Origin of the sequence: Pseudomonas sp., assembly GCF_040514055.1 — a bacterium.
GTDB lineage: Bacteria > Pseudomonadota > Gammaproteobacteria > Pseudomonadales > Pseudomonadaceae > Aquipseudomonas.
This window is the reverse complement of the sequence record NZ_JBEVDL010000062.1, coordinates 55217-102246: the sequence shown is the minus strand read 5'-3', so window position 1 is coordinate 102246 and position 47030 is coordinate 55217. Positions and strand designations below refer to the sequence as shown.

General features: G+C 66.0%; 36 protein-coding genes (1 of these 36 cut by a window edge). 20 read left to right on the top strand and 16 right to left on the bottom strand.

Annotated features, from left to right (window positions below; translation table 11 throughout):
* Positions 1-488 precede the first annotated feature (488 nt).
* Positions 489-2072, bottom strand: coding sequence for a peptide chain release factor 3 (locus ABWY06_RS14670; protein ID WP_353926298.1), 1584 nt, complete (start codon positions 2070-2072; stop codon positions 489-491).
* A 177-nt stretch (positions 2073-2249) separates the two neighbouring features.
* On the bottom strand, positions 2250-3959 hold the full coding sequence (locus ABWY06_RS14665) for a di-heme-cytochrome C peroxidase (protein ID WP_353926297.1): 1710 nt from the start codon (positions 3957-3959) through the stop codon (positions 2250-2252).
* Positions 3960-4371: 412 nt separating this feature from the next.
* Here ABWY06_RS14665 and ABWY06_RS14660 point away from each other — a divergent pair, with 412 nt between their 5' ends.
* The 7 genes from ABWY06_RS14660 to ABWY06_RS14630 all read left to right on the top strand — a co-directional run bounded on the left by ABWY06_RS14660 (position 4372) and on the right by ABWY06_RS14630 (position 13762).
* Positions 4372-5535, top strand: coding sequence for a type III PLP-dependent enzyme (locus tag ABWY06_RS14660; RefSeq protein WP_353926296.1), 1164 nt, complete (start codon positions 4372-4374; stop codon positions 5533-5535).
* Between the two features lie 215 nt (positions 5536-5750).
* On the top strand, positions 5751-7967 hold the full coding sequence (locus tag ABWY06_RS14655) for a TonB-dependent receptor (protein ID WP_353926295.1): 2217 nt from the start codon (positions 5751-5753) through the stop codon (positions 7965-7967).
* A 64-nt stretch (positions 7968-8031) separates the two neighbouring features.
* Complete coding sequence (locus tag ABWY06_RS14650; RefSeq protein WP_353926294.1) at positions 8032-8715, top strand: Fe2+-dependent dioxygenase; 684 nt, start codon at positions 8032-8034, stop codon at positions 8713-8715.
* A gap of 50 nt (positions 8716-8765) precedes the next feature.
* A complete protein-coding gene (locus tag ABWY06_RS14645; protein WP_353926293.1) occupies positions 8766-11309 on the top strand; it encodes a PepSY domain-containing protein in 2544 nt (847 codons plus the stop codon).
* Between the two features lie 95 nt (positions 11310-11404).
* Positions 11405-12151, top strand: a complete 747-nt coding sequence (locus tag ABWY06_RS14640) for a 5-oxoprolinase subunit PxpA (RefSeq protein WP_353926292.1) — start codon at positions 11405-11407, stop codon at positions 12149-12151.
* Positions 12152-12155: 4 nt separating this feature from the next.
* A complete protein-coding gene (pxpB, locus tag ABWY06_RS14635) occupies positions 12156-12833 on the top strand; it encodes a 5-oxoprolinase subunit PxpB (RefSeq protein ID WP_353926291.1) in 678 nt (225 codons plus the stop codon).
* Positions 12830-13762 (top strand): 5-oxoprolinase subunit C family protein, encoded by a 933-nt coding sequence (locus ABWY06_RS14630; RefSeq protein WP_353926290.1) that lies wholly within the window; start codon positions 12830-12832, stop codon positions 13760-13762. The genes pxpB and ABWY06_RS14630 overlap by 4 nt, the downstream gene beginning before the upstream one ends.
* 220 nt (positions 13763-13982) lie before the next feature.
* On the opposite strand, the gene ABWY06_RS14625 is transcribed toward ABWY06_RS14630, so the two are convergent.
* From ABWY06_RS14625 to ABWY06_RS14585, 9 genes are all read right to left on the bottom strand, one after another.
* Positions 13983-14954 (bottom strand): peptide ABC transporter ATP-binding protein, encoded by a 972-nt coding sequence (locus tag ABWY06_RS14625; RefSeq protein ID WP_353926289.1) that lies wholly within the window; start codon positions 14952-14954, stop codon positions 13983-13985.
* Positions 14954-15922 carry an ABC transporter ATP-binding protein gene (locus ABWY06_RS14620; RefSeq protein WP_353926288.1) on the bottom strand — a complete coding sequence of 323 codons (969 nt, stop codon included), beginning with the start codon at positions 15920-15922 and terminating at the stop codon, positions 14954-14956. The genes ABWY06_RS14625 and ABWY06_RS14620 overlap by 1 nt, the downstream gene beginning before the upstream one ends.
* 108 nt (positions 15923-16030) lie before the next feature.
* Entirely contained in the window at positions 16031-16969 is a 939-nt protein-coding gene (locus ABWY06_RS14615; protein ID WP_353926287.1) for an ABC transporter permease subunit, read from the bottom strand.
* Between the two features lie 12 nt (positions 16970-16981).
* Positions 16982-17992 (bottom strand): ABC transporter permease subunit, encoded by a 1011-nt coding sequence (locus ABWY06_RS14610; RefSeq protein ID WP_353926286.1) that lies wholly within the window; start codon positions 17990-17992, stop codon positions 16982-16984.
* Positions 17993-18108: 116 nt separating this feature from the next.
* Positions 18109-19713: an ABC transporter substrate-binding protein gene (locus ABWY06_RS14605; RefSeq protein WP_353926285.1), complete on the bottom strand. Its 1605-nt coding sequence runs from the start codon at positions 19711-19713 to the stop codon at positions 18109-18111.
* A gap of 104 nt (positions 19714-19817) precedes the next feature.
* A complete protein-coding gene (locus ABWY06_RS14600; protein WP_353926284.1) occupies positions 19818-21242 on the bottom strand; it encodes an OprD family outer membrane porin in 1425 nt (474 codons plus the stop codon).
* 266 nt (positions 21243-21508) lie between these two features.
* Positions 21509-21769 carry a hypothetical protein gene (locus tag ABWY06_RS14595; RefSeq protein ID WP_353926283.1) on the bottom strand — a complete coding sequence of 87 codons (261 nt, stop codon included), beginning with the start codon at positions 21767-21769 and terminating at the stop codon, positions 21509-21511.
* A 427-nt stretch (positions 21770-22196) separates the two neighbouring features.
* Complete coding sequence (locus ABWY06_RS14590) at positions 22197-23798, bottom strand: ABC transporter substrate-binding protein (protein WP_353926282.1); 1602 nt, start codon at positions 23796-23798, stop codon at positions 22197-22199.
* 208 nt (positions 23799-24006) lie between these two features.
* Complete coding sequence (locus ABWY06_RS14585; RefSeq protein WP_353926281.1) at positions 24007-24717, bottom strand: SIMPL domain-containing protein; 711 nt, start codon at positions 24715-24717, stop codon at positions 24007-24009.
* A gap of 215 nt (positions 24718-24932) precedes the next feature.
* On the opposite strand from ABWY06_RS14585, the gene ABWY06_RS14580 reads away from it, so the two are divergent.
* From ABWY06_RS14580 to ABWY06_RS14535, 10 genes are all read left to right on the top strand, one after another.
* Positions 24933-26195 carry an ATP-binding protein gene (locus ABWY06_RS14580; protein WP_353926280.1) on the top strand — a complete coding sequence of 421 codons (1263 nt, stop codon included), beginning with the start codon at positions 24933-24935 and terminating at the stop codon, positions 26193-26195.
* On the top strand, positions 26188-26760 hold the full coding sequence (locus tag ABWY06_RS14575) for a response regulator transcription factor (RefSeq protein WP_353926279.1): 573 nt from the start codon (positions 26188-26190) through the stop codon (positions 26758-26760). The genes ABWY06_RS14580 and ABWY06_RS14575 overlap by 8 nt, the downstream gene beginning before the upstream one ends.
* A 34-nt stretch (positions 26761-26794) precedes the next feature.
* Complete coding sequence (locus ABWY06_RS14570) at positions 26795-27769, top strand: SRPBCC family protein (protein WP_353926278.1); 975 nt, start codon at positions 26795-26797, stop codon at positions 27767-27769.
* A gap of 184 nt (positions 27770-27953) precedes the next feature.
* Positions 27954-28895, top strand: a complete 942-nt coding sequence (locus ABWY06_RS14565; RefSeq protein ID WP_353926277.1) for an AEC family transporter — start codon at positions 27954-27956, stop codon at positions 28893-28895.
* Between the two features lie 211 nt (positions 28896-29106).
* On the top strand, positions 29107-29895 hold the full coding sequence (locus tag ABWY06_RS14560; RefSeq protein WP_353926276.1) for a YfaP family protein: 789 nt from the start codon (positions 29107-29109) through the stop codon (positions 29893-29895).
* A 37-nt stretch (positions 29896-29932) separates the two neighbouring features.
* Complete coding sequence (locus ABWY06_RS14555; protein WP_353926275.1) at positions 29933-31621, top strand: DUF2138 domain-containing protein; 1689 nt, start codon at positions 29933-29935, stop codon at positions 31619-31621.
* A complete protein-coding gene (locus ABWY06_RS14550; RefSeq protein WP_353926274.1) occupies positions 31591-32259 on the top strand; it encodes a DUF1175 domain-containing protein in 669 nt (222 codons plus the stop codon). Before ABWY06_RS14555 ends, ABWY06_RS14550 begins: the two co-directional genes overlap by 31 nt.
* A complete protein-coding gene (locus ABWY06_RS14545; RefSeq protein ID WP_353926273.1) occupies positions 32256-36908 on the top strand; it encodes an alpha-2-macroglobulin family protein in 4653 nt (1550 codons plus the stop codon). Before ABWY06_RS14550 ends, ABWY06_RS14545 begins: the two co-directional genes overlap by 4 nt.
* A 4-nt stretch (positions 36909-36912) precedes the next feature.
* Complete coding sequence (locus ABWY06_RS14540; protein ID WP_353926272.1) at positions 36913-38553, top strand: DUF2300 domain-containing protein; 1641 nt, start codon at positions 36913-36915, stop codon at positions 38551-38553.
* 4 nt (positions 38554-38557) lie between these two features.
* Positions 38558-39367: a YfaP family protein gene (locus ABWY06_RS14535; protein WP_353926271.1), complete on the top strand. Its 810-nt coding sequence runs from the start codon at positions 38558-38560 to the stop codon at positions 39365-39367.
* Here ABWY06_RS14535 and ABWY06_RS14530 read toward each other — a convergent pair.
* From ABWY06_RS14530 to gatC, 5 genes are all read right to left on the bottom strand, one after another.
* Entirely contained in the window at positions 39358-40461 is a 1104-nt protein-coding gene (locus ABWY06_RS14530; protein WP_353926270.1) for a sodium:calcium antiporter, read from the bottom strand. The two genes, ABWY06_RS14535 and ABWY06_RS14530, sit on opposite strands and share 10 nt — an antisense overlap.
* Before the next feature lie 49 nt (positions 40462-40510).
* Positions 40511-40879, bottom strand: a complete 369-nt coding sequence (locus ABWY06_RS14525; RefSeq protein WP_353926269.1) for a septal ring lytic transglycosylase RlpA family protein — start codon at positions 40877-40879, stop codon at positions 40511-40513.
* A gap of 78 nt (positions 40880-40957) precedes the next feature.
* Positions 40958-42406, bottom strand: a complete 1449-nt coding sequence (gene gatB / locus ABWY06_RS14520; protein WP_353926268.1) for an Asp-tRNA(Asn)/Glu-tRNA(Gln) amidotransferase subunit GatB — start codon at positions 42404-42406, stop codon at positions 40958-40960.
* A gap of 104 nt (positions 42407-42510) precedes the next feature.
* Entirely contained in the window at positions 42511-43962 is a 1452-nt protein-coding gene (gene gatA, locus ABWY06_RS14515) for an Asp-tRNA(Asn)/Glu-tRNA(Gln) amidotransferase subunit GatA (RefSeq protein ID WP_353926267.1), read from the bottom strand.
* Positions 43963-43976: 14 nt separating this feature from the next.
* Positions 43977-44264: an Asp-tRNA(Asn)/Glu-tRNA(Gln) amidotransferase subunit GatC gene (gene gatC, locus ABWY06_RS14510; RefSeq protein ID WP_353926266.1), complete on the bottom strand. Its 288-nt coding sequence runs from the start codon at positions 44262-44264 to the stop codon at positions 43977-43979.
* A gap of 237 nt (positions 44265-44501) precedes the next feature.
* Between gatC and mreB the strand changes: the two genes are divergently transcribed.
* From mreB to mreD, 3 genes are all read left to right on the top strand, one after another.
* A complete protein-coding gene (gene mreB, locus ABWY06_RS14505) occupies positions 44502-45539 on the top strand; it encodes a rod shape-determining protein MreB (RefSeq protein WP_353926265.1) in 1038 nt (345 codons plus the stop codon).
* 204 nt (positions 45540-45743) lie between these two features.
* Positions 45744-46706 (top strand): rod shape-determining protein MreC, encoded by a 963-nt coding sequence (mreC, locus tag ABWY06_RS14500; RefSeq protein WP_353926300.1) that lies wholly within the window; start codon positions 45744-45746, stop codon positions 46704-46706.
* On the top strand, positions 46706-47030 hold the 5' portion of the coding sequence (gene mreD / locus ABWY06_RS14495) for a rod shape-determining protein MreD (protein ID WP_353926264.1). Its footprint extends 167 nt past the window's final position; the window shows 325 of its 492 coding nt (coding positions 1-325); it begins with the start codon at positions 46706-46708; its stop codon lies beyond the right edge, outside the window. The genes mreC and mreD overlap by 1 nt, the downstream gene beginning before the upstream one ends.

Here is a 47030-nt window from a genome sequence, read left to right as displayed (position 1 = left end):
TGCCCAGGCCGCAGTGCTCAAGCACCACACCGATCTGCCCCCTCTCCCGCCGGGAGAAGGCTGGGGTGAGGGGCATGTCTGGCGCAGTTCGGCTAGCGTTCGCAGCCTGGTCGCCTGCGATAAGCCGTCCCCCTCACCCTGACCCTTTCCCCAGGGAGAGGGGATGCGTGGGAGCGACTTGTCCTGCGGGGTTCTGCTGGCGCTCGCTGCCCAGGCCGCAGTGCTCAAGCACCACACCGATCTGCCCCCTCTCCCGCCGGGAGAAGGCTGGGGTGAGGGGCATGTCTGGCGCAGTTCGGCTAGCGTTCGCGGCCTGGTCGCCTGCGATAAGCCGTCCCCCTCACCCAGACCCTCTCCCCAGGGAGATGGGATGCGTGGGGGCGGCTTGTCCTGCGGGGTTCAGCTGGCGCTCGCTGCCCAGGCCGCAGCCCTCAAGCACCATACCGATCTGCCCCCTCTCCCGCCGGGAGAGGGCTGGGGTGAGGGTGTCAGTGGTGTTCGCGGGTGGCGCGGAAGTTTACTTCGGGCCAGCGTTCTTCCATCAGGGCCAGGTTGACCCGGGTGGGTGCCAGGTAGGTCAGGTGGCCGCCACCGTCAATGGCCAGGTTCTCCATGGCCTTGACCTTGAAGTCCTCGAGTTTCTTCTTGTCGTCGCAGTCGATCCAGCGGGCCGACCAGACGGTGATCGGCTCGTAGCCGCACTCGACCTTGTATTCTTCCTTGAGGCGGCTGGCGACCACGTCGAACTGCAGTACGCCGACCGCGCCGAGGATGATGTCGTTGCTGCGCTCGGGGAAGAACACCTGGGTGGCGCCTTCTTCCGCCAGCTGCTGCAGGCCCTGGCGCAGCTGCTTGGATTTCAGCGGGTCCTTCAGGCGCACGCGGCGGAACAGCTCCGGGGCGAAGTGCGGGATGCCGGTAAAACCCAGTGCCTCGCCTTCGCTGAAGGTGTCGCCGATCTGGATGGTGCCGTGGTTGTGCAGGCCGATAATGTCGCCGGCATAGGCCTCTTCGAGCATCTCGCGCTCGCTGGAGAAAAAGGTCAGGGCGTCGCCGATGCGCACGTCTTTGCCCAGGCGCACGTGGCGCATCTTCATGCCCTTGTCGTATTTGCCCGAGCAAATGCGCATAAAGGCGATGCGATCGCGGTGCTTGGGGTCCATGTTCGCCTGGATCTTGAAGACGAAGCCGCTGAATTTTTCCTCGGTGGGCTCCACCGTGCGTTCGTTGGCCACCCGTGCCAACGGCTTGGGTGCCCAGTCGACCACCGCGTCGAGCACATGGTCGACGCCGAAGTTGCCCAGCGCGGTGCCAAAGAACACCGGGGTCAGCTGGCCGTCGAGGAATTCCTGCTGATCGAATTCATGGCAGGCGCCCTGGACCAGCTCAAGCTGCTCGATAAACCGCTGGTACTCGTCGCCCAGGTGCGCACGGGCTTCGTCCGAGTCGAGCTTCTCGATGATCTTCACATCGGTACGCTCATGGCCGTGGCCGGCGGTGTAAACGATGATGTAATCGTCGGCCAGGTGGTAGACGCCCTTGAAGTCGCGGTAGCAGCCGATCGGCCAGGTGATGGGGGCGGCCTTGATCTTCAGCACCGCCTCGATCTCGTCGAGAAGCTCGATCGGGTCGCGGATATCCCGGTCCAGCTTGTTGATAAAGCTGACGATGGGCGTATCGCGCAGGCGGCAGACGTCCATCAGCGCAATGGTCCGCGGCTCCACGCCCTTGCCGCCGTCGAGCACCATCAAGGCGCTGTCCACCGCGGTCAAGGTGCGGTAGGTGTCTTCCGAGAAGTCTTCGTGGCCCGGGGTGTCGAGCAGGTTGATCATATGCTCGCGGTAGGGGAACTGCATCACCGAGGTGGTGATGGAAATACCCCGTTGTTTTTCCATTTCCATCCAGTCCGAGGTGGCATGGCGGTCGGATTTACGCGACTTCACCGTGCCGGCGATGGCGATCGCCTTGCCCATCAACAGCAATTTCTCGGTGATGGTGGTCTTACCGGCGTCCGGGTGGGAAATGATCGCGAAAGTACGGCGCTTGGCGACTTCGACGGCCTGATTGGTCATGGTTGGTGCCTGCAGGAATCGGGGCGGAGGGGGAGGCGAGCTCCCGCAAAAGGGCGCGATTATAGCCGGATTCCGTGCCGCGCAGGCGCCTGCCGTCTGCTTCGTTTGGGCAGGGCGCCAGGGATGCGGGTACAGCCGCGCCGGGTGTGTCCCGGGCGGCTGGTCGTGTCGCGGACGCTAGAGGGTCTTCAGGTACTCCAGCAGCGCCTGTTTGTCCGCCGCCGGCAGCGTCGTGCCGAACTCATGGCCGCAGCGGCTGTTACCGGAGTTGCGCGCACTGCAGTCGGTGGTGGTCAGGCGGTAGTCGCCGAATTCACGCTGCTCGGCGGCCAGGCCAATGGCTTGGGTGTCGTAGGCCGGGCCGACCTTGAACGAAACGACCCGCTCGGCAGCCGGTTTCAGCAGTTCGGCCAGGCTTGGCACCGAGCCGTTGTGCAGGTAGGGCGCCGCCGCCCAGATGCCCTGCAGTACCCGTGCCTCGTAGGGGTAGTTGCTGTCGGGCTCGATCGCTTCGGCGCGGAACGCCCCGCTCAACGGTGAGGTCGCCGGCGCATAGAGCACAGCGCGGGTGGTAATGGTCTTTTTACCCAGTACCTCTTGGGCGTAGTGCTGCAGGATGGTGCCGACCACGGCGGTGCTCAACACATTGAACGCCGTGTCCGTCGGTTTCAGCGCCTTTTCCAGAAAGGGGATCTTGGCGCCGTTGAGCACGCCGGTCTGCACCGTCATCGTCAGGATCTCGTGCTCGCGCGAGTCGGTACCGACATCTTGCACCGGAGTCGCCCAGGTTTCATGGGCCAAGGTACGAAAGGCGCCCCGCTTGATGCCGTGGCAGTCGGTGCAGCCGCCCTGGGCCTGGGGCCGGTTGTAGATGGCTTCGCCCTGTTTGGCCAGCGCCGTGTCGACCGTCCAGGGCCATTTGGGCGGGCCGATCTTGGCGATCAGCTCCTCCACTTTCTTGAGCCCGTGGAAGTTCGCCGAGTTGCCCGACAGGTAATCGATCTTCAACAGGTCTTTTTTATCCGGTTTCGGGTGGAACACGCCGAACACGCCATACACCTCGCCCAGGTTGCGGGCCAGGCCGAGCAGGTCGTTGCCGTTGTTGGCGAAGCCCGGCCACTGGGTCTTGTCCTGGCGGTAGGCATTCCACAGGAAGGGGTAGCGCACCGGCGCCACCGCCTCCTGGATATTCTCGGGGATCAGGTAGCTGGGCGGAGGGCCGATATCCAGGCCGGTCAGGCGGTTGAAGATCATCGACACCGCATCCAGGCGCGCCGGCCCCCAGGGTTCGCGTGGCAACGCCCGGGACACCAGCGTGTGGTAACGCTGGTACCAGTCCTCCAGCGCCAGGCGCAATTCAGCCTTGTGCGTCGGCGAGCTGACGCTGCCCAGTACCGAGGCGGCGAAGGCGTCGAACTCGGCCGGTTGGGCCAGTACCTGGCCCACGGCCGTATCGAGGTCCGCGAGGAAGCTCTGGAAGTCACTGATGGCGGGCCCGCCGTCGATCCGGTAAGCCTGGCCGTCGACCTCGATCTGCCGGGTATGGCAGGCCGAGCAGGTCATGCCCAGGTTCTGTCCATTGCTGCTGTTGACCGCGGTAAACCCCACCGGCAATCCGGGCGGGGTGCTTTGCGGGTTGGCCAGGTAGCCATAACGGCCCAGGCTGGCCGCCATAAAGGGTGAACCGTCGGCTTGCTTGAGGGCGATCGCCCAACTCAACGGCATGATTTGCGACCCCTGGTCGCGGCTGTAGAAGTCCAGGCGGGCGCTGTCGTTCCAGCTGGTGCCCTGATCGAGGTAGGTGGGGGTGGCCTGGGTATGCCCGCAGGCGAGGAGGGCGGTGACGCCCAGCAGTGCAACCGACGAAATACGCGGTGTCTGGCGCATGGTTACTTCCCTGTGTGAGAGGACGACTGATGCCCGCTGGAGTTAAGCAGCCGCGGCTTTGAATGCAACGCCTCCGGTCGCCGGAACGGCCCGTCCTGGGGGCTGTGGGGAACGATGGCGGACGATCCGGGTCGGTTATCCAGGCGGTGAGGCGAGGCGAGGGCGAAACTTCACGAAGCTTCGGCAGTTTTTGGTTGATCTCAGGCCCCCACGGTCCTAAAGTTCGCGCCCGAACGTCCATGCTGGAAACGATCCATCCGGCTCAAGTACTGACGACGAGAGGTGGCTGCGCGAATTGCGCGGAAATCCTCGGCGACATGCCTTGGGAAGTAGGCGAACCAAAGTGGGGATACGGATTAGACGTTCAGTTTTACCCCCGTTTATTCAGTGATTTGCCAGATGGAGTCCTCCCATGTCGATCAAAGTCGAAGACTACTACTCGCGTGACACCTTCCAGCGGATGAAGACGTTCGCCGACGAACAGGAAACCCCGTTCGTTGTCATCGATACCGCCACCATCGCTCGTGCCTATGATTCCCTGGGCGAAGGTTTTCCCTTCGCCAGCATCTATTACGCGGTCAAGGCCAACCCGGCGGCGGAAATCATCCGCCTGCTGCGCGACAAGGGCTCGAACTTCGACATCGCCTCGATCTACGAGCTGGACCGGGTGATGGGCGAGGGCGTCGGGCCGGAGCGCGTCAGCTACGGCAACACCATCAAGAAGTCCAAGGACATCCGCTACTTCTACGACAAGGGCGTGCGCCTGTTCGCCACCGACTCGGAAGCGGACCTGCGCAACATTGCCAAGGCCGCGCCGGGCTCGCGCATCTATGTGCGCATCCTCACCGAAGGCTCGACCACCGCCGACTGGCCCTTGTCGCGCAAGTTCGGCTGCCAGACCGACATGGCCATGGACCTGCTGGTCATGGCCCGCGACCTGGGCCTGGTGCCCTACGGTGTGTCCTTCCATGTCGGCTCCCAGCAGCGTGACATCGGCGCCTGGGACTCGGCCATCGGCAAGGTCAAGGTGATCTTCGAACGCCTCAAGGAAGAGGACGGCATCATCCTCAAGATGATCAACATGGGCGGCGGTTTTCCGGCCAACTACATCACCAAGACCAACAGCCTGGAAACCTACGCCGAGGAGATCATCCGTTTCCTGCAGGAAGACTTCTCCGACGAAATGCCGGAGATCATCCTCGAACCGGGGCGTTCGCTGATCTCCAATGCCGGCATCCTGGTCAGCGAAGTGGTGCTGATCTCGCGCAAGTCGAGCAAGGCCATGGAACGCTGGGTCTTTACCGACGTCGGCAAGTTCTCCGGCCTGATCGAAACCATGGACGAAGCGATCAAGTTCCCCATCTGGACCGAGAAAAAGGGCGAGATGGAGGAGGTGGTGATCGCCGGCCCGACCTGCGACAGCGCCGACATCATGTACGAGAACTACAAATACGGCCTGCCGCTGAACCTGGCCATCGGCGACCGCATGTACTGGCTGTCCACCGGTGCCTACACCACCAGCTACAGCGCCGTGGAATTCAACGGCTTTCCGCCGCTGAAGGCCTTCTACCTGTAGAAAGCCTGCTCGCAAGCCGCAGCCGCACCGCCTTGGGCCGTGCGGCTGTTTTGTTTCCGGAGCATCAGATTCTCTGCGAGCCCGCCAAGGCTTTGCAGGTTTTGCGATCGGTTCACCGGTTGAGTGTAAAGAAAGTGTAAAGAACGCGTCAGATTCTTGTTTGATATTTATTCGCAAATACAATCACGCCTCATTTTGAAGGGGGAGTGATTCTCATGAGTATGCGCAGCAAGAACGTGGCCGCCTTGCCACAACGTCGTCTGCTGGCATCGGCTGTCGGCCTGGCCCTGGTCTCCTGGGCCGGTGGCAGCCTGGCCGCCGAGGTGGCTGCCAGCACGGCGCCCGTCGAGCTGGGCAATGTCAACGTCAAGGGCGAGCAGGCCAAGGCCTACAAGACCGACAGCGTCTCCTCCCCCAAATACACCGCGCCGCTGCTCGACACGCCGCAGACCATTACCGTGGTCCCCGAGGCCGTGATCAAGGAACAGAATGCCCTGAGCCTGCGCCAGGTGCTGTCCAACGTCTCCGGCATCACCTTCGGTGCCGGCGAAGGCGGTGCCTACGGCGACAGCATCAATATCCGTGGCTTCAGCGCCACCAACAACCTGATGGTCGACGGCCTGCGCGACAGCGCCAACATGACCCGCTCCGACATGTTCAACCTGGAAATGGTCGAAGTGGTCAAGGGGCCGAGCTCGGTGTACGCCGGTGCCGGCGCCACCGCCGGCTCGATCAACATGATCAGCAAGACGCCGCGGCTCAAGGCCTCCAACAACCTGCAGGGCGGCATCGGCACCGACGGTTACCACCGCCTGGCCGCGGACCTCAACCAGCCGCTGGACGGCATCGAAGGCGCGGCCTTCCGTCTCAACCTGATGGCCCATGAAAACGACGTGGCCGGCCGCGACCAGATCAACTACGAGCGCTGGGGCATCGCCCCGTCCGTGGCCTTCGGTCTGGGCACCGACACCCGTCTGACCCTGAGTTACCTACATCAGTCCGACCAGAACCTGCCCGAATATGGCTTGCCGGCCATTGGCGGCCGCGTGCTGGACGGGGTCGACCAGGATGCCTACTTTGGCTTCAAGAACCTCGACACCGAGGAAATCGACGTCGATTCCCTGACCCTGAAGTTCGAACACGACTTCAACGATCTGCTTAGCCTGAACAGCATCACCCGCTACTCGCACACCGACAACCGCACCGTTACCACCCGCAGCTACGTCAATACCGACCCGGCCGCGGGCATCCTGCCCGGCAACTTCCGTTTCCGCAGCGCCGGTGCCGGACGTGACACCACCACCGAGCTGGCGATCAACCAGACCAACCTGAACTGGAATTTCACCACCGGGTTTATCGAGCACAACCTGGTGACCGGCGTCGAGCTGTCGCGCGAGACCCTGGACCGCACCACGTTCAACTACAACCCCGACCTCAATCCCCAATACGCCCTGGCCGCTCCGCCGGAGCACTACAGCGGTCCGCTTAACAAGGCCGATGCCTCCAGCGTGGACTCGACCCTGACCGACCAGGCCCTGTACGCCTTCGATACCCTGGCCCTGAGCGAACACTGGGACCTGAGCCTGGGGGTGCGCTACGAGCGTTACGAAGCCGAGACTGACAGCCTGACCTTCGCCACCGCCACCCGGGCCAAGTTCGAGTCCAGCGACGAGATGCTCAGCGGTCGCGTGGGGCTGGCCTACAAACCGGTGGAAAACGGCACCATCTATGTGGCCTGGGGCAACTCCTACAACCCCTCGGCCCAGGGCGTGGCCACCACCGGTAGCGGCCTGAACGAGGGCAATGAAAACCTCGATCCGGAAAAGAACGAGACCTGGGAACTGGGCACCAAATGGGAGCTGCTCGACCAGCGCCTGGCGGTCAACGCGGCGATCTTCCGGGTCGACAAGACCAATGGTCGCCTGGACCTGGATGCCGGTTCGGGCTTCGACTTCGTGCTGCAGGGTGAGCAGCGGGTGGAAGGCTTCGAGCTGGGCCTGTCGGGCAAGCTCACCGACCGCTGGCAGGCCTTCGCCTCCTACACCCAGCTGAGCAGCGAGACCCTCACCGCCGCGCCGGCCGACGGTTCCCAGGAAGGGCAGGCGTTGGCCAATACCCCGCCGCGTTCGTTCAGCCTGTGGAACAGCTACCAGGTGTCCGATGACCTGGAGCTGGGTTATGGCGTGCAGTTCGTCGACGAGCGTAACGTCGCCGCCAGCGGCACCCAGAAGATCGACGCCTACTGGGTGCACGGTGCGATGCTCGGCTACCAGGTCACCGACGAGCTGGGCCTGCAACTGAACGTCAACAACCTGTTCGACGAGGAGTACTACGACCGCGTCCGCACCAACCTCGGCAGCCTGTCCAATACCGGCGGCCTGGTCCCGGGTGACGGGCGCTCCGCGACGCTGACGGCCAACTACAGCTTCTAAAGTCGTCGGCCGACCCCGACCCCGCCCCTCCGGCGGGGTTTTGCCGTTTGAGGAGAATGCCGCGATGATGCTTCATATTCCCCAGGTGCTCAGCGCCCCCCAGGTCGCCGAGTGTCGCCAGCTGCTGCAGCAGGCGCAATGGATCGATGGCAAGGCCACGGCGGGTTTCCAGTCGGCCCTGGCCAAGGACAACCTGCAGCTGCCCGAAGACTGCGCCGAAGGCCGGCAGATGGGCGAGCTGATCCTGCAGGCCCTGGGCCGTAACCCGCTGTTTATCGCCGGCGCCCTGCCGGACAAGGTCTTTCCCCCGCTGTTCAACTGCTACCAGGGCGGGCAGTCCTTTGGCCTGCATGTGGACAACGCGGTGCGCGAGGTGCGCGGCAGTGGCCAACGTATCCGCACCGATCTGTCGGCCACCCTGTTCTTCTGCAACCCGGAGGAATACGACGGCGGCGAGCTGGTGGTGGAAGACACCTATGGTGCCCACAGCATCAAGCTGGCGGCGGGCGACCTGATCCTGTATCCGTCCAGCAGCCTGCACCGGGTCAACCCGGTTACCCGGGGCGCGCGGGTCTGCGCCTTCTTCTGGATCCAGAGCATGGTCCGCGACGACGGCCAGCGCACCCTGTTGTTCGACCTGGACCAGAGCGTCCAGCAGCTCAACCGCGAGCTGGGCCCGGCCCATGCCAGTTGCGTGCAGCTGACCGGCGTCTACCACAACCTGCTGCGCCGCTGGGCGAGCGTCTAAGTGGCGCCAAGCGCCCGTCCACCCGTTGTCCTTGTTCAAGGTGAGTCGACGTGTTGAAGAAACTCGTGTTCCAGCTGCACTGGTTGTTCGGGATCAGCGCCGGGCTGGTGCTGGCGATCATGGGCGTGACCGGTGCCCTGTACAGCTTCGAAAACGAAATCATGGGGGCGTTGAATCCCTCCAGCCTGCGCGTCGAGGTTCGTGACAGTCCGCGGCTGGCGCCGGCCGCGCTGGTGCCGGTACTCGAGGCCGCTGGCGGCAAGCGGGTGGTCGGCTTGCAGATGGATACCGAGGGCGAGCGTGCCGCCCGGGTCTTCTACAGCCCGCCGCCGGGCGAGCGGCGCGGGCCCATGCGTTACTTCGATCCCTACACCGGCGCCCTGCTGGCGGAGCCGAGCGGCCAGGCGTTTTTTGGCCTGATGCTGCAACTGCACCGCTTTCTCGCCCTGGGCGATGTCGGCAAGCAGATCACGGCCGCCTGTACCCTGCTGCTGATTTTCTTCGGGCTGTCCGGCCTTTACCTGCGCTGGCCGCGGCGGGCCTTGAACTGGCGCGCCTGGCTGACCCTGGACTGGGCCAAGAAGGGCCGCGCTTTTCATTGGGACCTGCATGCGGTGTTCGGCACCTGGTGCTTGCTGTTCTACCTGCTGGCGGCGCTAACGGGCCTGTACTGGTCCTACGACTGGTACCGCCAGGGCGCCGAGCGCCTGCTGGGCGATGCCCCCGCCAGCGAACGCCAGGGCGAGCGTCGTGGCGGCCGGGGCGAGGCGCCGTCTGGCCCGCCACCGTCCGTCGATTTCGATGCGCTCTGGCGCAGCCTGCAAGGCAGCGCCGGTCCGCAGCTGCGCAGCTGGAACCTGCGCCTGCCGACTCAGGCCGGCCAGCCGGCCACGGTCTTTTACCTGCTGCAGGATGCCGACCATCCGCGGGCGCTGAACCAGATCCGATTGGACCCCAGCACCGGGGCGGTGACCCAGGTCGAGCGCTACGCCGACAAGTCCTTTTCGGCGCAGCTGCTGGCCAGTGTCTATGCGCTGCATGTGGGGGAGTACTTCGGCTTGCCGGGACGGATCCTGGTGATGCTTGCCAGCCTGAGCATGCCGCTGTTTTTCGTCACCGGCTGGTGGCTGTACCTGGACCGGCGGCGTAAAAAACGCGCGGTGCGCGCGGCCCGTCAGCAACTGCAGCCGGCCGTGCCCGGCGGCAGTGAATGGCTGGTGGGCTTTGCCAGCCAGAGCGGTTTTGCCGAGCAACTGGCCTGGCAGAGCGCCGCGTTGCTGCAGGCCGCGGGGCATGCGGTGCGGGTTCAGGGGCTGGCCAGCCTCGACCTGCCGACCCTGGCCCGCACGCCGCGGGCGCTGTTCGTGGTCAGTACCTTCGGCGACGGCGAGGCGCCGGACAGTGCCCGGGGTTTCGAGCAGCGCCTGCTGGCCGCTGCCGCCGACCTCGAGGGGCTGAGTTATGCACTGCTGGCCCTGGGCGACCGCCAGTACCGGCACTTCTGCGGCTTTGCCCAGCGCTTGCATGCCGCGTTGCAGGGGCAAGGGGCGCAGAGCCTGTTCGCCCCGGTGGAGGTCGATCGCGACGATCCCCAGGCCTTGTCAGGCTGGCAGCAGGCATTGAGTCACTGCGTCGGCGGCCCCGTGCCCCAGGCCTGGCAGACGGCGCCGTTCGAGTCCTGGACACTGGCCGAACGCACGCTGCTCAACCCGGGCAGCGCCGGCTCGCCGACCTACCGTCTGGCCCTGCTGCCCGACGATGGCCAACCCCGCCACTGGCAGGCCGGCGACCTGCTGGAGGTTCTGCCGCGCAACAGCGCCGCCGTGGTGGAGGCCTTTCTCGCCGGCCTGGGGGTGCCCGCCGACAGCCCGGTGACGCACCAGGGCCTCAGCGAGTCGTTGGCCCAGGCACTGGGCGAGCGCCTGTTGCCGGCCAGTCGCGAACACCTGGTCGGCCTGCACGCCCAGGCGCTGGTCGACGCCCTGGTGCCGCTGGCCGCGCGGGAATACTCGATCGCCTCGATTCCCGCCGAGGGTGCCTTGGCGCTGATCGTGCGCCAGGAGCAGCACGCCGATGGCAGCCTGGGCCTGGGGTCCGGCTGGCTGACCGAGCACCTTGTCGTGGGCGGCACGGCGAGCCTGCGTCTGCGGCGCAACGGCGGTTTCCACCTGCCGGCCGACGATCGCCCAGTGATCCTGATCGGCAACGGCACCGGCCTTGCTGGCCTGCGCAGCCTGCTCAGCGCGCGGATCGCCGCCGGCCAGCGGCGCAACTGGTTGCTGTTCGGCGAGCGCAACGCGGCCCACGACTTCTATTGCCGGGACGAGCTGCAAGGCTGGCTGGCCAGCGGCGACCTGAGCCGTCTGGACCTGGCGTTTTCCCGCGACCAGCCGGACAAACGCTATGTGCAGGATTGCCTGCGGGAATCGGCCGGCTTGTTGCGCGCCTGGCTGGACGAAGGCGCCGCGCTCTATGTCTGTGGCAGCCTGGCCGGCATGGCGGCAGGGGTGGACCAGGTGCTGCACGAGGTACTGGGCGAAGCCGCGGTCGCCGAGCTGCTGGCGGCGGGGCGCTACCGGCGGGATGTCTATTGAAATGGGGTGGCCAGGCTGCGGCCTGGCCGTCGTGGGTTGAGCCGAACGCCGCTGGGGGGCTTTGCGTCGACGGCCGGCCGCTCTAAGCTGTGGCCATGAAAAAGATCCTGCTCAATTGCGACATGGGTGAGAGCTTCGGCGCCTGGACCCTGGGCGACGACAGCCTGGCCATGCCCCTGGTCGACCAGGCCAACCTGGCCTGTGGCTTTCACGCCGCCGACCCGCTGACCATGCAACGCACCGTGGCCCTGGCAGTCCGCCATGGGGTGGCCATCGGCGCGCACCCGGCCTACCCGGACCTGGCCGGTTTCGGCCGCCGCCATCTGGCCTGTTCGGCGGAAGAGGTGCAGGCCCTGGTGCTCTATCAGCTCGGCGCGCTGGAGGCCTTTTGCCGGGCCGCCGGTACCGAGCTGGCCTATGTCAAACCCCATGGCGCGCTGTACAACGACCTGGTACGCGATGACGAACTGTTGAACGCGGTGCTGCGCGCCTGCGCGGCCTTTCGCCCCGGCCTGCCATTGATGGTGCTGGCGCTGGCCGACAACCGCCGCGAGCGTCGGCTGGCCGAGGCGCTGGGCGTGCCGCTTTGGTTCGAGGCATTCGCCGACCGCGCCTACCAGGCGGACGGCCAGCTGGCGCCGCGGCGCCTGCCCGACGCGGTGCACCGCGACCCGCAGCGGATCCTCGAGCAGGCCCTGGCCATCGCCCGTGGCGAGTCCTTCGCCGATATCGATGGCAAGCCCTTGCAGCTGAGCGCCGACAGCCTCTGCGTGCACGGCGATAACCCGGAGTCCCTGGCCGTGCTGCGGCGTCTGCGCGCGCTGCTCCACAGCGCCGGATGAGGCCATGATCCGTATCGAAGCGGCCGGCGCCGAGGCGCTGCTGCTGGTGCTGGCCGAGCAGCCGGACGCGCTGCTGCCGCTGCGCATCGCCAGCCTGGCGCAGCGGATCCGCCAGCAACTGGGGCCGCGCCTGGTCGACCTGGTGCCGGGCTGGACCAGCCTGCTGCTGCACTATGACCTCAGTCGCAGCGACCCCGTGCAGCTGGCGGCTGAACTTGGGCCGTTGTTACAGGCCTGGCAGCAGGCGCGTCAGGCCGTGTCGGTGCCGACCCTGCATGCCCTGCCGATCTGGTACGCCGGCGAGGACCTGCAGGCGGTGGCCCAGGCCTGCGACCTTGGCGTGGCCCAGGTGATCGAGTTGCACAGCGCACGCGAGTACCGGGTCGGCGCCATAGGCTTTGCCCCGGGGTTTGCCTACCTGGGCGAACTGGATGCCCGCCTGGTCCTGCCGCGCCGAGCCAGTCCACGGACGCGGGTACCCGCCGGCAGCCTGGCCATCGCCGAAGGCCAGACGGCCATCTACCCCCAGGCCTCGCCCGGCGGCTGGCACTTGCTGGGCCGCTGCCCGGTCCGGCTGTTCGACCCCCAGGGTCAACCGCCGTGCCCGCTGCAGGTGGGCGACCGGGTACGTTTTGTGCCGATCGACCGCGCCGCCTTTCTTGAGGCCGGTGGGCACCCATGAGCGCAGCACCCTCGGGTCTGCGGGTCATCGCTGCCGGGCCGTTGAGCCTGGTGCAGGACGCCGGCCGGTTTGGCTGGCAGCATTTGGGGGTGTCGCCCAGCGGGCCATTGGACCGCCAGGCGGCCGCCTGGGCCAACCGTTTGCTGGACAACCCCTGGGGCACGCCGCTGCTGGAAATCGCCCTGGGCGGGCTCGAGCTGGAAAGCCAGGTGGATACCTGGGTGGCGGTCTGTGGCGCCGAGCTGCCGATCGCGCTGGACGGCCAGGCGCGGCCCTGCGGCTCAAGTTTTGCCTGGCGTGCCGGCCAGCGCCTGCGCCTCGGTTATGCGCGCCGAGGCCAGCGCGCCTACCTGGCGGTGGCGGGCGGCTTTGCCATGACGCCGGTGCTCGGCAGCGTCGCCACTCAATGCCGGGAAGGGCTGGGCGGCCTGCGCGGCGACGGTGCGCGGCTGCAGGCCGGCGACCTGCTGCCCTGCGCGGCGGCCGAGCGGCCGCGGGCCACCCGGGTGCCACCGGCCTTTGTCCGTCCCTACGGCGACCGTGCGGCTCTGCGGGTGATGCTGGGCGGCGATGCCCCTTCGTTCGACGCCGATCAGCTGGCGCAGTTGTTCGCCCAGTCCTGGACCCTGAGTCCACAGTCGGACCGCATGGGCGCGCGCCTGCAGGGCCAAGCCCTGCAGGCACCGGTACGGCAATGGTCCCAGGGCCTGGTCACCGGCAGCATCCAGGTGCCGCCCGATGGCCAGCCGATTATCCTGCTGGCGGACCGGCAAAGCATGGGCGGCTACCCGGTGCTCGGTTGGGTGCACCCGCTGGACCTCGATCGCCTGGCGCAGTTGCCGGCTCATGGCCAGTTGACCTTTAGCCCGGTCGAGGTGCAGCAGGTCCAGGCCGAGCTGCGGACGTTCTATCGGTTTTTTGGGCGTTAGCCGGGTTGCAGTGGGTGTTTGTACCGCTATCGAGGGGACGACGGTACAGCCAGCCGGACCTCCAGACCCCGTCATACCCGCGCAGGCGGGTATCCAGGGGCTTTTCGCACCTGGGTTCCCAGTTTCGCGGGAGCGACGGTGAAATCACCGGCCGCACAGACACTTGTCATATCTGCGTAGGCCGTGAGACGCCGGGCGGGACCGCCCGGCGCGGGGTCGATCAGCCGTTGATCCGCTCGGCGTGGTGGCAGGCCACCTGCCGCGCGTCGAGCAGGCGCAGTGGCGGCTCCTCGACGCTGCAGACCTCGGTGGCATGGGGGCAGCGTTTATGGAAAGCGCAGCCGGAGGGTGGGTTAAGCGGGTTGGGCAGCTCGCCGACGATCTTGATCTTCGGCTTCAGCGGGTCCGGGTGGATGGTCGGGGTGGCCGACAGCAACGCCTGGGTGTAGGGGTGCAGCGGGCGGCTGTAGATCAGCTCCTTGGGGCCCATTTCCACTGGCCGGCCGAGGTACATCACCAGCACCTGGTCGGCGACATGGCGCACCACCGACAGGTTGTGGGAGATAAACACATAGGCGGTGTTGAACTCGGCCTGCAGGTCCATAAACAGGTTGAGCACCTGGGCCTGGATCGACACGTCCAGGGCCGAGGTCGGCTCGTCCGCCACCAGCACCTTGGGTTGCAGCATCATGGCCCGGGCCAGGGCGATGCGCTGGCGCTGTCCGCCGGAGAACATGTGCGGGTAGCGCTGGTAGTGCTCGGGGCGCAGGCCGACCTGCTGCATCATCGCCTGCACTTTGTCGCGGCGCTCGCCACGGGACAGCGGGGTGTTGATCAGCAGCGGCTCGCCCAGCTGGTCGCCGACCTTCTGCCGCGGGTTAAGCGAGGCATAGGGGCTCTGGAAGACCATCTGCACGTCGCGGCGCAGTTGCTTGCGCTCGGCCTTGCTGGCCCCGGCCACTTCCTGGCCGCCGATCTGCAACGAGCCGGAGGAGGGTTCCTCGATCAGCGTCAGGGCCCGCGCCAGGGTCGACTTGCCGCAGCCGGACTCGCCGACCACCGCCAGGGTCTGGCCGGCCTCCAGCTCGAAGGACACCCCGTTCAGGGCGCGCACCAGGGCGTCGCCCTTGAACAGGCCACGGGACACTTGGTAATGACGGGTCAGGTCGCGGGCAGTCAGTACGGCACTCATCACGCCACCTCCTGGTTCAAGGGATAGAAACAGCGCACCGCGCCGAGGTCACAGGGGTCCAGCCCGGGGCGTTGCGTGCGGCAGTTTTCCCGCACATGGGGGCAGCGCGGCGACAACAGGCAACCCTGCGGCCGGTCATAACGACCGGGGACGATGCCGGGCAGGGTGGCCAGGCGCTGGGCGCCCAGGCTGTGCTCGGGAATCGCCGCCAGCAGCGCTTCGGTATAGGGGTGCGCGGGGGCGTCGAACAACGCCGGCACCTGGCCCACCTCCACCGCCTGGCCGGCGTACATCACGCAGACCCGATTGGCGGTTTCGGCGACCACCGCCAGGTCGTGGGTGATCAGCACCAGGCCCATGTTCTGGTCCCGCTGCAGGTCCAGCAGCAGGTCCATGATCTGCGCCTGGATGGTCACGTCGAGGGCGGTGGTCGGTTCGTCGGCGATCAGCAGCTTGGGTTCGGCGGCGATGGCCATGGCGATCGCCACCCGTTGGCTCATGCCACCGGAGAGCTGGTGCGGGTAGGCATTCAGGCGACTGGCGGCGCCGGGAATTTCCACCCGCTCGAGCAGTTGCAGGGCGCGGGCGCGGGCCTCCTTGCTGGTCATGCCGAGGTGCTGGCGCAGCACTTCCTCGATCTGAAAACCCACGGTGTAGCTGGGGTTGAGGGCGGTCATGGGGTCCTGGAAGACCATCGCCAGGTCCTTGCCGACGATCCGCCGACGCTGGCGGCCCTTGAGCTTGAGCATGTCGGTGCCGTCGAAACTCAGGGCATCGGCGGTGACGATACCGGGGGCATCGATCAGCCCCATCAGCGCCATCATGGTCACTGATTTGCCGGAGCCGGACTCGCCGACTATGGCCAGGACTTCGCCTTTTTCCACGCTGAGGTCCAGGCCATCGACCACCGGCACGGCGTTGCGGTCGCCGAAGCGCACTTGCAGGTTACGGATATCGAGCAGGCTCATCGGGTTGCGCGCTCCGTGCGAGAAGCCGACGGCTGAGGCCGGGCAGTTGGTGCGGACAGGTGCGGACAGGGACCGCTCAGGGACAATGGGATGTTCATGGCGTGCTCCTTAAACCGCGTTCTTGAGTTTCGGGTCGAGGGCATCACGCAGCCCGTCGCCCATCAGGTTGATCGCCAGCACGCTGAGCAGAATGGTCAGCCCCGGCAACGACACTACCCACCAGGCGCGCTCGATATAGTCGCGCGCCGAAGCCAGCATGGTGCCCCACTCGGGGGTCGGCGGTTGCACGCCGAGGCCAAGGAAACCCAGGGCCGCGGCGTCGAGGATGGCCGAGGAAAAGCTCATGGTCGCCTGCACGATCAGCGGAGCCATGCAGTTGGGCAGCACGGTGATAAACATCAGGCGCGGCAAGCTGGCACCGGCCAGGCGCGCGGCGGTGACGTAGTCGCGGTTCAGTTCGCCCATCACCGCGGCGCGGGTCAGGCGCACATAGGACGGCAGCGAGACGATGGCGATGGCGATCACGGTGTTGATCAGGCCTGGGCCGAGGATGGCGACGATCGCCACGGCCAGCAGCAGCGACGGCAGGGCCAGCATTACGTCCATCAGGCGCATGATCGAGGGGCCGAGCAGGCGCGGGAAGAAGCCGGCGACCAGGCCCATGAAAATCCCCGGCAGCAGCGACATCACCACCGAGGCCAGGCCGATCAGCAGCGACAGCCGCGAGCCCTGGATCAGCCGCGACAGCAGGTCGCGTCCGAGTTCGTCGGTGCCCAGCAGGAACTGCGCATTGCCACCTTCCAGCCAGACCGGGGGGGTCAGCAGGAAGTCGCGGTACTGCTCGCTGGGGTCATGGGGCGCCACCCAGGGTGCGAACAGCGCGCAGAACAGCACCAGGGTCATAAACATCAGGCCGGCGACGGCGCCTTTGTTGCGGGAAAAGGCCTGCCAGAATTCCTTCATCGGCGAGGGGTACAGCAGGCTGGGGTCGGCGGACGCCAGGGTCGGCGCGGCGGCGGCCGGCAGGGTGTGTTCGGGAAGAGTCATGCTCAGGCCTCCTTAGCGTTGATGGCGGATGCGGGGGTTGGCCAGGCCGTAGAGAATGTCCACGACGAAGTTGACCAGGATCACCAGGCAGGCGATCAGCAGGATGCCGTTCTGCACCACCGGGTAGTCGCGCGCGCCGATCGATTCGATCAGCCACTTGCCGATGCCCGGCCAGGAAAAGATGGTTTCGGTCAGCACGGCGCCGGCCAGCAAGGTGCCGACCTGCAGGCCGAACACCGTCAGCACCGGGATCAGCGCGTTGCGCAGGCCGTGGACGAAAACCACCCGGCTGGGCGACAGGCCCTTGGCCCGGGCGGTGCGCACATAGTCCTCGCGCAGCACTTCGAGCATGGCCGAACGGGTCATGCGCGCGATCACCGCCAGCGGGATGGTGCCCAGCACGATGGCGGGCAGGATCATATGATGCAGGGCATCGAGGAAAGCACCTTCCTCGTCGCTGAGCAGGGTGTCGATCAGCATGAAACCGGTGACCGGCTGGATGTCGTAGAGCAGGTCGATGCGCCCGGAGACCGGGGTCCAGCCCAGGCCCACGGAGAAGAACATGATCAGCAACAGGCCCCACCAGAAAATCGGCATGGAGTAGCCGGCCAGGGAGATGCCCATCACGCCATGGTCGAACAGCGAGCCACGCTTGAGCGCGGCGATCACCCCGGCCAGCAGCCCGAGGGTGCCGGCGAACAGCAGCGCCGCCAGCGACAGTTCCAGGGTCGCCGGGAACAGCGTGAGGAATTCGCTCCAGACGCTTTCGCGGGTGCGCAGCGATTCGCCCAGGTCGCCCTGGGCAAGGTTGCCGATATAGTCCAGGTACTGGGCATACAGCGGCTTGTTCAGGCCCAGGCGCTCCATGGCCTGGGCGTGCATTTCCGGGTCGACCCGGCGCTCGCCCATCATCACTTCCACCGGATCCCCGGGGATCAGGCGTATCAGCGCGAAGGTCAGCAAGGTGATGCCGAAGAAGGTGGGAATCAACAGTCCCAGTCGGCGGGCGATAAAGGCCAGCATAGGTTTTCGGCGCTCCTGTTCAGGTGGGTGGTGCCCGTTGGCGGCATGGGCCAACGATCAATTATGGTGGTTGAGGAAAACCTGACGGCGGTGTGCCGTCAGGCGGTCGGGTTTTGCTAGGAGCCCGAGCGGGTCACCTTGGCAAAGTTGTTCGAACCCATGGGGCTCAGGATAAAACCTTGTACATCACGGCGCACAGCACTGAATTGGCGCGGGTGGGCCAAGGGTATCCAGGGCGCCTGATCGTGGAAGATACGGATCGCCTGCCGGTACAAGTCTGCACGTTCGCTTTGTTTGTTGTTCAAACGCGCCTCACGGACCAGGCCATCGAATTGCTTGTCGCACCACCCCGAATAGTTCTCGCCGGTTTCCACTGCCGCGCACGACAGGTTGGGGGTGAGGAAGTTGTCCGGGTCGCCGTTGTCGCCGGCCCAGCCGAAGAAGATCACATCGTGCTCGCCGTTCTTGCCGCGCTTGATCAGCTCGCCCCATTCGACCACCTTGATCTGCGCCTCGATGCCGACTTTCTTCAGGTCGGCCTGCAACATCTGGGCGCCAAGGGTCGGGTTGGGGTTGGTCACGCCGCCCCCCGGGCGGGTCCAGATGGCGAGCTTGAAGCCGTCCTGGAGGCCGGCGTCGGCCAGCAGCTGTTTGGCCTTGGCCGGGTCATAGCTCCAGCCTTGCAGGGTCGCGTCGTGTCCCCAGAGCGTAGCCGGGTAGGGCGCCACCGCGGGTGTGGCGTTGCCCGGGCCGAACAGGGTATTGAGGTAGTTCTGCTTGTCGAAGGCCAGGTTGATCGCCTGGCGCACCCGCACATCGCCCAGCGGCGCGTGGCGACCGTTGAGGGCCACATAGGCGGTCATTTGCGAATCCAGCTCCAGCACCTTGATATCCGGGTTGGCACGCAGCGCGGGCACGTCCATGGGATTGGGGTAGAGGGCGATTTGGCAATCGTTGGCCTTGAGTTTCTGCTGGCGCACGTTGGTGTCGTGGGTGATGGCGAAAATCAGCTTGTCGATCGCCGGCACGCCGTTCCAGTACTGCGGGTGGCTGCTGAAGCGTACCTGGGCGTCCTTGGCATAACGCTCGAAGACGAAGGGGCCGGTGCCGATCGGCTGGGTGTTGAGGTTGTTGGTCTTGTCCTGCTTGAGCAATTGATCGGCGTATTCGGCCGAGTAGATCGAGGTGAACCCCATGGCCAGGTCGGCGAGGAACGGCGCTTCCGGGTGCTTGAGGACAAACCGCACGCGGTAGTCGTCGAGTTTTTCGATACGCTCGACCAGGTCGGGGATGCCCATCGACTCGGCATAGGGGAAACCCCGTACCGACAGTTTGTGCCAGGGGTGGTTGGCGTCCAGCTGGCGCTGGAAACTCCAGAGCACATCATCGGCGTTGAAGCTGCGGGTGGGGGTGAACCAGGCGGTCTTGTGGAACTGCACGCCCTTGCGCAGATTGAAGGTGTAGGTCAGGCCGTCCGGGGAAATTTCCCAGCTCTCGGCCAGACCCGGCTCCAGTTCGGTGGTGCCCTGGCGGAAGTCCACCAGGCGCTCGAAGATGGTCTCGCTGGAGGCGTCGGCGGTGACCGCCGCGGTGTATTGGGCGATATCGAACCCCTCGGGACTGGCCTCGGTGCAGACCACCAGGCTGGAGGGGGCGGCAAAGGCCTGGGTGGCGCCAAACACGGCCACGGCCAGCAGGCTACGCAATGCGGTTTTCAACATGGGAAACTCCTTGTAAGGGTAACGCCTCGCGCCGCGACGGCGGGCGGGACACAGGTCCGGTTCGGCCGCGTATGGGTGCAAAGGGCGGACGAAGGGCCATGGGCCTAGAGCAACTCGAAGGGGAAGGTGCTGGTGATCCGCACTTCGCTGAGGTTGCCGTCGGACTGGTTCTCGCTGGCGCGGTGGACGATATAGGTGGCCTTGAACAGCGCATCCTTGATCGGCCCGCTCTGCACCTTGTAGGCGGTCAGCAGCCCGGTTTCGTAGTGGTGCTCGTCGTCCTGGATCAGTACATCGGCGTAGTTGGCATGGCGGCCGTTGCGTCCGCCGTCGTAGTGGGTGCCGTCGACATTCCAGCCACGGGCCCACCACAGCGAGGTGGTCAAGCCGGGTACGCCGAGCTGGCCCCAGTCGGTGCCGTAGCGCAGCTGCACGGACTTCTCGTTGGGGCCGTTGTAGTCGGAGAACAGCGAGTTGGCCAGGTAGATGGCCGAGGTCTCGTGCACGTAGTCGAAGTATTCGTCGCCTTCGATCTGCTGCAGGCCCAGGGTCAGGCCGTGGGCCTGGTGGGTGGCGGTGAACGACAGGCTGTAGGCATCGTTGTCGATGTAACCGGCCTTCTGCGCGCCCTGGTCCTGGGTGTGGTAGTAGTTCAGCTGAGTCTGCAGCGACAGGCTGGTCGCGTCGCCGGCGGTGTGGCTGGCGCTGAAGTAGACCTGGTCCCAGATGTCCTCGAAGCGTGCGCCGTACAGGCTGAACGCCAGGCTGGAGGTCGGGGTGTAGGTGCCGCCCAGGTAACTCATGCGATCGGCTTCGGCGGTGCGGTCGCCGTACTCAGTGGTGAAGGGCTCGTCGCCCGCGCCGGTCCGTGGGCTGACCCGATCGAAGCTGCCGGCTTGCAGGGCGAGGTTCTGCCACTCCTCGCTGACCAGGCCGAGGCCCTCGAAGCTGGACGGCAGGGGGCGGTTGTCGATGTAGTTGAACACCGGGGTGTCGACCAGAAAACGACCGGCCTTGAGCTCGGTGTTGGACAGCCGCAGGCGCACATCGGCGACCCCCAGCTTGCTCCAGCTGTCCAGCGCGTCGCCCTCGCCGTTGGCCAGGGTGCGGTTGCCGCCGCCGGCGATGCGACCGTGGCCGCGCTCCAGGTTGATCGCATTGAACAGCGCCAGGTCGATGCCGAAGCCGAGGGCGCCCTGGGTGTAGCCGGAGCTGTACTTGAGCTGCGTGCCCTGTACCCAGGCGTAACGACGTCGGGTCTGTTCGACGCCGTAGTCCTTCTGAATCCGGTAGTAGGTATCGCGGTCGCCGGTTTCCCGGGCCCAGAAGTTGCGGGTCAGCAACGACAGGCTGTCATCGGCGAAAAAGCCCTGGGCCCCGTCCTGCTTGCTCACCGGTTCGGTGACTTCGGGGATGCTCTGCACCTGGTTGGCGAAGTTGGGGCTCTCCGGTGTGGGCGTGGGCGATTGGGCATGAGCACTCAGGCTCAGCACGAGTAGGGTCAGGCCAAATGGGATATTCCTTCGCATTGCGTTGTTTCTCCTTTTTGTACAACGGCTAACTCTGTTTTTGTTATGGGCTGCAGGCTGGATGCAATCACCCGACCCTGTGCTGCGGCAGGGGCTGGTCGGTCGCCGGGTGGGCGAATGAAGGACTACGGCGCGCAGGTCGCCGCGAAATGCGACCTGCGATCCGCTGTGGGGTGACGCGGGTGTGCCGGGTGCCGCGTAGCCGCTCACCCGCCGGCCACGGCTGGCGCACCTGCGCGCCGGGCGTGCCGGCTGGTTAGCCGCGTTCAAGGGGTCAGGCTGACGCCGTAGAAGCCATAGCGCCCCAAGGGGCTGACTCGTGCGGGGGCGATCGGAGTGAGCGGCATGGGCGATTTGCAATGCTGCCGGGCCTGGGGATGCCCCGGGCCGTCGAAACAGGCAGGTCCGCTGGGCGCGGCGCGGCGCAACGGTTGCTGGGCGTCGCGCCTGGGCGAGCCGGTGCGCTCCCCAGACTCGGGGTCGCCTAGGGCAGCGAGGATGCCCGGGGTAATGGCATTCTTACGCATGATGGCCTCTGATTATTGTCATTGTCATCGAGGAACGGCCTCGTGGGCCGCCTCGCGAAACTATGCACGGACGTACGTCAATGCAAGTCACTCCTTGGCCTGGGGCCATGAGCCGTCTTCATTCATTCTGCAAATGTCGCAAATCTGTAAAAGCCCCTGGCCCGGGCCGGGACGGCAACGGGCGCGGGCTTTGTGCCGCGCAGTGGCGGTGGTTTCGCGGTGCTGCATCCTTGAGCGCCTTATGTGTCGAACAGCCGGGTCCATGAAAAAAATGCCGGTGGTGCGCCGACTGCGATGCCGCGGGGCCAGATCGCGGGCAGCCGGATGGCCGCCGCGAGGGCTAAAAAAAGGGGGAGTCCCGCTCGGGCGGGTGGGCCGCCTGGGTGTCCGCCTCCGGACCGGCAGGACCGGTCCGGAAGCAGGGGTATTACTTGCTGACGCCCACGCCGTAGAAGGAGACCAGGCCGAACGGACTGATCTTGAAGTTCTCGACCTTCTTGCTCATGGGTTGGTAGACGGTGGAGTGGGCGATCGGGGTGATCGGCACATTGGCCTTGAGGATATGCTGCGCCTGTTTGTACAGGGCGCTGCGTTGCTCCTTGTCGGTGATGGTCTTGGCCTGCTTGATCAGCTTGTCGTACTCGGCGTTGCACCAACGGCCGTAGTTGTTGCCGCCGATGGCGTCACAACCGTAAAGCACCGCCAGCCAGTTGTCCGGATCACCATTGTCGCCGGTCCAGCCGATCAGCAGCGCGTCGTGCTCGCCGGCCTTGGCGCGCTTGTTGTACTCGCCCCATTCGTAGCTGACGATTTTCGCCTTGATGCCGACCTTGGCCCAGTCGCTTTGCAGCATTTCGGCCATCAGCTTGGCGTTGGGGTTGTACGGGCGTTGTACCGGCATGGCCCAGAGGGTCAGCTCGGTGCCTTCGGCGACACCGGCGGCCTTGAGCAACTCCTTGGCCTTCTCCGGATTGTAGCCGGCGTCCTTGATGGTCTCGTCGTAGGACCACTGGGTCGGCGGCAGGCCGTTGACGGCCAGCTGGCCGGCGCCCTGGTACACGGCCTTGATGATCGCTTCCTTGTTCACCGCCATGTCCATGGCCTGGCGCACTTCAAGCTTGTCGAACGGCTTGTGTTCGGTGTTGTAGGCCAGGTAACCGACGTTGAAACCGGCTTGATCCGGAACGTTCAGGTTCGGCGCCTTTTTCATCGCTTCCAGGTCCGCCGGACGCGGGAAGGAGGTGAGCTGGCATTCGTTGGCCTTGAGCTTCTGGTAACGCACCGAGGGGTCGGTGCTGATGGAGAAGATCAGCTGGTCGATCTTCACATCGTCCGGGTTCCAGTATTCCTTGTTGCCGGCGAAACGGATCTGCGAATCTTTCTGGTAGCGCTTGAAGACGAAAGGACCGGTGCCGATCGGCTTCTGGTTGATCTCGGCGGCCTTGCCGGACTTGAGCAGATGGTCGGCGTACTCGGCGGACTGGATCGAGGCGAAGCTCATGGCCAGGTTCTGGATAAAGGCGGCGTCGACCGTGGCCAGGGTAAACTTGACGGTCATGTCGTCGAGTTTTTCCACCTTGGTGATGTTGGCGTCCATCCCCATGTCGGTGAAGTAGGGGAATTCGGTCGGGTAGGCCTTACGGAACGGGTGGTCCTTGTTCAGCATGCGCTGGAAGGTGAACAGCACGTCCTCGGCGTTGAATTCGCGGGTCGGCTTGAAGGTTTCGTTACTGTGGAACTTGACCCCCGGGCGCAGATGGAAGGTGTAGCTGAGGCCGTCCGCGGACACGTCCCATTTGGTGGCCAGGCCGGGGATCACGGCGGTGCCGCCACGCTCGAACTGGCTCAGGCGGTTGAACACGGTTTCAGCGGAGGCGTCGAAATCGGTGCCCGTGGTGTACTGACCCGGGTCAAAACCCGCCGGGCTGCCCTCGGAGCAATAGACCAGGTTCGTCGCCGCCTGGGCGAAAGGCGCCCCAGCGAGCAATCCAGCGGCAAGCATAAAGGGAATGACGGCTTTTTTACCCATGATGGCCTCAAGTTATTCTCATTGTTTGCGAGGTACGGCCTTTCGACCGACCCGCATGAAACTATGCAGGGCGTATGCCCAGTGCAAGCAGTACGAGCGTCCACGGTGCCAAGCGGTAACAAGCTTGACCGTGGATGTCGCTTTTTTATAAGTGTTGTCGGGCCGGTCAGGTAACGCACTGTGGCCAAGGGCACAGGGCTGCACCGAATCAGGGCACTTGCACCTCGATCACGCCATCGGCATTGACCAGCACCTGGCTGCTGCCGGCTTCGATTTCCGGTGACGGCGCTGCGTCCTCCATCATCGCCATGCCCTTCATCGCGCCGCGAAACATCGGCGTTGGCGGCTGGAAGCCGGCGCTGCTGAGGTTCAGGCTGACCAGCTTGTAACCGCTGCCGCCGAGGGCTTCGGTGGCCAGCTGGGCACGGGCCTTGAACGCGGTGACCGCGTCCTTGAGCAGGGCGTCCTCGGTCTTCTTGCGGGTGGGCGGCGAAACGGCGAAATCCATGCCGGCCATTTTCAGGTCCTTGAGCAGCTCGGCGGTCAGTTTCGACAGTTTGGCGAAGTCCGCGCTTTCCAGGCGCAGCTCCGCCCGTTCGCGCCAGCCGGTGATCTGCTGGCCCTTGTCGTCGTAGATCGGGTAACTGTTGCGTCCGCCCAGGCTGAGGGTGACCCCCTCTTCCTTGCGGGCGCGTTCCAGCGCGCCGTTCAGCGTGCGGGTGATCTCGGCGGCGAGCAGCGCCGGGTCGCTGTTCTGGGATTCGCTGTACAGGGTCACGTGCATCAGGTCGTGGGCCACTTCCTGGCTGACCTCGGCACGCAGCGCGACCTGGTTGTAGCGTGCTTCCTCGGCCAGGGCGGGCAGGCTGGTGACGGCGCCGAGGGCGAGGGCGGCGGCAAGACGGGTAAGGCTGTGCATAACAACTCCTTGGACGCGGCGCAGGGCCGCTGGGATGGTGGTCGGTCCGACTGTACCCCCAGTTGGACACGGGCGCAGCCCCGTGGTTTTACCGCCGAACACTGCGGCGCGTTGACGCAGCCGCGCAGGCTGCGCCGGCCCCTGGGTATACTGTTTCGATTTGTCCAGCCTGGCGGCAATCTTTACGAGGGCCGCCGGCGTCCCCTGGAGCATTCATGCTGGCGCCCGTGCAACTGTTGTCCGCCAGCCGTCAGAACCTCTGGCGGTTGAGCCTGATTCGCATCCTGGTGTTGGCGGCGCAGGCCGGCTCGGTGGGTATCGCCTACCTGTTCGACCTGCTGACCCTGCCCTGGTTGCCGCTGGCGCTGATCCTGGCCGTGTCGGCGGTGCTGTGCCTGCTCACCGCGGTGCGGCTGCGCGGGCCCTGGCCGGTCACCGAGCTGGAATACGCCGCGCAGCTGGGCTGCGACCTGCTGATTCACAGCCTGCTGCTGTACTTTTCCGGCGGTTCGACCAACCCCTTCGTGTCCTACTACCTGGTCCCCCTGACTATCGCCGCGGCAACGCTGCCTTGGCTCTACTCGATGTTGCTCAGCGGCCTGGCGTTGAGCGGCTATACGCTGCTGCTGATCTGGTACCACCCGCTGGAAATGCCTCTGGCCCAGCGCGAAACCTTGCTGATTTACGGCATGTGGCTGAACTTCGCCCTGTCCGCGGCCTTTATCACCTTCTTCGTGGTGCGCATGGCCGTCGCCTTGCGCAGCCAGGATCGCCTGCAGGCCGAGCGGCGCGAGGAAGGCCTGCGCGATCAGCAGTTGCTGGCGGTCGCCACCCAGGCCGCCGGGGCGGCCCATGAGCTGGGCACGCCGCTGGCAACCATGAGCGTGCTGATCAAGGAACTGCGTCGCGAGCACAAGGATCCGCTGCTGCAGGAAGACCTGGCCGTGCTGCAGGAACAGGTGATGCTCTGCAAGGACACCTTGCAGCAGCTGGTGCGGGCCGCCGAGGCCAACCGTCGACAGGCCGTGGAGGAACAGTCCGCCCATGCCTGGCTGGAGGCGGCCCTGAGCCGCTGGCACCTGATGCGCCCCGAGGCCAGCTACCGCTACCAGCGCCTGGGCCAGGGCAGCACCCCGCGCCTGGCGCCACCGCCGGACCTGACCCAGGCGCTGCTCAACCTGCTCAACAATGCCGCCGATGCCTGCCCCGACGACCTGGATATTCGCCTGGACTGGACGGCGTTGGAACTCTGCATCAGCATCCGCGACCATGGTGCCGGCGTGCCCTTGGCCATCGCCGAGCAACTGGGCAAACCTTTCTTCACCACCAAGGGCAAGGGCTTTGGACTGGGACTGTTCCTCAGTCAGGCCAGCGTGACCCGCGCCGGCGGTTCGGTGAAACTCTACAACCATGAAGACGGCGGCACCTTGACCGAGCTGCGGCTGCCACGTCTGGCCCCAGGAGAAGACCATGAGTGACGAGACCCCGCTCGACCCCGCCCTGGATGGCGAGGAGCAACCGCACCTGCTGCTGGTCGACGACGACCCGACCTTCACCCGGGTCATGGCCCGTGCCATGAGCCGGCGTGGCTTGCGGGTCAGCACCGCGGGTTCGGCTGAGGAGGGGTTTGCCCTGGCCGAACAGGACGTGCCGGATTACGCGGTGCTCGACCTGAAGATGGAGGGCGACTCCGGCCTGGTGCTGCTGCCCAAGCTGCTGAACCTCGACCCGGAAATGCGCGTGGTAATACTCACCGGCTACTCCAGCATCGCCACGGCGGTGGAGGCGATCAAGCGCGGCGCCTGCAACTACCTGTGCAAGCCGGCGGACGCCGATGATGTACTGGCGGCCCTGCTGTCCCAGCATGCCGATCTGGACAGCCTGGTGCCGGAAAACCCGATGTCGGTCGACCGCCTGCAGTGGGAGCATATCCAGCGGGTGCTGGGCGAGCACGAAGGCAATATCTCCGCCACCGCGCGGGCGCTGGGCATGCACCGGCGCACGCTGCAGCGCAAATTGCAGAAACGCCCGGTGCGGCGTTGAACAGGGCAGGGTGCGGGATGCGCTCGGGTAAAAAATGAAACGAATAAAGGTGTTTCTGGCCGGTGCGGCCTATGGCCTGGCGATGCGCCTGACGTTCGGCGGCCTGGGCTATCTCAACGGCCCGGGGGTGGATGCTGCCAGTGGGCCGATGCTGGCGTCCTTCGTGATCCTGGTGCCGATCCTGATTGGCGTGTACACCGCCTATACGGCATCGCCCCAGCAGCGCACCTGGGTCTACTGCCTGTTCGCGCCCTGGGTACCGATGCTGTTGTTCGCCGCCGGATCGGCCTTGCTGTTGCTCGAGGGCAGCATTTGCATCGCCATGGCCCTGCCGATTTTTCTGCTGATGGCTTCGCTCGGTGCGCTGGCCTGCTGGCTGTTGCTCAAGGTGGTCAAACCGGCGCGGGGTACTTTGCCCGCCTTGTTGGTGCTGCCCTTGCTGACCAGTGTGCTGGAGACGCGAGTGGAGCAGCCGCGGCTGCTCGAACAGAGCCGGGCCTCGGTGCATATCGCCGCGCCGCCACCGGTGCTCTGGGGCCTGATCAACGATGCGGCGCAGATCCAGCCGGCTGAAATGGCCGAGGGCCTGGCCTACCGCATCGGCGTGCCTTATCCGATCTCGGCCAAGACGGTTGACACGCCGTCGGGCAAGGTGCGCAAGCTGGTGTGGGGCAAGGGCGTGCACTTCGACGAGCCGATCCTCGATTGGCAGGAAAACCGCTACATTCGCTGGCGCTACCGGTTTTCCCCTGAGTCCTTTCCGCCCAATGCCCTGGACGAGCATGTGGTGATCGGCGGCAAGTATTTCGACCTGCTGGACACCTCCTACCGCCTTACCCCCGAGGCGGGTGGTACGCGCCTGGAGATTGTGGTCAGTTACCGGGTCAGCACCAACTTCAACTGGTACGCCAACGCCTGGGGCAAGCTGCTGGTCGACGATTCGGCGCAGACCATCCTGCAGTTCTACAAGCAGCGCGGCGAGCGGCAGAGCGGCCTGGCCAGTCGCTAGGGTCTGTTCTTGATTCTTGACTCTCGATTTCGGCGGGCTGGCGCTACGCGCCGAGGCCGCCCTACATCGGCGCGGACCATGGCGCTTGCTGGTCGGGTCGCCATTGCCAGGGCGAGTCTGGGGGGGCGGCGCTGACCTTGCTATCATTAGCTGCCTAAGTAGATTGTCGACCTTGGTGACCGCCATGCTTGCCCTGTTCCAGCAGACCCTGAGCATCACCGCGCCGGTCTTCGCCATGCTGTTTCTCGGCGTGGCGCTCAAGCGCCTGGGCTGGATCGATGTGGCTTTTATCAACATGGCCTCCAGCCTGGTGTTCAAGGGCACCATGCCGACCCTGCTGTTTCTGGCCATCGTCCAGGCGGACCTGGGCAGCGCCTTCCAGCCGGCATTGCTTGCCTACTTCTGCCTGGCGACCCTGGCCGGATTCCTGCTGGTCTGGGGCTGGGCGCTGTGGCGCTGCCCGCTGGCTGACCGTGGGGTCTATACCCAGGGCGCGTTTCGCGGCAACAACGGCATCGTCGGCCTGGCCCTGGCCACCAGCCTCTATGGCGACCCAGGGCTGTCCCTGGGCGGCGTGCTGGCCGGGGTGATGATCCTGCTCTACAACAGCCTTTCGGCCATCGTGCTGGCGGTGTACAGCCCCAGCGCCAAGGCAGATGCCTGGAGCATCCTGAAAAGCGTGATAAGCAACCCGCTGATCCTCGGGGTGCTGAGCGCCCTGCCATTTGCCTACTGGCAGATCGGCTTGCCGGCCTGGCTGATGACCTCCGGCACCTACTTTGCCCAGATGACCTTGCCGCTGGCCCTGATCTGCATCGGCGGCACCCTGTCGCTGGCGGCGCTGCGCGAAAGCGGTGGGCCGGCGATCGGCGCCAGCCTGTGGAAAATGCTCTGGTTGCCGTTGCTGGGCACCACCGGTGCCTGGCTCTGGGGCTTTCGTGGGGTCGAGCTGGGCGTGCTGTTCCTGTATTTCGCCAGTCCCACGGCGGCCGCCAGTTTTGTCATGGCCAAGGCGGTCAACGGCAACCACCAGCTGGCGGCGGCCATTATCGTCATCACCACCCTGGCCGCGGCGATCACCACCAATATCGGTATCGTTATCCTGCAATGGGGCGGCTGGATATAAGGGTTGGACGCGGAGGGTGCGATCGTCTGTCCACGGAAAAAATGTGCGCTGCATCACGCCTTGCGCTGGCGCGCACGGCGCCCACCGAATCCGCTTTGTGCCGGCGATTTCCTGAGTCATGCTGATGCAGGCGCAGTAATCTCTGGCGCCAATGGTCAGCTCTGGTCCCACTCGATACCCCGGCGCGTTTCGCGCCCCTGAAGGAATAGTCATGCGCGCCCTGTTGTCGCTGGCCCTGCTGCTGCAGGCCGCCAGCCTGTGTGCCGAACCGCGGGCCGAGCTTGAAGGGCCGGTGGCCGGCTGGCGCTATGACGGCTTGCTCGAGCGCGACGAACAGGCGCGCGTGGCCTACCCGACGCCGCCGATCGACCGCGGCGCGCAACGCCAGCGCAACCTGATCGAAGGCCGCCTGCGCGGCATACCCGGGGAGCAGCGTTCCCATCGCCTGGTGGTCAATGGCAACCCCCTGCCGCTGTACACCGACAGTGAAGGCCGTTTCGTGCGGCCCTATGCCATGGGCGCCGGTTCCAACAGCGTGGAAGTGCGCAGTGCCGAAGGCCAATCGCTCAAGCGGGTGCAGTTCTACGAAGCCAACGGTTCGAAAACCCCCGCGCGCCTGCGTATCGCCCTGGGCTGGGACGACCCCAAGGCCGAACTCGACCTGCATGTGGTCACCCCGGACGGCCAGCATGCGTTCTGGGCCGACCCGGTGATGGACAACGGCGGCGGTCTGGATGTGGACAGCGTCGATGGCCCCGGTCCGGAAATGTTCAGCATGGCCGCGCCGCTGCGCGGCACCTACCTGGTATTCGTCAACTACTGGGGCAACCTCGGCAGCGGGGGGTACAACTTCAAGGAAGGCAGCAACCAGAACGAAGTCATCACCGCGCAAATCAACCTGGTGTTCAGCGAAAACACCCCGAATGAAAAACGTGAGACCTTTCTGGTGCCCCTGCGGGGTATCGGCGATCTGCAATTGATCAAGTCATTCAATTATTGAGGCTTCCGGTGGCCCGGACGCATTGGGGTTTGGAGATATGAGCGAAAACACGGCAACCCCTGGCGCTGCGCAGGGCTCCACTCGCCCGCGCTGGCGTGGCGCGCTGCTGGCCGCTGGTGTGCTGGGGGTCGGCCTGGCCTCGGCGGCGGGGCTGTTCTACAGCGGGGCATTTACGCCCGAGGTGCCCCGTGAGCTGGCCGAGTCGAGCGAGTTGCAGCTGGACCTCGGCCGCCCCGACGCCTTGATCGAAAGCCAGTCTCTCAGTGGCCTGCCCAAGGATCTGCTGAGCGTGCCGCTGCTGCGCGACAGCCTGACCGAGGACCTGGTCTTTTATTACGAAGCCAACCCGGATCGGCTGGGCCTGGCCGGCAGCCTGCGGCGGATCATCTACGAGCACGACCTGCAGCTGCAGGACAGCTTGCTCGATGAGCTGCTCGACCAGCCGGCGCAGGTGGCCCTGTGGCGGGGCGAGGACGGCAAGCTCAAGCATTTCCTGCTGCTGCTGGACCGTGGCGGCCTGGCGCGGCTGCTCGAACCGCTGGCGCGAGTGGCGGCCTCCGACACTCAGCTGTCGGAGGTGGCGAGCCTGCAGGTCGACGGCGACGTGGTACCGCTTTACCGGCTGAACTACAACGGTCGGCAATCGCTGCTGCTGGCCAGCCATGGCGACAAGCTGCTGGTATTGTCCAGCCCCGGCATGCTGCTGCAGAGCCAATGGGACGGCACGCTCCCGGGCCGCGAAGCGATCGCCCGGGTCGAGGCCCTGCTGGACGGCGACAGCCCCTTCGCCGAACGCTTTGGCCTCGAGTCGGACAGCGCCTTGCGCCAGCGCATCACCCTGAGCAGCGACTTTCTGGCGCTGGGCTACCAGCGGTTTATCCCGACCTTCGCCGGGCTGCGGTTCGAGATGGACGGCCAGGGCTGGCACAGTTTCCTCGCGCTGAACGACAGCGAAGAGCGCAGCAGCCTCGCGTTCGCGCCGGTCTGGCAGGCCATGCCCATGGGCGCCAGCGCCTGCGTGGCCTTGCCCGTGGCGACCCGCCTGCCCAAGGACTTGCTGGTCAAGGTGGGCGTCGAGGACGCGGCGGCCAGCGCCCTGACCGAGCACCTCAGCGGTGCGGCCGGCCTCTGCTGGTACCCCGAGTCGCGCCTGCACAGCCCGCTTCTGGTGGGGCAACTGGACGAATCCGTCGGTAGCGGCCAGGACCAGCAGTTGGGCGCCTTGTTCGAGTCCCTGATCGGCGCTCAGGAAGTGCAAGAGCGTGCCCCGGTCGAAACGCAGACCCTGGGCCAGGCGCAGCGTTGGCAGCGCACCGTCAGCTCGAATTTTGGCCAGTACCCGGGCAGCGAGCCTGGCCGGGGATTTTTCAAGATCAGCCTGGCCCGGCATGGCGCGACCCTGTTGTTTTCCCTGGATGACACGCTGGTTGGCAAGGCGCTGGATACCCTGGACAAACGTTTCCCGCCGCTGGCCGATGTGCTGCCCAAGGACGCGCTGGTGCCCCTGTACCTGGCGCCGGATACCCTGGCCAAACTGTTCGAGCAGGAAACCCTGGACAGCTTGCCGACGGACATGGAGCCGGTGTTTCGCAACGCCGCCCAGACCCTGCTGCTGCCCAAGCTGAAAGCCCTGGCTGGGCACGGGCGGTATGCCTTGACCCTGCCGGCGGACGCCGAGGCGGACGGTTCCTGGTCATGGCAGCCGCTGCAGTGGAAGCCCCTGTGAAGGTAGTGCAGGCCGGCGCGGCGATTTCGTTGCTGCTCTACAGCCTGTTCGCGGTGGGCGAGAGCGCCGCGCCGCCGCTGGACGCCGCGCAGTCCCAGGTGTTTCGCGCCTGGTTCGTGCGCATCGCCCAGGAACAGTTGCGCCAGGGCCCGAGTCCGCGCTGGCAGCAACAGGACTGCGCCGGGCTGGTACGCTTCGCCGCCAACGAGGCGCTCAAGCCCCACGACGCCAAGTGGCTGCGCGCCAATGGCCTGTCCAACCGCTACCTGCCCCCGGAACTGGCGCTGCTGCCCGCGCAACGCAACCTGGCGCAGCAGTGGCAGCAAGGCGGCGGGCAAGTGGGCCCCTATGTCAACGCCATCAAGCTGATCCAGTACAACAGCCATTTTCTCGGGCGGGAGCTGAACCAGGCCCGTCCAGGCGACCTGATGTTTTTCGATCAGGGCGACGAGCAACATTTGATGATCTGGATGGGCCGCGAAATCGCCTATCACACCGGCAGCAGCACGCCGACCGATAACGGCATGCGGTCGGTCAGCATGCAACAACTTATGACCTGGAAGGACACCCGATGGATACCCGACGCCTCCAATCCCAATTTTATCGGCATCTATCGGCTGCACTTCCTCGCACGATGAGCATTCGCCGCCTGCCGGGACTGGCCCTGATCGCTGCACTGTTGTTGCCCTTCGCGCCCGCCCAGGGCGAGGACAGCGTCGAGCGCAGCTATTACCAACCGATCAGTGGCGAGTCGTTTTTCCTGTTGGCCGACAGCAGTTTCGCCAGTGACGAGGTCGCCCAGGTGCGCCTCGAGGCGCCCGGCCGCGATTACCGGCGCTACAGCATGGAAGGCTACGGTGGCGTGGATGTGCGCCTGTACCGCATCGACCAGCCCCTGGAGTTCCTCAAGCGCCAGAAGAACCTGCACCGGGTGGTCGCCGAGGGCCAGTTCAAGGGCGAGGGGTTGTCCAACACCCTGTCCTACCTGTGGGACAACTGGTACCGCAAGTCACGGCGGGTGATGCAGCGCGCGTTCTCCTACGAGTCGCGGGCCCAGGTCACCGAGGCGGTGCCGGAGCTGAAGATGGGCGAAGCGATCATCGCGCCGACCCGCTTCGAGGTGCCGCCGCAGTTCGCGCCGATCAAGGGCCTGCCCCTGGTCAGCCAGTTCCGCTATCCGTTGTGGGAGGCCAAGCCGATCCAGCCGCCCGCGGGCGTTGCGCTGAGCGGTTCGTCCAGCGACTTCGTCACGGTCAACCCGGGCAATGTCTATATCCCCCTGGGCAAGCTGAAACCCGGCCTGTACCTGGTGGAAACCCTGGTCGGCAAGTTCCGCGCCACGACCCTGGTGTTCGTTTCCAATACCGTGGCGGTGAGCAAGATCGCCGGTGACCAGTTGCTGATCTGGACCGCGCGTAAACATGAGGGCAGCGCGGTGGCGGCGGCCAAGGTGCTGTGGAGCGACGGCCTGGGTGTGCTCAGCAGCGGCAGCACCGATGCCCAGGGCCTGCTGCGTCTGCAGCACGCCAGCCCCGAGCGTTCCTATGTGCTGGGCGAGGACGCCGAGGGTGGGGTGTTCGTCTCCGAGAACTTCTATTACGACAGCGAGATCTACGACACCAAGCTGTATGCCTTCACCGACCGGCCGCTCTACCGGCCGGGAGACTGGGTGGAGGTGAAGATCCTCGGGCGCGAGTTCAAGAACTCCAGTGACTCGGTGGCCCCGACCAGCGCGCCGGTGCAGCTGAGTGTGCTCGACGCCACCGGTAACGCGCTGCAGAATCTCGACCTGAACCTGGATGCCAAATCCGGCAGCCAGGGTCGTTTCCAGTTGCCGGAGAATGCCGTGGCCGGCGGCTACGAGCTGCGCTTCACCTACCGCGACCAGCAGTACAGCAGCGCCTTTCGCGTGGCGGACTATATCAAGCCGCATTTCGAGATCGCCCTGGACCTGGCCAAGCCGGATTTCCGCACCGGCGAGGCGGTGACCGGCAACCTGGTGCTGCTCTATCCCGACGGCAAGCCGGTGAAGAACGCCAGCCTCGACCTGACCCTGCGTGCCCAGCAATTGTCGATGATCGACAACGAGCTGCAGTACCTCGGCCAGTTCCCGGTGGAGCTCAGCACCGCCGCCCTGACCACCGATGAGCAGGGTCGTGCGCAGCTGAACCTGCCTGCCGCCGACAAACCCAGCCGTTACCTGTTGACGGTGTTCGCCAGCGACGGCGCGGCTTACCGGGTCAAGACCAGCAAGGAAATCCTGATCGAGCGCGGTGCCGCGCGCTACCGCCTGAGCGCGCCCCAGCGTTTCAGCGCCAGTGGCGAAAACGTCACCTTCAGCTACCGCAGCGAACAGTCCACCGAGTTCAAACCGGCCAGTTACGAGTGGGTCCGCCTGGAAGACCAGAGCAAGGACAGCGGCAGCCTGGCCAGTGACGCCCAGGGTTTCGACCTGGCGTTCGAACGCCCCGGCTCCTACAGCATCACCCTCAAGGACGCCCGCGGCCTGATTCTCGGCGCCACCGGCCACTCGGTAAGCGGCGAGGGGGTCAAGGCGGTGGCCGGCACGGTGGAGATCGTGCTGGACAAGGCCGAGTACCAGGCCGGCGACGAAGCCCTGGCGCTGATCTCCTTTCCCGAACCGGTGGGCGATGCGCTGTTGACCCTGGAGCGTGACCAGGTGGAGGCCACGGCGCTGCTGTCCAAGGGCGGCGACTGGCTCAAGCTGGAGAAACTCAGCGACACCCAGTACCGCGCGCGCATCGCGGTCACCGAGCGGTTCTCGCCCAACCTGACCTTCTCGGTGCTCTACACCAAGGGCGGCGACTACAGCTTCCAGAACGCCGGGATCAAGGTCGCGGCGCCGCAGATCGAGATCGCCATAGTCGCGGACAAGGAGCAGTACCAGCCCGGTGAACTGGTCACCCTGGACCTGAGCACGCGTTTCGCCGGGCAGCCGGCGGGCAGCCGGCTGACGGTCAGCGTGGTGGATGAGATGATCTATGCCCTGCAGCCGGAGATCGCCCCGGGCATCGACCAGTTTTTCTACCACCCGCGGCGCAACAACGTGCGCACCAGCGCCAGCCTGTCCTTTATCAGCTACGACGTGGCCTTGCCGGGCTCGCCCAGCGCACCGGGCAAGGCCAATCGCAGCGATCGCAGCGTCAAGGTGCTGGAGCGGCCGCGGCGTGAGGAAGTCGATACCGCCGCCTGGCAACCGGACCTGGTCACCGATGCCGAGGGCAAGGCGCGCCTGACCTTCCGCATGCCCGACTCCCTGACCCGCTGGCGCATCACCGCCCGCGCGGTGAACGAGGCCGGCCAGGTCGGCCAGAAAAAAGGCTTTGTGCGTTCGGAAAAACCCCTGTACCTGAAGTGGAGCGGCCCGACCCGCTTCCGTGCCGGCGACCAGCCGGCGCTCGGGTTGTTCGCCTTCAATCAGGGTGAGCAAGCGAGCAGCGCCGAGTTGCTGGTGCATTTCAATGGCCAGGAACAGCGCAGCCGCGTCGAGCTGGCCAAGGGCATCAATTATCTGCCGCTGCCCACCGCGGCCGTGACGGCCGGTGAATGGCGCGCCGAATTGCTCCGCGACGGCGTTGCGGTGGATGCCCTGGCGGTCGACCTGCGGGTCAACGGCAGCGGTTGGCAGGACCTGCAGACGCGGCGCCTGGCCGCCACCGCCGGGGTTAACCCGCTGAGCCTGCCGAGCGATGCCAGCGAGATCAGCCTGCGCCTGGACGACAGTCCACAAGGGCTGTTCAACAGCCACCTCGACGATCTGCTGGAATACCCCTATGGCTGCGTCGAGCAGACCGCCAGTCGTTTGTTGCCGCTAAGCCTGGCGTACCCGGGATTGGCCAAGGGGCCCACCGCCGACCGCTTGCGTTTGATCCTGCAAAACAGCCGCCTGCGCCTGGTGCAGATGGCCGGTCCCGAGGCGGCCTTTACCTGGTGGGGCCAGGAGGGTGAGGGTGATGCCTTCCTCACCGCCTACGCCTACTACGCCGACTGGCATGCCAGCCGCGTGCTGGGCCTGAATCTGCCGCCGGAGCATTGGCAGCGGATCCTGGACGTCTATGCCAAGCAGGCCTCCAGCACGGCGCCGTTGCAACGGGCACTGATCCTGGCCTTCGCCCGGGACATGCAGCTGCCGGTGGAGACCTTGCTGCAGGGGTTGATGGCTGACCTGGGTACCTTCGAAGCCCGGCAGGCCCAGGCGCGTGCCGCCGAGGCTACGGCCACGGCTCAGGCTCAGGCCGAGGGACAGGCTGGCGCCGAGCCGGCGGCGCGCACCGATGCCGCCACCGTACAGCCCCTGGAATCGACCCTGGATGATGCCGGCGAAACCAGCCTGATCCTCGCCGCGCCGGATTCCCAACTCGGTCTGGCGGTGGCCCGGGTGCTCACCGCCGAGCTGGCCGCGCAGGCCAAGGTGGCCCTGCCCGAGCCCTTCAGTACGCAGCTGGCGACGGCCCGCGAGACGGTCGCCGCCAGTTCGCACCCCTTTGTCGCGGCCCTGAAACTGAAGCTGGCGCTGCCCGATGCGCCGCCGGCCAGGGCCTTGCTGGAACGTCTGGCGCCCGAGCAGTCGACCCTGGAACGGGCCCTGGCCCTGACCTGGTTGCACGGCGCCGTGGCCCAGGCGCCGGCGGGCCCGGCCCTGAACCCCGGCGAAGGCTGGCAGGCCCAGCAGCGCGCCAGTGGCGAAAACCACTGGTTGTGGCGTGGCCCGGGCCTGCCGACCGACGTGAAACTGCCCGCTCCCCTGGAGCGTCCGCTGGACCTGGCGCTGAGCTTTCGCAGTGCCCAGGCGCCCCTGGGCAACTTGCCGGTGACCATCAGCCGCCGGCTGTTGCGCCTGGTGCCGGGGGACAAGGCCTTTACCTTTGGCGTCGAGGAAGTCGGCAAGGGACCGTTGTCGGGCGATGAGCTGTACCTGGACGAGGTGACCCTGAGCACCGAGCAGGCGCGGGCCCTGCGTTATGGCCTGCTGGAGATTCCGCTGCCACCGGGCGCCGATGTCGAGCGCACCACCTGGGGCATCCAGGTCAGTGGCCTGGATTCGGCCGAAGCCATGCCGCTGGAAAAAGCCCGGCATGAGCCGGGTCAGCTGCTGTATGCGGTACCGGTCGACCGCCTCGAGGGTTCGCTGACCGTTCGCCACCTGGTGCGTTTCTCCCAGAAAGGCCAGTTCTCGTTGCCGCCGGTGCGTTATGCCCGCATGTATGCGCCACAGCAACAGGCGTTGGAAGCCGAGCCGGCCTACGGTCAGTTGCAGGTCGAGTAGGCCGATGCGCCTGGCCGGCTGGCTGCTGCTGGTGCCCCTGCTGGCGAACGCGGGGGAGGCACCCTTGCGCCTGGCGCTGGGCCAGGACGGGGGCGCGCAGCTGCTGGAACTCGACCAGCGCCAGGTGCTGACGCGCCAAGCGCTGCCGGCCGATCTGCAGGCGCCCCTGGGCAGCCTGTGGAAACTGTTCGTCTACGCCTACCTGGTCGATCGCCAGCAGCCGGAGCAGCCATACGCCTGCAAGGGGCAGGATCCCGAGGAGGTGTACTGCTGTAACGCGGGCGAGCAGATTGAGCGCGACCCGGCCCTGACCCAGTCCTGTGGCCTGTACTTCGCCCCGGCCCGACTGCAGCTGGACCCGGTCGAGTGGAGCACCTACTGGCGGACACGCCAAGCGCCGGCCTGGCTTAGCCAGCTGGACCGGCTGCAACCGGCGACCCGGGTGCCGGTGGCCGAGCTGCTGCAGGTACTGGGGCGCCTGCCGGCCGCTGAGCAGGCGCGCCGGCTGCTGCTGGACGTGCTGCTCAATGCCCCTGAGGGCGTCGCCTTGGGCGGGCTTGGCGGACGGCTACGGGTCAAGACCTGGAGCTGGCTGGCCGACCACGACCAGCAGGCGCGCCAGGGCGGTTTCGCCGGCTGGCTGCTCGATGGCACGCCGGTCTGGGCCGGCGGGGCGGGTACCAGCCAGCGTATCCTCGCGGACTATGCCCAGGCCCTGGACAGTGCCTTGCCGACCCCCTGGCCGGCGGACGCGGGCCAGTGCGTGGAAGTCCGGCTGTTCGCCCGTTATCCGCTGCGGCAGATCGTCCGCCAGGGCAGTGAGCAGCCAGTGACCGCCGGAGCCCTGCAGGGCCATTACCAAGTGCAGTTCGAGAATGGCAATCGGCTGTCGATCGAAAGCCGTGGCGAGCTGTTTTTACAGCCCGAGACCCAGGGCCTGCAGCTGATCGCCCGCCTGCCGCGCGAGGAATACGTGGCGCGGGTACTGGAGCGGGAGGCCTCGGCACGCCCGGTGGAGGCGGCCAAGGCGCTGGCGGTGGCGATTCGCACCTACCTGTTGCAGAACGCCGGTCACAGTGGCGATTGCCTGAGCATCGCCGACAGCAGCGCGCAACAACGGGTGGCGCCGCGCCCGGCGGGGGACGCAGTGCGGGCCGTGGCCGCCTGGACCGCCGACCTGGTGCTGGCCGGCAGCCCGGTGACCTACCATGCCGAACTGGCCGGCCCGCAGCGCCTGGCCTGGCAGGAGGCCGTGCGCCAGGCCGAGAGCGGCCGTCGCTACGATGCCATCCTGGCCGGCGCGTTCCCGCAGGCCAGCCTGACCCGTTGGGACAAGCCAGTGGCCGCCTGCCAGGTGGTGGTCGGCGCCGACGCCTGGTTGAAGCAGCGCCAGCGACAATGGCGCACGCGCCTGGATGCCGAGCCCGGGTACAGTGACAGCGGCACGTTCACGGTGTGCCGGCTGCTGTCGGGCAAACCCCATGTCGACCGCGAGCGACGGCGCATTTTCGTCCGCGGCCTGCTGTCCTTGCAGGACCGCCTGAACCTGACCCATGAATACCTGCACCTGGCCTTTGAGGCCCATCCCAACGGCCAGGACGAGCAGTACGTCGAACGCCTCGCCCGCCACCTACTTCTGGAATAGACCCATGAAGGTTCGCCTGTCCGCCCTAGCGTTGTTCCTGACCTGCCTGCCGCCCTTGGGCGGCGTGCACGCCGACACGGGCATCCAGCTCGATACGCCGCTGGCCGGTTGGCACAAGGGCGACCCCGAGGGCGCGCACTTTATGCAGCAGGTCAATTACCCGGCCTCCTCGGTCAACAGTGCCGAGGACCAGGGCGACAGCGCGCGTATCAGCGGCCTGATCACGGCCACGCCTAAAGTGCCCGGCATGCCGGCGCGGCTGATCGTCAATGGCATCAGCATGCCCCTTAAGGTGCAGGAGGACGGCCGCTTCGACCGTCCCTTCGTGTTTCCCGCCGGCAGCAACAGTGTCGAGGTGCGCAGCGCCGACGGCGATCAGCGTCGTCGTCTGCAGTTCTACAACCGCGGCAGCGGCGAGACCGCGGCCAAGCTGCGGGTGGTGCTGTCCTGGGACAGCGACAACACCGACCTCGACCTGCACGTGGTCACGCCTGATGGCGGCCATGTCTGGTACGGCAACCGCAGCCTGGACAATGGCGGGGCCCTGGACGTCGACGTGACTACCGGCTTCGGCCCCGAGATGTTCGCCTCGCCCACGCCGCTGAATGGCCAGTACCTGGTCTACGTCAATTACTTCGGTGGCGGCGCCAGCAGCGACGAGGAGGGCGCCGAGACACCGGCCCAGGCGTTGACCGTGGCCCAGGTCACGCTGATTTCCCAGGAAGGCACGGCCAACGAGAAACAGCAGTCCTTTATGGTGCCAATGCGCGCCACCGGGGAACTGACCCTGGTCAAGGCCTTTAACTACCCCTGAGGCCCATCGCGCCCGACCGACGCCGATCCGGCGTTGGCGCCTGAGCGGGTCCGCCGGCGCCAGGCGCGGACGCCCAGCACCAGCAGCAGCAACGCGGTGGCCGGCAGCAGGTACCACTGCAGCCCATGGGCAAAGGCCTGAGCATAGGGTCGGCCGGTGGCGAAGACCGCGAGGTAGAGCACATAGGTCGCGTAGTAGGCGAGCAACAGCAGGCCCTGCCAGCGGCGAAGGGACTCGCTGGCGAGCAGCAGCGGCAGGCAGGCCAGCGTCACGGCGATCATCACCGGGAAGTCGACGGCCAGGGCATTGGGCGACACCGACAACGGCCAGGGCGAGACCAGGGCACTCAGCCCCAGTACCCAGGACAGGTTGATGACTGTGGCACCGACCGTGCTGCTCACCACCGCGCCGCGCTCGCCGCCCAGGGCGGCGAGCCAACTGCTGACCAACAGCGGCAGGGCGGTGGCGACGGCGACCAGGGTCAGTCCGATCAACAGTTCCGACAGGCCCAGGGCCCGGCTCAACTGTATCGCCCCTCCCACCAGCAGATAGGCGCCGCCGGCCAGCAATGCGATGCCTGCTGCCAGCAGTAACAGGGCCATGGGCCAGGCGCGCGCGGCAGGCTTTGGGGTAACCTGGGGCGTCCATTGTCCACTGCGGATCAGCAGGCCGGTATAGCCCAGTGCCATGCCGAGCAGCAGCGCACCGTCCAGCCGACTCAAGCTGCCGTCCCAGGCCAGGGCCAGGGCGAGCAGGCCGCTGCCGACCATACAGGGCAGCTCTTGGCGCAGCAGCGCCGGCCATACCCACAGCGGCGCGAGCAGTGCCGTGCTGCCCAGCACCAGCAGCACATTGGCGACCGTGCCACCCAGCACGGCGCCGACGGCCAGGTCGCCGCGCTCGCCGAGCACGGCTTGGAGGCAGACGGCCAGGAGCGGGGCTGTGGTGCCCAGGGTCCGGCCGCACAGGTCGATATACCGCGCAGGCAGGCCCCACTGCGTCGCCAACCCGGCGGCGGCGCGCCTCAGGAGGGCGGCACCGACCACCAGCAGGGCCAGTCCAATTATCAGGTAGACAAAGGTCATCGGGGTCATCGGGTTAGCGGCGCGGCGTGCACCTGCACCATTGTAAGGGGGCGCAGCTTCAGTCTGCCAGGCGTTGCACCCGCACCGGCGCGACGCCGCTGCGCAGCATGTCGAGCTGTTGCGCCGCGCGTTGCGACAGGTCGATCAGCCGCGAGCGGTTGTGCGGGCCGCGGTCGTTGATGCGTACCACCACGGTCTTTTGGTTGAGCAGGTTGGTCACCAGCACCTGGGTACCGAAAGGCAGCTCGCGGTGCGCGGCAGTCAACGCGTTGAGGTCGAATTTTTCACCGCTGGCGGTACGTTTGCCTTGGTGTTTGCCGCCGTAGTAGGAGGCCCTGCCCTCGGCATCGTAGCCGTCCAGGGACTGTCCGGCACAGCCGCTCAGCACACCGAGCATGATCAGAGGAAGCGCAATTGCACGGCACATGGAGAGACTCCTGACAACGCCGGTGGCAGACGAAACAACGCCGGGCGAGCCCGGCGTTGCGTGGGGCGGCTGAGGAAGTCAGCCCTCGAGCTTGTTTTTCAGCAGTTGGTTGACCTGGCCGGGGTTGGCCTTGCCCTTGGAGACTTTCATCGCCTGGCCGACGAAGAAGCCAAACATCTTGCCGCGTTTGGCCTCATCGGCCGCGCGGTACTGCTCGACCTGTTCGGCGTTGGCCGCCAGCATCTCGTCGAGCATGGCGTCGATGGCGCCGCTGTCGGTCACCTGCTTCAGGCCTTTTTGCTCGATGACCTCGTCGGCGCTGGCGCCTTCGCCGGCGGCCAGGGCCTCGAACACCGTTTTGGCGATCTTGCCGGAGATGGTGTTGTCCTTGATGCGCAGGATCATGCCGCCCAGTTGCGCCGCCGAGACCGGCGATTGCTCGATGTCCAGATTGTCCTTGTTCAGCAGGCTGGACAGCTCGCCCATCACCCAGTTGGCCGCCAACTTGGCGTCGCCACACACCGCGTTGACGGCTTCGAAGTAATCGGCCAGTTCGCGGCTGGCGGCCAGCACGCTGGCGTCATAGGCCGACAGGCCCAGCTGGCTCTGGAAGCGCTGGCGTTTCTGCGGCGGCAGTTCCGGCAGGCTGGCGCGCACCTCGTCGAGGAAGCTCTGCTCGATCACCACCGGCAGCAGGTCCGGGCAGGGGAAGTAGCGGTAGTCGTTGGCTTCTTCCTTGCTGCGCATGGAGCGGGTTTCGTTGGCGGCCACGTCGTACAGCACGGTTTCCTGGACGATCTTGCGCCCGGACTCCAGCTCGTCGATCTGCCAGGCGATCTCGGTATTGATCGCCCGCTCGATAAACTTGAACGAGTTGACGTTCTTGATCTCGCGGCGGGTGCCGAACTCGGCCTGGCCCTTGGGGCGGATCGAGACGTTGCAGTCGCAACGCAAGGAGCCTTCGGCCATGTTGCCGTCGCAGATGCCCAGGTAGCGCACCAGGGCATGGATCGCCTTGGCATAGGCCACGGCTTCCTTGGCGCTGCGCAGCTCGGGTTCCGAAACGATCTCCAGCAGCGGCGTGCCGGCGCGGTTGAGGTCGATTCCGCTCATGCCGTGGAAGTCTTCGTGCAGGCTTTTGCCGGCGTCTTCTTCCAGGTGCGCGCGGGTGATGCCGATACGCCGCGTGCTGCCGTCCTCCAGGGTGATGTCGAGGAAGCCCTTGCCGACGATGGGGTGGTCCATCTGGCTGGTCTGGTAGCCCTTGGGCAGGTCGGGGTAGAAGTAGTTTTTGCGGGCGAAGACGTTGCTCGGCGCGATATGCGCGTCGATCGCCAGGCCGAACTTGCAGGCCATGCGCACGACTTCGGCGTTCAGCACCGGCAAGGTGCCGGGCATGCCCAGGTCAACCAGGCTGGCCTGGGTGTTGGGTTCGGCGCCGAAGGTGGTGGCGCTGCCCGAGAAGATCTTCGAGCGGGTGCTGAGCTGTGCGTGGATTTCCAGCCCGATCACGGTTTCCCATTGCATGGTGTCATTCCTGTTGCGGGGTGTCGTCGCCCTGCTTGTCTGCTGGCGCGTCGCGCCCACCCGCGTGGCGGGTGCGAGGGACGGGGCGGCAGGGCGGCACCTGATTAATATCCGGCCGGGGTCTGTTGATGCCAATCACTGACCTGCTGGTAGCGGTGGGCAACGTTGAGCAGGCGTGCTTCCTGGAAATAGGGCGCCAGCAACTGCACGCCGACCGGCAAGCCATCGACGAAACCGCCCGGCATGGAAATGCCTGGCAAGCCGGCCAGGTTTGCGGTGATGGTGTAGATGTCTTCCAGGTAAGCGGCGACCGGGTCATCGCCCTTGGCGCCGATCTTCCAGGCCGGGTTCGGCGTGGTTGGGCCGAGAATCAGGTCGACGTCCTTGAAGGCCGCGATAAAGTCGTTCTTGATCAGGCGACGAATTTTCTGCGCCTGCAGGTAGTAGGCGTCGTAGTAGCCGGCGGACAGCGCATAGGCGCCGACCATGATGCGGCGTTTGACTTCCGCGCCGAAGCCCTCGCCGCGCGAGCGCTTGTAGAGGTCCTCGAGGTTGCTCGGGTTCTCGCAGCGGTAGCCGAAGCGCACGCCGTCGAAGCGCGACAGGTTGGAGCTGGCCTCGGCCGGGGCGATAACGTAGTAGGCCGGAATGGCGTGCTGCATGTTCGGCAGCGAAATCTCCTTGACGCTGGCGCCGAGTTTTTTCAGCTCTTCGACGGCGGCCATCACCCGGTCGGCGATGCGCGGATCGAGGCCGGCACCGAAGTACTCCTTCGGCAGGCCGATGCGCAGGCCTTCGAGGCTGTCGTTCAGGCTGGCGCGGTAGTCCGGCACCGGCTGGTCGACGCTGGTGGAGTCCTTGTCGTCGAAACCGGCCATGCCCTGCAGCAGCAGCGCGCAGTCTTCTGCGGTGCGCGCCAGCGGGCCGCCCTGATCCAGGCTGGAGGCATAGGCGATCATGCCCCAGCGCGACACACGGCCATAGGTGGGCTTGAGGCCGGTGAGGTTGGTCAGCGCGGCCGGCTGGCGGATCGAGCCGCCGGTGTCGGTACCGGTCGCGGCGGGCAGCAGGCGCGCGGCCACGGCCGCGGCGGAACCCCCCGACGAGCCGCCCGGCACGTGGGCGGGGTTCCAGGGGTTCTTCACCGGGCCGTAGTAGCTCGATTCGTTGCCCGAACCCATGGCGAATTCGTCCATGTTGGTCTTGCCCAGGGTCACGGTGCCGGCGGCGGCCAGGCGGGCGACCACGCTGGCGTCGTAGGGCGCCTTGAAGTTGTCGAGCATCTTAGAGCCGCAACTGGTGCGGATGCCTTGGGTGCAGAACAGGTCCTTGTGGGCGATCGGCAACCCCAGCAAGGCGCCGCTTTCGCCCGCGGCGCGACGCGCATCGGCGGCCTTGGCCTGGCTCAGGGCCAGCTCCCCGGTGACGCTGATAAAGCTGTTGAGCTGCGGATCGAGGCGCTCGATGCGCGCCAGCAAGGCGCGGGTCAGCTCTTCGGCGGAAAACTGCTTGTCGGCCAGGCCGCGGCCAAGTTCGGCCAGTGTCTTGTCGTGCATGTCGGCGTCCTTAGTCACTCGATCACCTTCGGAACCAGGTACAGGCCGTCCTGGACCGCCGGGGCAATGCTCTGATAGGCCTCGCGGTGGTTGGCTTCGCCGACCAGGTCGGCGCGCAGGCGCTGGGTTGCCTCCAGCGGGTGGGCCAGGGGCTCGATGCCCTGGGTATCCACCGCCTGCATCTGGTCGATCAGGCCGAGAATATTGTTAAGCGTGTCGGTGGTACTCGGGATATCGCCGTCGTTCAGCCCGAGTCGGGCCAGGTGCGCGATCTTTTCCACGTCTGAGCGTTCAAGCGCCATCGGGGTACTCCAGGCAAAGGCGGCCAATAGGGGTAGGGTGTGGGCGTCCGCTGGTCAACCGACTGACCTCCTTCAAGGGGTCGGACAGGGCCGCGAGGTGGTTATCAAGCCGCCATCATGGGGCTTCACGCCAGGAAAAACCGGCAATTTAACATATTGGCGCCTTGCCCAAAATCCCCGTCGTTGTTAGAGTTTGCCGCACTTTTTTACCCACGCGTGCCTAGGGTCATTACTCCCATGTTCAAGAAACTGCGTGGCATGTTTTCCAGTGATCTGTCGATCGACCTGGGCACTGCCAATACCCTGATTTATGTACGCGAGCGCGGTATCGTCCTGAACGAACCCTCGGTCGTCGCCATTCGTACCCACGGCAACCAGAAAAGCGTCGTTGCGGTCGGAACCGAAGCCAAACGCATGCTCGGCCGTACGCCGGGCAATATCGCGGCCATTCGCCCGATGAAGGACGGCGTTATCGCCGACTTCAGCGTCTGCGAAAAAATGCTGCAGTACTTTATCAACAAGGTCCACGAAAACAGCTTTCTGCAGCCCAGCCCGCGGGTGCTGATCTGCGTGCCGTGCAAATCCACCCAGGTGGAGCGCCGCGCCATTCGTGAATCGGCCCTGGGCGCCGGTGCCCGAGAGGTGTTCCTGATCGAGGAACCCATGGCCGCGGCCATCGGCGCCGGCCTGCCGGTCGAGGAAGCGCGCGGTTCGATGGTCGTCGACATCGGTGGCGGCACCACGGAAATCGCGTTGATCTCGCTCAACGGCGTGGTCTATGCCGAATCCGTGCGGGTCGGCGGTGACCGCTTCGACGAGGCGATCATCACCTACGTGCGCCGTAACTACGGCAGCCTGATCGGTGAGTCCACCGCCGAGCGCATCAAGCAGGAAATCGGTACCGCCTATCCCGGTGGCGAGCTGCTGGAAGTCGACGTGCGTGGCCGTAACCTGGCCGAAGGGGTACCGCGTAGCTTCACGCTCAACTCCAACGAAGTGCTGGAAGCCTTGCAGGAGTCGCTGGCGACCATCGTCCAGGCGGTCAAGAGCGCCCTGGAGCAATCGCCGCCGGAGCTGGCCTCGGACATCGCCGAGCGCGGCCTGGTGCTGACCGGCGGTGGTGCGCTGCTGCGCGACCTGGACAAATTGCTGTCCCAGGAAACCGGCCTGCCGGTGATAGTCGCCGAAGACCCGCTGACCTGCGTGGCCCGCGGTGGCGGCAAGGCGCTGGAAATGATGGATCGTCACGCCATGGACCTGCTGTCCAGCGAGTGATTCGTTGGGGGCGTCAGCTCCCCGCGCATTTGCTATGGTGTCGCAAGCCTGGCCGGGTTGGGGTGCCATTGCCCCGAACCGGCGGGTGTTGACCGGGCCCCGCGGGCCCGAGTCCATACGATCCACTCCTTTCGTCGCCGAACCGGTCCTATTGCCCTATGAAGACAGCCCTGTCAGTGCCATCCCGTGTCAAAGGAGCGGGTCATTAAACCGCTCTTCGCCAAAGGCCCCTCGCTGGGCGTGCGCCTGCTGGTGCTGGTGGTGCTGTCGGTCGTGCTGATGGTGGTCGACGCGCGCTTTGAATCGCTCAAGCCGGTGCGCAGCCAGCTCGGGCTGGTGATGACTCCGTTCTACTGGCTGGCCGACCTGCCGGTGCGTCTGTGGGAAGGGGTGACGCAGCAATTCAACAGTCGCAGCGAATTACTGGGCGAAAACGAAAAGCTCAAGGCCGAGGCCCTGCTGATGCAGCGACGCCTGCAAAAGCTGGCGACCCTCACCGAGCAGAACGTGCGCTTGCGCGAATTGCTCAACTCCGCGGCGCTGGTGGACGAAAAAGTCCTGGTGGGTGAACTGATCGGTGTCGATCCCAATCCCTTCACCCACCGGATCCTGATCGACAAGGGCGAGAAGGACGGAGTGTTCCTCGGCCAGCCGGTACTGGATGCGCGGGGCCTGATGGGCCAGGTGGTGGAGGTCATGCCCTACAGTGCGCGGGTGCTGTTGCTCACCGATACCACCCACAGCATTCCCGTGCAGGTCAATCGCAACGGCCTGCGCGCCATCGCCAGCGGCACCGGCAATCCGGAGCGCCTGGAGTTGCGCCATGTGGCCGACACCGCGGATATCAAGGAAGGCGACCTGCTGGTCAGCTCCGGCATGGGCCAGCGCTTCCCCTCGGGATATCCAGTGGCCACGGTCACTGAAGTCATCCATGACTCCGGTCAACCCTTCGCCATCGTGCGGGCCATGCCCACCGCGGCGCTCAATCGCAGCCGTTATGTGCTGCTGGTGTTCACCGACAGCCGCACGCCGGAACAGCGCGCCGCGGAGTCCGCCCAGGCCCAGGAGCAGGTGGATCGCGAGGCGGCGCTACAGCCTGCCACTCCCGCTCCAGCCGCGGCGCCCGTGAGCCCCGCGCCCGCGCCTGCTGCACCGAGGACACGCTGATGGCCGGTCCGCGCCCAAGTCATGGTTGGGTTATCTGGCTGAGTTTCGCCCTGGCCTTGTTGCTCAGTGTGGCGCCGATGCCGAGTTTTATGGAAACCGGGCGGCCGTTGTGGCTGGCGATGTTTATCACCTATTGGACCCTGGCGTTGCCCCACCGGGTCGGCATGACCACGGCCTGGCTGCTGGGCCTGGGCGCCGACGTGCTGTATGGCACCCTGCTCGGGCAGAACGCCCTGGTGCTGATCCTGATCACCTTTATGGTGCTTTCCCTGCAGCAGCGGCTGCGCCTGTTTCCGGTCTGGCAGCAAAGCCTGGTGTTGCTGG

What these genes read in the sequence shown, in the direction of transcription:
- ABWY06_RS14670 (WP_353926298.1), bottom strand. Translation starts at nt 2,072, where the DNA reads ATGACCAATCAGGCCGTCGAAGTCGCCAAGCGCCGTACTTTCGCGATC.
- ABWY06_RS14665 (WP_353926297.1), bottom strand. Translation starts at nt 3,959, where the DNA reads ATGCGCCAGACACCGCGTATTTCGTCGGTTGCACTGCTGGGCGTCACC.
- ABWY06_RS14660 (WP_353926296.1), top strand. Translation starts at nt 4,372, where the DNA reads ATGTCGATCAAAGTCGAAGACTACTACTCGCGTGACACCTTCCAGCGG.
- ABWY06_RS14655 (WP_353926295.1), top strand. Translation starts at nt 5,751, where the DNA reads ATGAGTATGCGCAGCAAGAACGTGGCCGCCTTGCCACAACGTCGTCTG.
- ABWY06_RS14650 (WP_353926294.1), top strand. Translation starts at nt 8,032, where the DNA reads ATGATGCTTCATATTCCCCAGGTGCTCAGCGCCCCCCAGGTCGCCGAG.
- ABWY06_RS14640 (WP_353926292.1), top strand. Translation starts at nt 11,405, where the DNA reads ATGAAAAAGATCCTGCTCAATTGCGACATGGGTGAGAGCTTCGGCGCC.
- pxpB (WP_353926291.1), top strand. Translation starts at nt 12,156, where the DNA reads ATGATCCGTATCGAAGCGGCCGGCGCCGAGGCGCTGCTGCTGGTGCTG.
- ABWY06_RS14630 (WP_353926290.1), top strand. Translation starts at nt 12,830, where the DNA reads ATGAGCGCAGCACCCTCGGGTCTGCGGGTCATCGCTGCCGGGCCGTTG.
- ABWY06_RS14625 (WP_353926289.1), bottom strand. Translation starts at nt 14,954, where the DNA reads ATGAGTGCCGTACTGACTGCCCGCGACCTGACCCGTCATTACCAAGTG.
- ABWY06_RS14620 (WP_353926288.1), bottom strand. Translation starts at nt 15,922, where the DNA reads ATGAGCCTGCTCGATATCCGTAACCTGCAAGTGCGCTTCGGCGACCGC.
- ABWY06_RS14615 (WP_353926287.1), bottom strand. Translation starts at nt 16,969, where the DNA reads ATGACTCTTCCCGAACACACCCTGCCGGCCGCCGCCGCGCCGACCCTG.
- ABWY06_RS14610 (WP_353926286.1), bottom strand. Translation starts at nt 17,992, where the DNA reads ATGCTGGCCTTTATCGCCCGCCGACTGGGACTGTTGATTCCCACCTTC.
- ABWY06_RS14605 (WP_353926285.1), bottom strand. Translation starts at nt 19,713, where the DNA reads ATGTTGAAAACCGCATTGCGTAGCCTGCTGGCCGTGGCCGTGTTTGGC.
- ABWY06_RS14600 (WP_353926284.1), bottom strand. Translation starts at nt 21,242, where the DNA reads ATGCGAAGGAATATCCCATTTGGCCTGACCCTACTCGTGCTGAGCCTG.
- ABWY06_RS14595 (WP_353926283.1), bottom strand. Translation starts at nt 21,769, where the DNA reads ATGCGTAAGAATGCCATTACCCCGGGCATCCTCGCTGCCCTAGGCGAC.
- ABWY06_RS14590 (WP_353926282.1), bottom strand. Translation starts at nt 23,798, where the DNA reads ATGGGTAAAAAAGCCGTCATTCCCTTTATGCTTGCCGCTGGATTGCTC.
- ABWY06_RS14585 (WP_353926281.1), bottom strand. Translation starts at nt 24,717, where the DNA reads ATGCACAGCCTTACCCGTCTTGCCGCCGCCCTCGCCCTCGGCGCCGTC.
- ABWY06_RS14580 (WP_353926280.1), top strand. Translation starts at nt 24,933, where the DNA reads ATGCTGGCGCCCGTGCAACTGTTGTCCGCCAGCCGTCAGAACCTCTGG.
- ABWY06_RS14575 (WP_353926279.1), top strand. Translation starts at nt 26,188, where the DNA reads ATGAGTGACGAGACCCCGCTCGACCCCGCCCTGGATGGCGAGGAGCAA.
- ABWY06_RS14570 (WP_353926278.1), top strand. Translation starts at nt 26,795, where the DNA reads ATGAAACGAATAAAGGTGTTTCTGGCCGGTGCGGCCTATGGCCTGGCG.
- ABWY06_RS14565 (WP_353926277.1), top strand. Translation starts at nt 27,954, where the DNA reads ATGCTTGCCCTGTTCCAGCAGACCCTGAGCATCACCGCGCCGGTCTTC.
- ABWY06_RS14560 (WP_353926276.1), top strand. Translation starts at nt 29,107, where the DNA reads ATGCGCGCCCTGTTGTCGCTGGCCCTGCTGCTGCAGGCCGCCAGCCTG.
- ABWY06_RS14555 (WP_353926275.1), top strand. Translation starts at nt 29,933, where the DNA reads ATGAGCGAAAACACGGCAACCCCTGGCGCTGCGCAGGGCTCCACTCGC.
- ABWY06_RS14550 (WP_353926274.1), top strand. Translation starts at nt 31,591, where the DNA reads ATGGCAGCCGCTGCAGTGGAAGCCCCTGTGAAGGTAGTGCAGGCCGGC.
- ABWY06_RS14545 (WP_353926273.1), top strand. Translation starts at nt 32,256, where the DNA reads ATGAGCATTCGCCGCCTGCCGGGACTGGCCCTGATCGCTGCACTGTTG.
- ABWY06_RS14540 (WP_353926272.1), top strand. Translation starts at nt 36,913, where the DNA reads ATGCGCCTGGCCGGCTGGCTGCTGCTGGTGCCCCTGCTGGCGAACGCG.
- ABWY06_RS14535 (WP_353926271.1), top strand. Translation starts at nt 38,558, where the DNA reads ATGAAGGTTCGCCTGTCCGCCCTAGCGTTGTTCCTGACCTGCCTGCCG.
- ABWY06_RS14530 (WP_353926270.1), bottom strand. Translation starts at nt 40,461, where the DNA reads ATGACCCCGATGACCTTTGTCTACCTGATAATTGGACTGGCCCTGCTG.
- ABWY06_RS14525 (WP_353926269.1), bottom strand. Translation starts at nt 40,879, where the DNA reads ATGTGCCGTGCAATTGCGCTTCCTCTGATCATGCTCGGTGTGCTGAGC.
- gatB (WP_353926268.1), bottom strand. Translation starts at nt 42,406, where the DNA reads ATGCAATGGGAAACCGTGATCGGGCTGGAAATCCACGCACAGCTCAGC.
- gatA (WP_353926267.1), bottom strand. Translation starts at nt 43,962, where the DNA reads ATGCACGACAAGACACTGGCCGAACTTGGCCGCGGCCTGGCCGACAAG.
- gatC (WP_353926266.1), bottom strand. Translation starts at nt 44,264, where the DNA reads ATGGCGCTTGAACGCTCAGACGTGGAAAAGATCGCGCACCTGGCCCGA.
- mreB (WP_353926265.1), top strand. Translation starts at nt 44,502, where the DNA reads ATGTTCAAGAAACTGCGTGGCATGTTTTCCAGTGATCTGTCGATCGAC.